The following is a 56,181-nucleotide window of genomic DNA, read 5'->3' on the forward strand; positions in this document are numbered from 1 at the left end:
CGTCAGCCATCGTCAGCCCCTGCTTCGCGCGCAACTCCAGCGAATCACAGCATCGCCGCCGTGGCAAATACTGATCCCTACCAAAAGAATCTCACACTCTGAGGAGCCCGCCGAGCGGTCGTCTCGAAGGACGAGGCGCTTGCTCTGGTCGTCATCAAGAAGCCATCTGCGATAGCCCTCCCGACCAACTGCGGACCGGTGTTCAGCCGGTCCGCTTTTTTGTGGCCGCTAGCTCGCGCTCCCAGCCGAACACGGAGCGACCGTCGAGATCGGGCGAGGCAGCACGTTCGCCGGCGATGAACGACTCCACCGACGGTCCTTGCGCGGTCCGCTCCAGCCGCCGCGCCTGGTCGTCGAGGCGCCTGATCGCCTGCATCTCCTCCTCGCGACCGAGCTTGGCGTTCTGGATTGCACCTTTCAGCACACGGATGGTCTCGTCATAGACCTTGATCGGGACGGGATAGGGATGCCGGTCCTTGCCGCCATGGGCGAGCGAGAAGCGCGCAGGGTCCGTGAACCGATAGGGCGCGCCATGCACGACCTCGGCCACCATCGCCAGCGAACGCACGGTGCGCGCGCCGACGCCGGGCGTCAGCAGCAGTTCCGGGAAATCGACCGGGCCGCGTTCGGCCGCCGCGGCCAGCGTGCCGTGCAGGCGGCGCGCGAACACGTCCTTGGGCCTGACGTCGTGATGATCAGGCATGATCAGGTGCGGCAGCGTGGCTTGCGCCGGCTCGGTCCCGGTGAGCCGCTCGAATTCGGAGACGATGCGATCGGGGCCGAGATCGGAAAGCAGCTCAAGTTGCGCGTTGCGCGAGACGTCGGCGCGGTGATCGGTGAGATTGACGATCTCGCCTTGCTGCGGACCGTCGATCGCGCTGTGCGGCGTATCGACAAAGCTCTTCAGCGCCTCGGAATGCCAGTGATAGCGCCGGGCCTGGCGCTTGTCGCCGTTCATGCCCTGCTGCACCACCGTCCACTTGCCGTCGGCGGTGACGAAGAAGCCGTGCAGATAAAGATCGAAACCGTCTTGCACCGCGGCGCTGTCGACCTTGGCCACCAGACGGCTGGCGCGCGTGAGCTTGGCGCCATCGAAGCCGACGCGATCGCCGAGCTGCAACAGCTCGTCCGGCGTCTTGCGCGAATGCTGGCCGCGGCCGCCGCAGACATAGATGCCGAGCTCGTCCTGGAGCGGGCCAAGTCCGCGCTTCAGCGCGCCGATCACCGAGGTGGTGATGCCCGAGGAGTGCCAGTCCATCCCCATCACGGCGCCGAACGACTGGAACCAGAACGGATGCGACAGACGCTGAAGGAATGCATCGCGCCCATAATGATGCACGACCGCCTGTGTGACGATCGCGCCGAGCGTTGCCATGCGGCTCGCGAGCCACGGCGGAACCCGTCCGGTGTGGAGAGGAAGATCGGCGCTGCCGGTTCGTCTGGTCATGTGCGTGCAAGACTAGCGCGGTTCGGCGGCGGTTGCACCAGGCGAATGCTGCTAGGCGGCCCCGACAACGGCCGGGTCGCCTTGCTCGCTCGATCGCGGGCGCCGCTTGCGCAGCTTCCGACGTGCCCAGATCAGGAGTCCCGTCGATAGCAGCGTCAGGAGTGCGATCGAGGTAATGATATTGAGCGGCGAAGCAATCAGAGCCGACCAGTTTCCCTCGTGGATCAGCCGCGGCCAGTTGCGCGGCAGCGCCGTGACGCCGCTCGCATTGACGGTGTAGGCGCGGAGTTCGCCGCCCTCGTAGAGTCGCGCCATCACGCGGCCGCCGCGCGTGCCGATCGAGATCACGTGGGTGAGGTCGTGCTGGCCTGCGACCACGCGAACAGCTTCCAGCAGGGCAATTGGGCGTCCTCCGTCGGCTGACGCGGCTGCGTTCTGGAACGTCAGGCCGAGCGCCAAGCACAGGCCGGTCAGCGGGCTGAGCAGGATCAGCGGCAGCGCGAACCACGCGGTGCCCTTGTGCCATCCGGACAGCGTGTTGCGCAGCCGCGGCAATCCCATGAGGAGGCCGAGCACCATCAGCGCGACCATGGCGATCGTCGAGCCCGTCACCAGCCATGCCTGGCCGAGCAACCGTTCATGGGTGATGCGGGCCCACAGCAGGAGATTGGAGAGGCTGGAGCCTGCGGCGGCGGGCTCGCCGGTTGCGAGATCGATCGCCGGGGTGCCGGCGCCCTGCAGCGTCATGCGCTGGCTCGCGGCATTGATCGAAACGCCGCGCGCCTTGCCATCCGGATCGTATCGCTTCGCCAACTCGACGACGCGCCCTGCGTCAATGGCAGGACCGCTGATGCTACTCACTTGCACCAGCGGCTCGAAGGACAGGATCAGTCCGGTGACGATGATCGCGAGCAAGGGCAGGGCGAAGACCAGCGTGATCCAGCGATGCAGTGTCAACAGCAGGGGCTTGCTCATGTCAGGTCTCCGACGATCCACCGCTTTGGTTGCCCAATGCGGCGCCGAAGACAAATGACGCTTTGTCCATGTTGTTGCGTTGATTTGCAGCAAGCTGAGTTGACGACGCTAGCGAATGCCAACCGTTTGCACCTGGGCGGAAATCGTCTGGCAGTTCTCGGTGCTTGCGGCGAATTGAGATCTACTCGCGCTTGGCCTTCGTCGCGCCGCGCAGGCCCGCTTGCTGCTGGATCGTGTCCAGTACGCGTTGGACTGTTCCTCCGTCACGAAGCGGTTGAGCAGGGGAAGCGCGTCCTCGCGCCCTTTGGGAATCGCGATCGCCATGTGCTCCAGCCCCCAATTGCCGTCGAGGATTTTGGCGCCCGGCATCTGGTCGGACATGTCGAACAGTGTTGGCTTGTTGGTGGCGTAGAGGTCGATCTCGCTCCTGCCGAACATGGCGATCGCGGCCTTGACGCTTTCGGCGGGAACGATGGTCGCATTCTTGAATTTCGCCGGCAGTCGGCGCGCACGGGCGCGCTGACGGGGCCGATGATTGCGACCGCGAGTAGGGCGGTGCGCGCAATGTGCCCAGAGGTCCTCATGTGAAGCGCCTCACTGTGCGCGGATGTTGGCGGCCTTCAGCACCGGCTCCCATTTGGTCGCCTCGGCATGCATGTAGGCGTCAAAGTCCTTGGCGGAGGAGCCGACGGGGGCTGCGCCGATCTTGCCGAGCGTCGACAGCACGCTGGGGTCCTGCAGCGCCGCCTTGAGGTCGGCCTCGAGCTTGGCGACGATCTCCGGCGGCATCTTGGCCGGACCAAGCACGCCCCACCAGACTGAGACGTCGTAGCCGGGTACGCCGGCCTCGGCGATGGTCGGAACATCCGGCAGCGCCTTGGAGCGCTCGGCTGAGGTCACCGCGAGCGCGCGCACGGGGCCGCCTTCGAGCTGGCCGATGGCCTCCGCGAGTGGATTGATGCTGAGCGGGATCTCGCCGGCGATCACGGCGGTCAGCGCCGGTGCGCCGCCCTTGTAGGGAATCGCGACGATCTTGGTGCCGGACATGTATTTGAGCAGCTCGCCGGCAAGATGCGCCGAGGTGCCGTTGCCGGACATGCCGTAGGAGAGCTTGTCTGGCTCTTTCTTCGCGGCGGCGAGGAGATCGCCGAGCGTCTTGTAGGGGCTGTCCTTGGCTACCACGATGGCGAGCGGTGAGGAGGCGACTTCGGTGATCGCGGTGAAATCCCTGAACGTGTCGTAGGGCACGCTCGGATAGATGAACTGATTCAGCGGATGGCCGCTCGCGACCAGAATCAGCGTGTAGCCGTCGGGCGCGGCCTGGGCCAGCGCCTGCGAGGCGACGATGCCGCCGGCGCCGGGACGATTGTCGATCACCGGCTGCTGGCCCCAGGTTTTGGCCAGTGCCTGGCCCAGCGTACGCGCGAGCACGTCGACCGCGCCGCCGGCCGCGTAGGGCACCAGAATGTGGACGGGCTTGCTCGGGTAGTTGTCGGCTTGCGCGGTGCTCGCGGCCAGCAGCAGGCCTGCGCCGACGGCGAACCGGCCGATTGTCGTGTTCAAACCCAGCATTCCCAGCACTCCTTGCGGGCATTCCGTCCCTGACGGCGGTCTCCAGGCCGCTCCGGACGTTGCCCATGGTTTTTGTTGACGAGACCTGATCTTTTGTACGATAGTACAAATCGCATGGTACGCAAGCCCACCAGCAAGGAAACGGCCCGCAAGCCGAACATGCGCGAGGCGATTCTCGCCGCGGCCGAGGAGCTGTTCGCCACCAACGGCTTCAATGCCGTGTCGGTGCGCGACATCGCGCAGGCGGCCGGGGCCAATCCCGGCAGCGTGACCTATCATTTCAAGACCAAGGACGGCCTGCTGCTGGAGATCTACCGGCGCCATTGCGGGCCGATGAATTTGCGACGTTCCGAGCTGCTCGCCGCCGCAAAACGCGTGCGCGATCTCCAGGATCGGCTGGAGGCGATCGTGCGCGCCTATGTGGTGCCGGCCTTCACCTCGGGCAGCGATCTCGCCGGCGGCGGGGCGCGCTTCACGCGGCTGCGTGCGGTGATGTCGGCCGAAGGCAACGAGGTCGCGCGAAAAATCATCGCGCAGACCTTCGATGATACCAGCCATGCCTTCATCGACGCGATCCACGAGAGCCTGCCGCACATTCCGCGCACCGACATCGTCTGGCGCAGCCATTTCCTGCTCGGCGCGCTCTACTACTCGCTGGTGACGCCGGATCGCGTCTCGCGCCTGTCGCGCGGCGAGGCCGACGGCAGCGATGCCGCGGGCGCCATCGAGCAGTTGGTGCAGGCCACCGTCGCCGCGTTCCAGGCGCCGGCGCTGGACCAGGCTGCGCCGGCGCGGCGGCGACCGGTGGTCAGCAGCAAGACTTGATACAGTCTCGCTCGGCGATTCAAAGATGACGATGATGTACACGCCGACCATTCCGCCGCCAGATCCCAACACGCGCACGCCGAAGTTCAGGCTGCCGAAGCTGTCCTGCGACGCGCATTGCCACATCTTCGGACCCGGCGCGAAATATCCTTACGCGCCGGGTCGTTCCTACACGCCGCCCGATGCGCCGCTGGAGGATTTTCGGGCGCTGCATGCCAAGCTCGGCGTGGAGCGCGCGGTCATCGTCAATGCCAGCGTGCACGGCACCGACAACACGGTGGCGCTCGATGCGATCACTCAGAGCAACGGCGCCTACCGTGCGGTTGCCAATATCGACGACAGCATCACCGAGCGTGACCTCCGCGTGCTGCACGAGGGCGGTTTTCGCGGCTGCCGCTTCAATTTCGTCCGCCATCTCGGCGGCGTCCCCGACAAGCGCGTGTTCGACCGCATCATCGCCATGGTCACACCGCTCGGCTGGCACATCGATCTGCATTTCGATGCGATCGATCTGCCCGAATATGCCGACATGCTGACCAGGCTGCCGCTGAGCTACACCATCGACCATATGGGCCGGGTGAAGGCGTCCGAGGGGCTCGATCAGCTTCCGTTCAAGATCCTGATCGAGCTGATGCAGCGCGACGAGAAGTGCTGGGTGAAGATCTGCGGCTCCGAGCGGGTGTCCTCGGCCGGCCCGCCGTTCACGGATGCGGTGCCGTTCGCCCGAAAGATCGTCGAGACCGCGCCCGACCGCGTCATCTGGGGGACCGATTGGCCGCATCCCAACGTCAAGGTGATGCCGAACGACGGTGACCTCGTCGATCTGATCCCGCTGTTTGCGCCGGAGCCGGAGTTCCAGGCGAAGATTCTGGTCGACAATCCCGCGCGCCTGTTCGAGTTCGAGGCGTGACGACGATTGCGCGATCGACACGCTGTGCGGACATGCGTTGTGGACGCATGCATACGAACGAAAGGAGTAGCCCATGAAAACAGGTCTCGTCGTCACAGCCCATCCTGGCGATTTCGTCTGGCGCGCCGGCGGCGCCATCGCGCTGCATGCGAAGAAGGGCTATCGCATGAAGATCGTGTGCATGTCCTTCGGCGAGCGCGGCGAGAGCCAGTTCGCGTGGAAGGAAAAGGGCGCGACGCTCGAGTCGGTCAAGGCCGGCCGCAAGGACGAGGCGGAGCGGGCCGCCAAGCTGTTAGGTGCCGAGATCGAGTTCTTCGACTGCGGCGACTATCCGCTGAAGCTGACCGAAGCGCATTTCGACCGCATGGTCGACATCTACCGCGAGCTCAATCCGGCCTTCGTGCTGACGCATGCGCTGGAAGACCCCTATAATTTCGACCATCCCAATGCCGCGCATTTCGCCCAGGAGACGCGCGTGGTCGCGCAGGCCATGGGCCACAAGCCCGGCGCGCAGTACAAATATTCCGCGCCGCCGGTGTTCCTGTTCGAGCCGCATCAGCCGGAGCAGTGCAATTACAAGCCGGACACGATCCTCAAGATCGACGAGGTCTGGAAGGAGAAATACGAGGCGTTCCAGATCCTCGCCGCGCAGAAGCACCTCTGGGGCTATTACGAGCGTGTCGCGCTCAACCGCGGCATCCAGGGCAGCCGCAACACCGGCGTGCCCATGACCTATGGCGAGGCCTATCAGCGCCTGTTCCCGACCGTTGCGGAGGAACTGGCATGAAGCCCGTCGTCGTTCGCAACATCAAGCGGGCCGATCCCGCCGGGATGGCGGAATACGGCGTCTCGACCGTGCACGAGGCCTATGGCCGCATCGGCCTGATGAAGCCCTATCTGCGCCCCGTCTGGGCCGGTGCGTCGATCGCCGGCCCCGCCGTCACCGTGCTGGCGCAGCCCGGCGACAACTGGATGATCCATGTCGCCGTCGAGCAGTGCAGGAAGGGCGACATTCTCGTCGTCGGCTGCACCACCGACAATACCGACGGCATGTTCGGCGAGCTGCTCGCCACCTCGCTGCAGGCGCGCGGCGTGCAGGGGCTGATCATCGATGCCGGCTGCCGCGACGTCAAAGCGCTGCACGAGATGAATTTTCCGGTGTGGTCGCGCGCGGTCTCGGCCAAGGGCACGGTCAAGGCCACGCTCGGTTCGGTCAACGTGCCCGTGGTCTGCGCCGGCGTGAATGTCGATCCCGGTGACATCATCGTCGCCGATGACGACGGTGTTGTGGTGGTGCCGAAGCGCTATGCGGCCGAGGTCGCCGAGAAGGGCAAGAAGCGCAACGCGGATGAAGGCGGCAAGCGCAAGCGGCTGGCGTCGGGCGAGCTCGGCCTCGACATGTACAGCATGCGCGAGGCGCTGGCGAAGGCGGGCCTCGTCTATGTCGACAATCCTGAGGACGTCTGAAGAGAAAAGAAGCGGAGCGGGCGGATGGATCGTCTCAAGCTGAAGGCCGTGCTCGGCAGTCATCCCCATGTGCAGGCGGTGAAGAGCGGCGCGCTCCGCTCCGATCTCTTTGATTTGGACTTCATCGAGTACACGCCGACAAACACTGCGTTCAAGCCGATGGTGCGCGAGCAGGCCTTCGATGTCTGCGAGATGGCGATCGTCACCTATCTGATGGCAAAGGCGCACGGCAAGCCGCTTGTGCTGCTGCCGGCGACCATGATGGGCCGCTTCCAGCATTCCTATGCGTTGTACAATCCCGCCAAGGGAACGCTCGGGCCATCCGATCTCGAAGGCAAGCGCGTCGGCATCCGCTCCTTCACGACCACGACCGGGGCCTGGATCAGGGGCATCCTCGCCAACGATTACGGCGTCAATCTCGACAAGATCCGCTGGGTGACGTTCGAGGATCCGCATGTCGCCGAATATGTCGACACCACAGAGCGGGCGCCGAAAGACAAGAAGGTCCTGCAGATGCTGCTCGACGGCGAGCTCGACGCCGTGCTCGGCGAGGTCTCCAACGATCCCAAGCTGAAGCCGCTGTTCCCCGATCCGGCTGCAGAGGCCGCCAGATGGTATGCGCGGCGCGGCGTCGTGCCGGTCAATCATCTCGTGGTCGTGACCGAGAGCCTCGCGAAATCGCGCCCTGACGTGGTCGCCGGCGTCTATGATCTGCTCAAGCGGAACAAGGCGCAGGTGGGACCAGCGGCGACGCCCGACCTCGTCCCATTCGGGATCGAAGCCAACAGGAAACCGCTCGAGCTGATCATCGATTATGCATTCCAGCAGGCGCTGATCCCGCGCCGCTATGCGGTCGAAGAGCTGTTCGACGAGACGACGCGAGGATTGAATTGATGGCAGGTGACCCCAGACGCTGGCAGATCGGGCTGGTCGGCTATGGCGAGGTCGGCCGTATCCTGGCCGAGGATTTGCGCCAGCAGGACATCAAGGTCTCAGCGTATGACATCAAGCTCGGCGGCGAGCAGGGCGCGCCGCTGCAGGAGCATGCGGCGAAATTCGGCGTGACGCTCGCGGCGACCCACGCCGAGCTGACCACGAAATCCGACTTCATCATCTCCGCGGTCACGGCGAGCCAGGCCGTTCCGGTGGCAAAGGCCTGTGCGGCCGCGATCAACCAGGGCACCTGGTTCCTCGATTTCAACTCGGCCTCTCCCGGCGCCAAGCAGCGCGCCGCGGCGCTGATCGACGGCGCGGCCGGCCGCTACGTCGAGGGCGCGGTGATGACCTCGGTGCCGCCGTATCGCATCAAGGTGCCGCTGCTGCTCGGCGGGCCCGGTGCGAGGGAGCTGGAGCCGCTGCTGAACGCGATCGGCTTTGCGGCGAAGGTTGCCAGCGACAAGTTAGGTGTGTCCTCGGCGGTGAAGATGTGCCGCAGCATCATGATCAAGGGCCTCGAGGCCATGGTCATCGAGAGTTTTACGACTGCGCGCGCCTATGGCGTCGAGGATGCCGTGCTGGCGTCACTCACCGAGACATTCCCCGCCATCAATTGGGAGAAGCAGGGCGCCTATTTCTTCCAGCGCGTGATCGAGCACGGCCGCCGCCGTGCCGAGGAGGTGCGCGAGGTCGCCGAGACCGTGCGCGAGGCGGGGCTGACGCCGTGGTCGGCGCAGGGCACGGCCGAGCGGCAGGCCTGGGTGGCAGATCTTGCCGATGAAGGGCTGTTCGGACCCAAGGGGACCAAAGAATTTGCCCGCAGCGCGGACTGGCGCACCGAAGCGGATCGGATCCTGGCGAAAAGCAATCGCGCGAAATAGCGCGGCTCCGCTTCAGCAATTTGCAGTGCAACAGCCCGTGAGTTCGTCGCGGACGCGTTCGATCAAATCGATCAGGCTCCTGGTCTCGCGGACGACCTGGTCCTTGCCGCGCTCGGTGCGAAACTCGGCGAGGATCATGCGCATGCACTTGTCGGCGGTCTCGAGCGTCCACAGCATGCGGGCCATGTCGTCCTCGGTGCGGATCGCCGAGATATCGAGGCCTGACAGGACTTCGCCGATCCCATTCAGTCGCTTGACGGCAGTCTCGGCGGGCGTCCCGGCCCGAATGGAATGTGAGTTGATGCTGCTGAATGCGCTGAACACGTCGATGCTTCCCCGTTGAATGCGGACATCAGTGCGGTCTCGCCCTGACCGGCACCGCGGGACTTGCAATGCGTGCACCTATCGGGGAATCGGAGAGAATCTACTATCCGGGATAGTACCGGATTCGGAATTTTGGAACCGTGAGCGGTAACATCGGACGGTAATCCGGCGCGCTGCAATGCAGATATGCGTGGGGGCGTTCACGGACCGGGGCGGAACAGCGTGGCTCGCTGCCGTGCAAAAGTCTGCCGGCCACCCCTAAAGCCCATCGTCACGTCGGGGAGCTCGGCGATGGCGAATCGGCTGTCCCTGATGTCGAGCACGATCAGATCGGCGGGATTGCCGACCTTGATGCCGTAGTCACCGAGGTTCATCAGCCGCGCCGGCAGTTCGGTCACGAGGTCGAGACAGGTTTCGAAGTCGCTGACCGAGGCGTGCGCGACGTTGGCGTAGAAGTTCGCCATCCGCAGCAGCGAGGCGTCGCCAAAGGGCGTGAAGGGATTGAGCACGTTGTTGGTCGCGACCGAGCACAGCACGCCGTCGGCCGCGAGCTTGTGGGCGAGCGTCAGCCCGCGCGGCGCATTGTGGGTGGCCTCGCGCCCCATCAGGTAGAGATCGGTCGCGGGCAGCACGGTGACGGCAACGCCGGCCTTTGCCAGTTGCGCGGTGGCGGCTTTCATCCGGTCCGGCGGCAAGGCCGAAAGCTTGGTGGCATGGCCGATCGCCACGCGTCCCCCATAGTTGCGCCGCTCGGTCTGGCGGCAGACCTCGTCGAGATGCCACCAGGAGGGGTCGAGATCGAAGTCGAGATGGAGGTCGACATCGACGTCGAACTCCACAGCGAGATCAAAGATGCGCGCGAGATGGGCGGTTGGATCGGTGTCCATGTAGGGACAGCCGCCGATGACCTCGCCGCCATCGCGCAGCGCCTGGATCAGCAGCTCCTCAGATCCGGGATCGTTGGTCAGGCCTTCCTGCGGGAAGACGCAGAGTTCGAGGTCGATCGCCCAGGCATAGTCGCGCTTCAGCGACTTCACCGCCTCGAAGCCGCGCAAGCCGATGCGCGGATCGATCTCGACATGCGTGCGCATGCGCGTCGTGCCGTTGACGATGGCGCGTTCGAGCACCTTTGCGCCGCGGGCGTAGACGTCCTCGATCGTGAAATCCTTCTTCATCCCGGCAACGGCGCGGATCGCGTCCGAGACGCTGCCGTGATCGTGCCCGCAGCGGCCGAGCAGGCAAGCCTTGTCGAGATGGATGTGGGTATCGACGAAGCCGGGCAGGGCAAGGTGGCCACCGACATCGACCTCGGCGGCCTCGCAGGCGAGCTTTGGCTCGATGGCGGCGATATGCCCGTCCCTCACGCCGATATCGACGGGTGTGGCGGATGAGCGCAACAGCGCGTTGCGGAAGATCAGGTCGAAGGCGGCTTGGGCGGTCATGGCGTCGGATTCAGCTGTGGTAGCCTAGCGGAAGCTGTGGGAGCAGGCAGCTCCAGATTGTGTGCAGTCGAGGCGTCGAATTGTTCAAAAAATGTGCATGCACTTTGAGGCCTGAATTGTAGAATGCCGGCGCTCCCGGAGAACCCCGCCATGTCCGCCCCCGCAAAAGCCGAACGCCCCATGACCGACGCCGAGATCGTGGAGGCCTATCTGACTGCCTCGATGATACCCGATCCCGACGCTGCAGCAGCCTACATGAAGCCGGGCACGGTGATCACGTTCACCGGCGGGCGCGAATTCGATCATCCGCGCGGGCCGACCGGCTTCAATGCGAAGCGCTATCGCTGGGTCAAGAAGAAGATGGACCGGTTCGACGTGTGTCCGGGCGCGGACGAGACGGTCGTCTACAGCGTCGGCACGCTCTATGGCGAGTGGATGGACGGCAAACCGTTCGAGGGCAATCGCTATGTCGATCGGTTCGTGGTCAAGGGCGGGCAGATCGTCAAGATGGACGTCTGGAACGACAGTGCCGAGCGCATCCTCGTTCAGCGCGGGATCGAGGCCTAACCTCTTCGCGCGACTTTCGGCAGCTTGACGACGCGGTCGCTTGTCACTTCATCTGCATAGGGCGCAAGAATATCAAGCAGGTCGCGGCCGCGCTGCGGAGTGGGAGCGACCAGCGCGCGATTGGCCACGGAATCCAGGTGATGATGCATCAGGTCCATCACCTTGGCCTCGTCGCCCTTGGCGAGCGCCGAGATGATGGCGCGATGTTCGTTGATGGCGCATTCGGTCGAATGCGGCCGGCTATAGAGCGACAGCGTCAGGCAGCAGCGATAGGCGACCTCGCTGACATAGCGCACCAGGATCGGGCTGTTCGTCATGTGCGCGAGCAGGATGTGGAATTCGGTCGCGAGCCGGATCGAGACCGCATCCGTGCCGCCGCGGGCGCGATCCTCGGCATCGACATGGGCATTCAGCTCGGCGATCTGCGCCTTGGTCAGCTTGCCCGCGAGCCGGCGGACAACGAGCCGTTCGAGCTCGATGCGGATATCGAAGGCATCACGCGCCTCCTTCCAGCTCGGCGTCGCCACCACCGCAATGCGGTTGCGGCGGAGCTCGACGAGGCCTTCGGCGGCGAGTTGCCCCAGCGCGTGGCGGGCAATGGTGCGGCTGACGCCGAAGCGTTCGCCGAGCGCATCCTCCGGCAGCTTGGCTCCAGGCTCGAGCGCCTGCTCGATGATGGCGCGCCGGAGCGCGCGGCAGATTACGCTGACCTTGTCAGACGATTCAGAAGTCTTGCTGCTCGCGCGCGCCGTCATCGGCGAATCCTGTGGGAGGTGAAACCACTTCTTAGCACAGGCTCGCGCCAATTCAGCGCTCCAATTGCATGCAGTTTGAGGTCCGGACTGCCTAAATCGAATCCGGCCTATTGGCGCAGGATTTTGCCAGGTCATTGATTTTGCGGGCGGCACGGGCTGGCATTCAGCTTGCATGCACTTTTGGTGTGATGCGCATGCAACCCAAGACCCAGTTTGACGGCCAGCCCGTTCCGGAAGGCGCCGCCGCGACGGCCATCGAGCTGTCCGAGGCATCCGTGACCTTCGGGCGCGGCGACCGCGCCGTGCCCGCGCTGTCGAAGACCAGCCTCCGGATCGCCGACGGCGAGTTTGTCGCACTGGTCGGCCCGTCCGGATGCGGCAAATCGACCATTTTGCGTCTCGTCAGCGGCCTGGTGCAGCCGACCAGCGGTGTCGTCATTGTCGGCGGCCGCGAGGTGGCGGCGCGGGCGATGCGGGTCGGCATGGCCTTTCAGAACCCGACCATGTTGCCGTGGATGACGATCGAGCGGAACATCATGTTGCCGCTGAAGATCGTCGAGCCGTTCCGCTCGAACTTCCGCAGGCTGCGCAAGACCGAGTTTCGCGACAAGGCCAACGCGCTGCTCGAGCAGGTCGGTCTCAAGGGATTTGGCAACCGTTATCCCTGGCAGCTCTCCGGCGGCATGCTCCAGCGCGCCAATCTTTGCCGCGCGCTGATCCACGAGCCGCGCATGCTGCTGCTGGACGAGCCCTTCGGCGCGCTCGACCAGTTCACCCGCGAGGAGCTGTGGGCGATCCTCCAGAACCTCTGGATGACGCACAAGCCGACCGTGCTGCTGGTGACGCACGATCTGCGCGAGGCGGGTTTTCTCGCCAGCCGCATCTGCGTGATGAGCGCGCGTCCCGGCCGCATCCTCGATGACAGCCGCGTCGAGTTCGCTCGGCCGCGCACCGTCGCGATGACTTTCGAACCGGATTTCGTCGCGCTGAACCAGAAGCTGCGCGCTTTCATCGAGGACGCGCGCAGCGCGGCTGAGCAGGGGGCAGGCTGATGTTCGGGATCGATATCAGGCAGAAGGCGTGGTCGGCGGGACTGATCGTGCTGTTCTTCGTCGCCTGGGAGCTGTTCTGCCTGATGACGGGCATGTCGGACCTGGTGCTGCCGCGGCCCTCGCAGGTGTTCGTGACGTTGTTCCAGCGTTTCCCGGTGCTGTGGCCGCACATCGTGCAGACACTCGCCACCACCATGTTCGGCTTCGTCCTTGGCGTTGCGCTCGGCGTCGCCCTTGGCGCGATCATCGGCGTGTCGAAGACGGCCTACGACACCTGCTACCCGCTGCTGATCGGCTTCTCCTCGATCCCCAAGGTCGCGGTGGTGCCGATCTTCGTGCTGTGGTTCGGCTCCGGCACGGTGCCGGCGGTGCTGACAGCGCTGTCGATCTGCTTCTTCCCGATCGTGGTCAACATCGCGACGGGCCTTGCCACCACCGAGCCCGAGCTCGAGGACGTGCTGAAAGCGCTCGGCGCCAGCAAGCTCGATATCCTCTGGAATGTCGGTCTGCCCAGAACCATGCCGTTCTTTTTTGCCTCGCTGAAGGTGGCGATCTCATACGCTTTCGTTGGCGCGGTGCTGTCGGAGACAGTCGCCTCCAACCGCGGCATCGGCAACGTTATGATGACCGCGTCCTCCAATTTCAACGTGCCGCTGGTGTTCGCCGGTCTGTTCGTGCTCGCCGGCCTCGGCGTCGCGCTCTACGTCGTGTTCTCGCTGATCGAAGGACAGGTCACCGGCTGGGCGACGCGCAAGAACGATGTGATCGCCACCTGAATCTCAAACCGTCACGCAACGAAGCTGAGGAGGTCTCGATGTTGAGAAAAGTAACTGCCGCGCTGCTGGGATTGGCCCTGTCCGCGGGCGCCGCCACGGCCGAGGAAACCACGATCAAGTTCACGCTGGGCTGGAAGACGCAGGGCAGCGATGCCGCGTTCTTCTATGCCAAGGACAACGGCTACTTCAAAGAAGAAGGCCTCAACGTCGTCATCGACCAGGGCGAAGGCTCCGGCGCCACCGTCACGCGCGTGATGTCCGGTGCCTATGACGCCGGCTTCGGCGACGTCAACGCCATCATCCAGAACGCCTCGACCAAGCCGCAGGAGGCACCCGTCATGGTTTACATGATGTGGAACCAGCCGCCGTTCGCGATCGTCGCCAAGAAGACCACCGGCATCAACACGATCAAGGATTTCGAAGGGCACACCCTCGGCGGTGCGCAGGGCACGCCGACGACGCGCCTATTGCCGGTGTTCACGCGCAAGAACGGTCTCGACGGCGAGAAGATCAAGATCTCCAACATGGCGCCGAACCTGCAGGAGCCGATGCTGATCAAGGGCGACATCGATGCCGCGCTGGTCTTCAACATCACCAGCTATTTCAACCTGGTGCTCAACCGCCAGGATCCGGACAAGGATTTCAAATGGTTCTCGTTCGGTGAGTACGGTCTCGATCTCTATTCCAACGGCGTGATGGTCTCCCGCAAGCTGCTGGCGTCGAACCCGAAGGCCGTCGCAGGCCTGGTGCGTGCCATCAACAAGGGCGCAATCGCGGTTGCCAAGGACCAGAATGCCGGTATGAAGGCGGCGCTGAACTACGACAACCTCATCAACGCCGATGTCGAGAAACGCCGGCTGCAATATTCCTTCGAGAAGCTGATCGTCTCGCCGGAGATGAAGGAGATCGGCATCGGCGACATCAAGGACGAGCGCATGACGCGCGCCATCGGCATCGTGGTCGAGGGCTATCAGCTCGCCCGTGCGCCGACGCCGGCAGAGGTGTTCTCGCGCGAATTCCTGCCGCCGCGCGCGGAGCGGGAGCTGGTGTATACTGCCAACTGACTTCGGAGGGACAGCCATGGCCACGGAGATTTCGGCAACCAGCCTGTTCCGTGGCCCTGACCGCGGCCTCTGCGACAACGTCGTGCTGCGGCACGATGGCGGTGTCATCACCGACATCGCGGAAGGCGCGGGGCAGGGGCCGCGCTCTTTCGTCATCCCGGCCTTTGTCAACGCCCACGACCACGCCCGCGCCACCGCATCGTCCTTCGGCGCGGTCGGCATGCCCCTGGAAAGCTGGATCCTGCGCACCGCGCTGGGCACGCCGGTCAATCCCTACCTGACCGCGGCCTCAGCCTTGGCCCGTTCGGCCAAGGCCGGCTGCGCCGCGATGATGGTGCATTACACCCGACCGAGTGGAACGATGCCCTTGCTCGACGAAGCCAAGGCCATCGCGAAAGCTGCGTCCGACGTCGGCATCCGCATCGCGTTTGCGATGGCCGTGCGCGACCAGAATCCGATTGTCTACGGTGATGCCGAGCCGGTGCTCTCGACTCTCACCAAAGATGACCGCAAGACCATCGAGGATCTCTTCGTTCGCGCGCCAATGCCGCCGAAGGCCTATATCGAGCTTACCGATGCGATTGCCGCTGCCATTGCCGGCCCGATGATCGATGTGCAGCTCGGGCCCGCCGGCGTGCAATGGTGCTCGAAGCCGCTGCTGGAGGCGGTGGCGGAGAATTCGGCGCGGACCGGCCGCCGCATCCACATGCATCTCCTGGAAACGGTGTACCAGCGCGCCTGGGCCGACCAGCACTTCCCGGACATGGTGCGCTGGCTAGGCGACGTTGGCTTCCTCTCCGAGCGGCTGACGCTGGCGCATTGCATCCACGCCCGCCCGGATGAGCTCGAGATGATCGCGGCCTCCGGCGCGCGCATCGTCACCAATTTCAGCTCGAACATGCACCTGCGCTCGGGCCTCGCGCCGATCGCCGCCGCGCACAAATGTGGCTGCGCCATCACTGTCGGCGTCGACGGGCTGGCGCTGGACGAGGACGACGACATCCTGCGCGAGATGCGGCTGGTGCAGATGGTCCATGGCGGTCTCGGCTTCAAGGCGACGTGGACACCGGCCGAAATGTTTTCGCTGGCCATCCGTAACGGGCGCCGTGCGACCGGGGCGCCCGGGAGCGGGGAGCTCGCTGCCGGCAATCCGGCCGACTACGTCGTGATCGATCTCGACCGGCTCGATCGCGACCAGATCATGCCGGTCGATCCCATGACGCTGCTGTTTGCGCGCGGCAACGCCTCGCTGGTGAAGGAGGTCGTCGTTGCCGGCAAGACGATCGTCGGCGATGGCGTGTGTGCGGGCGTCGACCTGCCGGTCATCGAACGGGAGTTGCTGGACATGTACCGCGCCAATGTCGGCAAGCTCGAAAGCTTCCAGCGATTGTGGCCGCCGCTGTCGGAACGGCTGGGCGGCTGGTTCGAGCAGCGGCTGACCTGTCAATGAGACGCCGGTCCTCGGCCGCGATGTATATAAAAAGCCGATAGCTGGTAAACCCTGCCTCGTCTGGCGCCCGATGCATCGATGCGCTATCAGCTCCGCGATTGCGTCTCGACACCAGTCGATGACCCCCTCAAGGAGCCCTCCGATGCGTCTTCCCACCATTCTTCTGGCCGTGACATGTCTTGCCGGCGCAGCTTCAGCCGAAGACCTCACCGGCACGCTCCAGAAGGTGAAGGAGACCAGGAAGATCACGTTGGGCTATCAGGAGGCCTCGGTCCCGTTCAGCTATCTCGACGGCAACCAGAAGCCGGTCGGCTTCGCCATGGACATCTGCCTCAGGATCGTCGATGCCGTGAAGAAGCAGCTCGGCATGCCCGACATTTCCGTCGAGACCCTCGCGGTGACATCGTCGAACCGCATCCCGCTGATGGTCAACGGCACGCTCGACTTGCATTGCTCGGCGACCACCAACAATGCCGACCGCCAGAAGCAGGTCGCCTTCACCAACACGCATTTCCTCAGCGCGACGCGGTTCGCGGCCAGGAAGGCGGCGAAGATCGCCACCATCGACGATCTCAAGGGCAAGGCGGTCACGGCGGTAGCCGGCTCGGTCAACCTGACGCAGCTCGCCAAGGTCAACACCGAGCGCAATCTCGGCATCAACATCATGCCGGCCAAGGACCAGGCCGAGGCCTTCCTGCTGCTGGAGACCGACCGCGCCCAGGCCTACGCGCTCGACGACGTCCAGCTCGCCGTCGCGATCGCGCGCTCGAAGGAGCCGCAGGCGTTCATGATCAGCGAGGAGACGTTCTCCAAGCCCGAGCCCTACGGCATCATGTTGCGGCGGGAGGATGCGCCGTTCAAGGCGCTGGCCGATCGCGCCACCGCAGAGCTCTATGCGAGCCCGGAGATCGAGGTGCTCTACAGGAAGTGGCTGGAATCGCCGACGCCGCCGAACGGCATCAACTACAACGTCCCAATGTCGCCGGCCCTGCGCAACGCCTTCAAGAAGCCGAGCTCGAGCGCAGATGCTGATGTCTACTCCACGAAATAGCGATATCGCGGCAGCGATCATCGCGCGCCGTCGTTGTCGATGCCCGGTCTATTTCGCGGGTTGAGCCTGCGTTGCCGCCGCGATCGGCGATGGTTTGATCGTGTAAATCTCTTTGACGAAGAGATAAAAAAGAACCACCGCGGCGATCACGCAGACGCGATCAATGACGCCAATATCGGCGCACCACTGCTGCGCCGCGGCCTGTTTCCGGACGCGACGGTGGAGGTATTGGACTAACGCAGCGAGCAGATGATCGCGCTTGGCCTGGGGAAAACCGGCAACAAGCATTTCAATGCCAAATCGTAAGGCTAATCCTGACTCGCCTGTGTTGAGTCGGGGGACTGTATGGGCGTTTGGTTTTTAGTCCTAGCAGCCTGTGTCGTCGGCGCGTTGCTCCTGTTGGCGTTCTGCCGATAGCGCCGATAGCAGATGCAATTGTTGCTGCAAAGCATCAGCGAGCCGCGGAATAGCGGTTCCAGGCCGATGGTTTTTGACTGTGCATGGATGAACGCGTTCACTTCCGGGACCGGAGGCGGACGTGAGCTGGTTGTTTGTGTTTCTCCTTGCCGCAAGCGCAGTCGTTCTGATCGTCCATGCGATTGACGCGATGCGCTCTTGATACGGCCTGCGATTCGGTTTCGTCGGTAGCTTGGTAAGCGCCGAAAATGTTCCGAGGCGGGCGAGCGTCAATTTGAGGAACCTGGCCTGCGGGCCAAGGTTGTCACAGCAGGAGGAATACGATCATGCTTGCGTTCTATCTGCCGTTCATCATTTTCGGAGCAATGCTCGAAGCGATTTCGAATCAGAATGTATCCGCGCCCATCGAGGAGCCGCCGAGCTTCGACTAACGCCGATCCTGTTGCGCAGTCTCTAGTACCGACGCGCCAGCGTTGGCTTAGACGTTCGAGTATTTCCTCAGCTCGAACCTCGCGATCTGGTTCCGGTGCACCTCGTCCGGTCCGTCGGCAAGGCGCAGAAGCCGTGCCGTCGCATAAGCCTGCGTCAAGCCGAAATCATTCGATGTGCCGCCACCACCGTGCGCCTGGATCGCCCAGTCGATGATCTGGCAGGCCATGTTGGGCACGGCGACCTTGATCATCGCGATCTCGGCTTTCGCCACCTTGTTGCCGACCGTGTCCATGGCATAGGCGGCGTTCAGCGTCAGCAGCCGGGCCTGCTCGATCATGATGCGGGCTTCCGCGATGCGCTCCTGCGTCACCGTCTGCTCGGAGACGGGCTTGCCGAAGGCGATGCGGCTGCGGACGCGGCGGCACATCTTTTCCAGCGTGCGCTCGGCAAGGCCAATCAGGCGCATGCAGTGGTGGATGCGGCCCGGGCCGAGGCGGCCCTGTGCGATCTCGAAACCGCGACCTTCGCCGAGCAGCATGTTTTCCCTGGGCACGCGCACATTGGTGAATACCACTTCTGAAGCGCGGTCAGGCACGCCGTAGAAGCCGAACACGGGCAGGGGCCGCTTGACCTCGATGCCGGGCGTGTCCATCGGCACCAGGATCATGGATTGCTGCTTGTGGCGATCCGGATTGTTAGGATCGGTCTTGCCCATGAAGATGCAGATCTTGCAGCGCGGATCGGTCGCGTTGGTCGTGTACCATTTGCGCCCGTTGATGACGTAATGATCGCTGTCGCGCACGATCGAGCTTTCGATGTTGGTCGCATCCGACGACGCCACGGCCGGCTCGGTCATGGCGAAGCAGGAGCGGATTTCGCCCGCGAGCAGCGGCTTCAGCCAGCGCTCCTTGTCCTTCTCGGAGCCGTAGCGCTCCAGCACCTCCATGTTGCCGGTGTCAGGCGCGGAGCAGTTGAACACTTCGGGCGCCAGATGCGATCGGCCCATCACCTCGCAGAGCGGGGCATATTCCAGATTGGTGAGCCCGGCGCCGTGGCTGGACTCCGGCAGGAACAGATTCCAGAGGCCTTCAGCGCGGGCCAGCGGCTTCAGCTCCTCGACGACGGGATAGACCTTCCATGGACCGAGCTCCTCCGCCTCGCGATAGATGCGCTCCTCGTTCGGATAGATGTGGCGGTCCATGAAGCTCTCGAGCTTGCGCTTGAGCTCGACGACTTTGGGCGACATCGGATAGAGCATCTCTGGTCTCCTTGATCGAACCGCAGCCGCGCCTAGAGCATGATCCGGAAAAGTGCGCAGCGGTTTTCCGAAAAGATCATGCTCAAACAACAACCTAAGGCGCGATGACAATTCGTCCTAATCTCATCGCGCTTTAGGCGATTTCCAAATAGTCCGGCCCGGGCAGCGCCGGGAAGGGCGCCGTCGGCAGTGTCTGGTACCAGAACGCGACCGAGGCGATGTCGTCCTGCAATGGAAGATATTTTCCGTCGCTCGCGCCGGGCAGCCAGCCCAGCGCCTGGATCGTCACGCGAAGATCGCTTCGGAAGCGCACGGGATCGGGGATGTGCCAGCGGTAGAGACCAAAGCGCTGCTGCGATCGGTAGACGCTGTCGGGCCGGATCACCTGCGGCAGGCCGGCATAGGGCGTGGTGAATTCCTGATAGCGCGATTGCTGGAAGGGAGCCTGGCCGGAATGGGCGACATAGGGATCGAAATTATAGGCGCCGCAAAAATAGTCCTCGGTGCCGGTGCCGCAGATGGTCGGGAATGCGCCGTCACCGTCGATGAAGAATTTGATCTCGCCTTCGCCCCACCAGCCGTTGTTGTGGACACCCCAGGCCATGTAGGTCCCGACGTAGTGGCCTGCGCCCCTGACGTCATCGAGGATGGTGTAGACGTCCTTGTAGGGCAGCGGATTGGTGCGCCGGAACTGCGCATGGAAATAGGCGCAGTCCTCGGGCACGTCGGTCAGCGTGTAGTTGATCTGGTAGTAGATCGTGATCTGCTCCTCGCTGCGGTTCTCCAGCGTGAAGCGCGCGCGTTTGCGGAACGGCATCTCCCAGTAGCAGTTGAAGGCGCGGCCGGGATTGACGCAGACTGCGAGCGAGGAGACCTGCGCGAACTCCTCCCACCCGCAGGCGAAGAAATCGCCGGCCGGACATTCCACGCTGGGCTGCTGCTGGTCGTCCCAGTACACGCGCAGGATCGAATGGCGCAGGCGTCCGCGCGCCAGCGTCATCCAGATCTGCTGGATCGCGCCCTGGCCCTCGATGTCGGCGAGCGTGAACGTCGCGCCCGGTTCGATGACCACGTAAGGAGAGACCTTCCAGCCCTGGCCGAGATCGCGGGCCTGACGCGCGGCGGGGCCGTCGACGGACATGCCGCCCTTGCCCTTCTCGCCGGTGAAGTTCTCCGGGCTGATCGAGCGCGTCAGCGCGTTCGACAAGCGCGACAGATTGCCGAGATGCATGCCCAATCCGGAAAACGTCATGATGTCCTCGATCCAAGGTGAGCGAGGCCTCGGTATATCGCTCCCGAATTGACCAAAAGATGAAGACCGCGCACGGAATTGTCCGCACGCGATCGTTCCGTCATGCGACGCGATATTCCCTAAATTTCTCGCGCAGCGCCGATTTCAACACCTTGCCGGTGCCGGTCATCGGGAATTCGTCGAGGAATTCGACGGCGTCGGGCAGCCACCAGCTCGCGATCTTCGGCCGCATGTGCTCGAGCAGCGTCTTGCTGTCGACGGTCGCGCCCTTCTTGCGGACGACAAGGAGCAGGGGACGCTCCTGCCATTTCTCATGCGCGATGGCGACGACGGCAGCCTGCAGCACGTCGGGATGCGACAAGGCGATATCCTCGAGCTGGATCGAGGAGATCCATTCGCCGCCGGACTTGATCACGTCCTTGGAGCGATCGGTGAGCGTGACGTGGCCTTGGCTGTCGATCACGGCCATGTCGCCGGTGATCAGCCAGCCGTCGCGATCGAGGCCTTCCTCCAACTTCATGTAGCCGGAGGCGACCCAGGGGCCGCGGGCACGCAAATGGCCGACCGTCTTGCCGTCGCGCGGCAGCTCAGCGCCGGCGTCGTCGACGATGCGCAAATGCGTGCCGAAACAGGCGCGGCCGGAGACCTGACGTCGGTCGAACTTCTCCTTGTCGCTGAGATGCTCCGAGCCCGGCCGCAGGCCCGGCATCGAGCAGCTCAGCGCCTCGGTCATGCCCCAGGCCTGGATATAGTCGACATTGTACTCGCGCTTGAGCTTCTCGACCATGGCGCGCGGTGGAGCCGAGCCCGACGACAACGTCGCGCGCAAGGTCGAGAACTTGTTGCCGGTGCGTCCGAGCCAGTCGAGCAGGATCAGCCAGAAGCTCGGCACGCCCGCCGACAGCGTCACCTTCTCGCCTTCGAGCAGTTCGTAGAGCTTGTCGGGCTCGTAGTTGCGGCCGGGCAGCACCAGCTTGGAGCCGGTGTAGGGCGCGCTGAACGGCATGTTCCAGCCATTGCCGTGGAATAGCGGCGCCATCGGCATCATCACTTCGCGCACGCCTTCGACATGGCCCGGCAGGAAGTCGAAATTGCAGCAGGTCATGGTCTGCAGGATCGCGGCGCGGTGCGAATAGATCACGCCCTTGGGATTGCCCGTCGTGCCCGAGGTGTAGCAGATCGTGGAGGCGGATTTCTCGTCGAACTCCGGCCAGGCGAAGCCGGCGTCGTTCTCGCGTCCGAGCAGATCTTCGTAGCAATGCACGTTGGCAAGCCTCGTCTCCGGCATCCGCTCGCGCGAGGACATCACGACATAAGCTTCGACCGTCTTCAGCTGCGGCGCGATCGCTTCGACGATCGGCAGCGTGGCGCGGTCGATGAACAGCAGGCGGTCCTCGGCGTGGTTGATGATGTAGGCGAGCTGCTCGGGAAACAGCCTGGGATTGACGGTGTGCAGCACGTAGCCCATCCCCGGTGCCGCATAGAACATCTCGAAATGCCGGTGCGTATTCCAGGCCAGCGTGCCGACGCGGTCGCCTTGATTCATGCCGAGCCGCTTTAAGGCCAGCGCCATGCGCTTGATGCGGGGATGGGCGTCGGCATAGGTATAGCGATGGATGTCGCCCTCGATCTCGCGCGCGACGATCTCCGCTTCGCCGTGATAATCGGCGGCATACTGGATCAGGCCGCCGATCAGCAGCGGCATGTCCATCATCAATCCCTGCATGGTCTCCTCCGGATTGCCACGTCGTTGCGTGGCGTAGGCTTGTGATTTGCGCTTGAACGTAGCGGAACGTCACGCGGCGTTCACGCAAAAAACAGCGGACGTGATTGCGTGCGTCACTTTTTCGGGGCTAATTTGCGGTGAGCTGCCGGCGAAGCAGCATCCCGTGGAGGAAATGAATGTCAGCGGAAAGACACAAGACCGGTACAGCCGGCGCAGCTACGGTTGACGTTTCCGCACTCCGTGCGCGCTATCGCGACGAGCGCGACCGCCGTCTGCGCGCCGAGGGCAAGGCGCAGTATGTCGAGGTCGCAGGCGAATTCGGCCGCTACCTCGACGATCCCTGGGCCGATCCCGGCTTTGCGCGCGAGGCGGTCAGCGAACAGACTGAAGTCCTGATCGTCGGCGGCGGCTTTGGCGGGCTGCTCTGTGGTGCCCGTCTGCGCGAAGCAGGCATCGCGGATTTTCGTATCGTGGAAAAGGCCGCCGATTTCGGCGGTACCTGGTACTGGAATCGCTATCCGGGAGCTGCCTGCGATACCGAGAGCTATATCTATCTGCCGCTGCTGGAAGAGACCGGCTACATGCCGGTGCGAAAGTATGCGCGGGCGCCGGAGATCTACGAGCACTCGCGCCGCATCGGCCGCCACTTCTCGCTCTATGAGCGCGCGCTGTTTCAGACCGTCATCTCGCGCATGGAATGGCAGGAGCAGGAGGCGCGCTGGCTGGTCGAGACCGATCGCGGCGACCGCATCCGCGCGCGCTTCGTCATCCTGGCCGGCGGTCCGCTGAGCCGCCCGAAGCTGCCGGGCATTCCCGGCATCGAGACGTTTAGAGGCCACAGCTTCCACACCAGCCGCTGGGATTACGCCTACACCGGCGGCACGGCCGAAGGCGGCCTCACCGGCCTTGCTGACAAGCGCGTCGGCATCATCGGCACCGGCGCCACCGCCGTGCAATGCGTGCCGCATCTCGGCCGCTCGGCGAAGGAGCTCTATGTCTTCCAGCGCACGCCCTCGGCGATCGGTGTGCGCGACGACCGGCCGACGGATCAAGCCTGGGTGCAGGGCCTCAAGCCCGGCTGGCAGCGCGAGCGCATGGACAATTTCACCGCCGTGATCTCGGGTGAGCCGTTCGAACAGGACTTGGTGCAGGACGGCTGGACTGGCCTTCTCGGCGAGATCCTGCTGGCGCCGCGCCGGCAACCGCAGCCGGTGAGCTCGATGGAGGAGGCGCTGAAGGTCATCGAGCAGGCCGACTACCGCAAGATGGAGGAGATCCGTGCCCGCGTGGACGCCGTGGTGAAGGATGAAGCAGCCGCGGCCGCGCTAAAACCCTGGTACAAGGCGTTCTGCAAGCGGCCGTGCTTCCACGACGAATATCTCGACACTTTTAATCAACCCAACGTGCATCTCGTCGACACCAGAGGGCAAGGCGTCGAATGCATCACGGAGAATGCCGTTGTCGTCGACGGCAAGACTTATGGGCTCGACTGCCTGATCTATGCCAGCGGCTTCGAGGTCGGCACCGACTATGCGCGGCGGATGGGCTTCGAGGTCTATGGCCGCGACGGCATTAGCCTGTCCGAGCGTTGGCGCGATGGCGTCAAGACCATGCACGGTTTCTACAGCCGCGGCTTTCCGAACTGCTTCCTGATCGTGACAGTGCAGGCCGGCCAGAGCGCCAACTTCCCCCACATCATCGACGAGCAGTCGCAGCACATCGCCTATGTCATCGATCAGGCGCGCAAGCGCGGCGCGAGGACGTTGGAGCCGACCCTCCAGGCCGAGGACGCCTGGGTGGACGAGGTCGTGAAGGCCGCGATCGGCCGCCAGACCTATCTCGCCGAATGCACGCCCGGCTATTACAACAATGAAGGCGTGTTCGATCCGATTGCGGCGCGAAACAGCCAGTACTGGCGCGGGCCGGTGGCGTTCCTGCGGCTGCTCGACAGATGGCGCAAGGAGGGCAATCTGGACGGCCTGGAATTGACTTACCTGACCGCCGCGGAGGCCCGGGCTTGAGCGACATGATTCCGGCGCCAACAGGTGCCACGCGGCTCTACGTCATCGTCGGCGATCCCATCGCACAGGTGCGCTCACCGGCGGGCGTAAGCGCCGCCTTTGCCGCGCGCGGGCATGACGGCATGCTCGTGCCGGTTCAGGTGGCGTCAGGGGATTTGGCCGATTTTCTCTCCGTAGCAACGCGGCTGAAGAACCTCGATGGCATCGTCGTGACCATCCCGCATAAATTCGCCTGCTACCAGGCTTGTGCGAGCGCGACGGAGCGCGCGCATTTCCTGCGCACCGTCAACCTGATGCGCCGGCGCCCCGACGGCGCATGGCATGGCGACATGGTGGACGGCCTGGGCTTCGTCGGCGCGGCGCGGGCGAAGGGGATCGATCCGCAGGGGACGCGGGCGCTGCTCGTCGGTGCGGGCGGTGCGGGCTCGGCGATCGCGCTTGAGCTGGTCGAGGCCGGCGTCCGCGAGCTTGCGATCCACGACAGTCTGGCCGAGCGCCGCGACGCACTGGTCGACCAGCTCAACAGGCTGGGCAAAGCGTCGGTGCGGACCGGCTCAGCGGACCCGGCCGGATTCGACTTCGTCGCCAATGCCACCCCCGCCGGAATGAAGGATGGCGACCCGCTGCCGGTCGACGTCGCGCGGCTTGCGCCCTCGACCTATTGCGGCTGCGTCATCACCAAGCCCGAAGTGTCACCGTTCATCGCAGCCGCCCGCAGGATCGGCTGCGTGACCGGGACCGGCACGGACATGTACCAGCAGCATCAGAGCATCATGGTGGATTTTCTGCTGGGAGCGGAGGGGGTGTAAGGCGCCGGTGTCAAGGGTCTTGCCTGGATTGATTGTATCTGTCGGGACTTGAGCGATTGCAGCGGGCGTAGGATCATGCGCTCGCACGAGCCGGTCGTGCATCCAGGGAGAGGAACGAGCAATGGTCATGGGCAGGACAGTCGCGACGGCAGTGATTGGCGCGACCGCGCTGCTTCTCTCCGTGCCCATGGCCGAGGCTGCGCAATGCGGCAGCTCGCCGGCCGGCTTTGAGGCCTGGAAGCGCGAGTTTAGTGCGGAGGCGCAGGGAAAAGGCATCGGCCCGACCGCGATCAGTGCCCTGATGCAGGCCAATTACGCCAGCGCCACCATTGCCGCCGACCGCGGCCAGCGCAGCTTCTCGCTGACGCTGGACCAGTTCCTCGCCAAGCGCGGCGCCACCACCATCGTTGCCAAGGGGCGGCAGCTCAAGCAGTCGCAGGCCGCCTTGTTCGCCTCGATCCAGCAGCGTTACGGTGTCCCGCCGGGACCGCTGATCGCGATCTGGGGCATGGAGACCGGCTTCGGCAGCCAGCGCGGCAACCAGAACATGCTCTCCTCGATCGCAACGCTTGCCTATGACTGCCGCCGTCCCGAATTCTTCACCGACCAGCTCTATGCCGCGCTGAAGCTGATCGACCGCGGCACCCTGTCGGGATCAACCCGCGGCTCCATGCATGGCGAGGTCGGCCAGACCCAGTTCATGCCCAAGAACATCCTGGCCTATGGCACCGGCAATCTCGAGGTCGCCGCCAATGCGCTGAACTCGACCGCCAATTTCCTCAAGGCCCATGGCTGGCGTACGGGAGCCGGTTACCAGCCGGGCGAGCCGAATTTCGCCGCGATCGAGGCATGGAATGCCGCCGGCGTCTATCAGAAGGCAATCGCGCTGATGGGCCGGCAGATCGACGAGGGGGGAGGGGCGGCGGCCTCGCGCTGACGAGAACCTCGTTTTCGAACGGGGCTCTACGCGAACCGGCGTCCACTCCGCTCGAAAACGCTCTTGCTCAGCAAGGCGTGATGCGTCGGCGCGAGAAAGTTGTTGCCTTCCGGAACCGACGGCACGAGGTTTGCTTTGATCCGTTTCAGGGCTGGGAATGAGGAGACTCAACTATGGCAACCCAGATCGTGATGGACCAGACTGGCGACACCCGCCACGAGTTTGATCCTGGCAATGCCGAAGCGCTGGCGCGAGCCGAACAGCGCTTTCGGGAGCTGACCGGAGCCGGCTTCACCGCCGCCCTCCGAACCGGACCCGGCGAAGTCACCCGTATCAAGTCGTTCGATCCGACCGCGCAGGAAACGCTGTTCTATCCCCGCTTGGTCGGCGGCTGATCTGAGCTGCTCATGTTCGCGGCATTGTGGTTCCGCGCGCCCGCGCGTGCCCGCTTGCACGCGCTGCGCGAACTCTACCGGCGCTTCTTCGGCGAGAACACGCCCGACGCGCGGGGCCGCCGGCTTCTGGCCGATTGGTTGACGCCGGAGCAGCGGGCGCAGTTCGAGCAGCACCGGTATTTCGACGTCATCGGCTGCGATACCGGCAAGAAGTATCGCATTCACTACGGCACGGCCGCCAACGTCCATGAAGTCGACGAGGCCGGTCACGCGACAATGGGCTGGTGCTTCGTCCCCTCAGGCTTCCTCGTGCCGGGCGACGTGATGCTCGCGCAGAAGATCGCGCTCGAGACGGATGAAAGGGCAGCGCTCGCGCTCGCCAATAGATTTCCACCGGCGACGCATTCAGAGCATTTTTACCGGCGGCCGTTCTAGAGCATGATCCGGACCCGAAGGGCCGCGTTAGCGCAAAGTGTGCAGCGGTTTTCCGAAAAGATCATGCTCAAGCGAAGAGCAAGCGCTCAGTGATGCGTGGTGCGATAGGCATCCAGCGCATGCGCTGCAAAGACACCGATGCTGCAAAGGGCGAGCAGGGCGGAGATCAGCTCGATCATAGCTCATCCTCCCGTAGCGACTGCGCGACGAGGTTCTGGCAGCAGGCATAGTCGTAAATCAGGTCGAGGAGGAATTGCATGGTGGCCGTCCCTGTATTTATTTTGACAACGACTTAACCGGCCATCTGTTTCAGGCGTGTTTCGTCGCATCGGGAAAGAGGTTTCGCGGGGGACCCCCGGGCTGGTTTGTGCGCCGCGGACCCGTTACATCGCAATTTCGCGAAATCCTTTTAGCCGCGCGCTTTCGGCAGCGGTCCATCATACTGCGAGGCAAAATCATGGCGCAGGTCGAGTGGTTCGACGATCTCACCATCGGAATGCGGTTCAAATCCCCGGAAATTCAGGTCACCGAGGCCGACATCAAGCGTTTCGCCGCCGAGTATGATCCGCAGCCGATGCACCTCGACCATGAGGCGGCCAAGACGACCCTGTTCAAGGGGCTTGCTGCCTCGGGATGGCACACCGCTGCGATGGCCATGAACCTCGCGATCCAGACCCGCCCCTTCGGCCCGCATCCGCTGATCGGCGCCGGTGTCGACGGGCTGCGCTGGACCGTTCCGGTGCGGCCCAACGACCGCCTGCATCTGGTCGGGGAGGTCATGAGCCTGACGCCTTCGAAGTCGAAGCCGCAGGGCATCGCGCTGGTGAAATGGACGATGTTCAACCAGAACGGCGAGGAGGTTTACACTTTCACCCCGATAGCGATCGTGCCGCGACGGGGCTAGGACGGCCGCTGGCCGCTCGCCTCGACCGCTGCCCGAAACCCTTGCGAGCCGTCGGCAGAGGTGGTCATCTCGGCGTGGGGAACGCGCTGGAGGCCGACATGAAACAATTTCTTCTCGCCGCCGGAATTCTCGCGGGCGCAGCCGCCTTGAGCTCAAGGCCCGCGCTTGCGCAACAGTCCAAGGTCGGCGACTGGACCATCGAGAAGCGCACCCAGGACACGCATTGCAATGCGAGCCGCGGCTACAAGGACAAGCAGGACGAGAACCGCGACTACGTCATCGTCATCACCTATTCCGACAAGGCGATCGTGATCGTGATGATCTATGACGGCTGGGAATGGGACAAGGTCGGCGAGATACTCCGGGCCGATGTCGGCACTGATGACGCCGACATCATGAGGAAGGCGAAATGGGAGGTCATGGACAAGACCACCGTGCGCGGCATCTTCGAATACGACCAGTCGATCATGGACCGGCTCTCGAAAGCCAAGCGCCTCACGCTCGATTTCGAGGACGATGACGAGGACAGCATCGAGATGCAGATACCGCGCGCCGGCGAGGCGCTCGCCGCGCTGAAATTCTGCGAGGAGAACCGGAAATAACCGATGCGATACGATTTTCTTGGTCCCGCAGGGCGCGTGCCGCGGCGGGACCCTGTTCACTCGGCAAGCCCCTGCACCGGGGCTGCGCTGATGTCGCTGCTGTGATGCACCAGCGGCTTGTTGCCGGTGATGGTTCTGAGCAGCACATAGAACACCGGCGTCAGGAACAGGCCGAACACGGTGACGCCGATCATGCCGGAGAACACGGCAACGCCCATCGCACGCCGCATCTCCGAACCGGCACCGGTCGAGAGTACGAGCGGCAGCACGCCCATGATGAACGCCATCGACGTCATCAGGATCGGACGAAGCCTTAAGCGGCTCGCCTCGATCGCCGCGCGGATCGGCGTGCGGCCTGCGAATTCGAGCTCGCGCGCGAATTCGACGATCAGGATCGCGTTCTTGGCGGACAAGCCCACGAGAACGATGAGTCCGATCTGGGTGAAGACGTTGTTGTCGCCCTTCGAGATCCAGACGCCGAACATCGCCGCGAGCAGGCCCATCGGCACGATCATGATGATCGAGAGCGGCAGGGTCAGGCTCTCATAGAGCGCGGCCAGCACCAGGAACACCAGCAGGATCGCCAGCGGGAACACCCAGATGCCGGAATTGCCGGCGATGAACTCCTGATAGGTCAGGTCGGTCCATTCGAAGGCGAAGCCGGGCGGCAACGTCTCCGCCGCGATCCGCGTCGCCGCCTCCTGTGCCTGGCCCGAGGAGAAGCCGGGCGCAGCCGCCGCGTTGATGTCGGACGACAGGAAGCCGTTGTAGCGGATCGCGCGCTCGGGCCCCGCGCTCTGGCGGATCTTCAGCAGCGCCGACAACGGCACCATGTCGCCGGAGGATGAGCGCACCTTCAGCTGCCTGATGTCGTCGGCGCGCGCGCGGAACGGCGCGTCGGCCTGGACGCGGACGGAATAGGTGCGGCCGAACTTGTTGAAGTCGTTGACGTAGTACGATCCCAGGTAGATCTGGAGCGTGTTGAACACCTCGGTCACGGGCACGCCAAGCTGGAGCGCCTTGGTACGGTCGATGTCGGCGAACAGCTGGGGCACGTTGACCTGGAAGCTCGAGAACACGCCAGCGATCTCCGGCGCCTTCTGCATCGCCGCCATGAATGCCTTCGTTGCCTCGTTCAGAGCGTCATAGCCGAGGCCCGCGCGGTCCTCGATCTGCAGCTTGAAGCCGCCGATGGTGCCGAGGCCGTTGACCGGCGGCGGCGGGAACATGGCGATGAAGGCCTCCTGGATGCCGGCGTATTTCTTGTTCAGCTCGGCCGCCAGCGTGGGACCGCTGAGTGACGGATCCTTGCGCTCGTCGAACGGTTTCAGCGTCGAGAACACGATGCCGGCGTTGGACGAATTGGTGAAGCCGGAGATCGACAGGCCCGGGAAGGCCACGGAGCTCTCGACACCTGGCTGGGTCAGCGCGATGTCGCTCATCTTGCGGATCACCTCTTCCGTGCGGTCGAGCGTGGCGCCATCGGGCAGGCGGGCGAAGCCGACGAGGTACTGCTTGTCCTGGCCCGGCACGAAGCCGCTCGGCACCTGCTGGAACAGGAAGGCGGTCAGGCCGACCAGCACCACATAGAGGCCCATCACTGCGGCCTTGCCCGAGATCACCTTGGTCACGGTGCCGCTGTAACTCTCCGAGGAGTAGGTGAACGCCCGATTGAAGCGGCGAAAGAACCAGCCAAGGCTCTTTTCCATGATGATCGTCAGCTTGTCCTTCGGCTCGTTGTGCCCCTTGAGCAGCAAGGCAGACAGTGCGGGCGACAGCGTCAGCGAGTTGACCGCCGAGATCACGGTCGAGATCGCGATCGTCAGCGCGAACTGCTTGTAGAACTGTCCGGTGAGGCCGGAGATGAAGGCGAGGGGGACGAACACGGCGATCAGCACCATCGCGATCGCGATGATCGGCCCCGACACCTCGCGCATGGCCTGATAGGTGGCATCGCGCGGCGACAGCCCGGCCTCGATGTTGCGCTCGACGTTCTCGACCACGACGATGGCGTCGTCGACGACGATGCCGATCGCAAGCACGAGGCCGAACAGGCTGAGCGCGTTGATGGAGAAGCCGAACACGTGCATCACCGCAAACGTGCCGACGATCGATACCGGCACGGCCAGCAGCGGAATGATCGAAGCCCGCCAGGTCTGCAGGAACAGGATCACCACCAGCACCACCAGCGCGATCGCCTCCAGCAGCGTGTGGATGACAGCCTCGATCGAGGACCGCACGAACTGGGTGGGGTCATAAACGATCTGGTAGGACACGCCTTCCGGCATGTTCTTCTTGATCTCGGCCATGGTGGCGCGGACGTTATCGGAAATCTGCAGCGCGTTGGAGCCGGGCGCCTGGAAGATCGGGATCGCCACCGCCTGCTTGTTGTCGAGCAGCGAGCGCAGGCCGTATTCGGACGCACCCAGCTCGATACGCGCGACGTCGCGCAGGCGAACGACCTCGCCGCGCGCGCCGGTCTTCACCACGATGTCGCCGAACTGCTCCTCGTTCGCGAGCCGGCCTTCGGCGTTGACGGAGAGCTGGAGATCGATGTCCTTGACGTTCGGGGAGGAGCCGACCACGCCGGCGGCGGCCTCGACGTTCTGCGCCTGGATCGCCTTGACGATGTCGCTGGCGGTCAGGCCGTGCTCGGCCGCCTTCTGCGGATCGACCCAGACCCGCATCGAATAGTCGCCGGCGCCGTAGAGCTGGACATCGCCGACGCCGTCGATCCGCGCCAGCCGGTCCTTGACGTTGAGCACCGCATAGTTGCGCAAATACGTCATGTCGTAACGGCCGTTCGGCGACAACAGATGCACGACCATGGTGAGGTCGGGCGACGACTTCTTGGTGATGATGCCGAGCTGACGCACCACGGCCGGCAGGCGCGGCTCGGCCTGCTGCACACGGTTCTGCACCAGTTGCGTCGCCTTGTCGGGATCAGTGCCGAGACGGAACGTCACCGTCAGCGTCATGGCGCCGTCGGTGGTCGCCTGGCTCGACATGTACAGCATGTTCTCGACGCCGTTGATCTGCTCCTCGATTGGAGTAGCCACCGTTTCCGCGATCACCTTGGGATTGGCGCCGGGATAGGTCGCGCGCACCACGACGGAGGGCGGCACGACATCGGGATATTCCGAGATCGGCATCGCGAACAGCGAGATCAGGCCCGCAAGAAAAATCAGGACCGACAGCACGCCGGCAAAGATCGGACGGTCGATGAAGAACTTTGAGAGATTCATGGCTTTGCCCCTGGGCAATATCCTGTGGTTCTCCGACCGCTCCCCGTCATTCCGGGGCGTGGGCGAAGCCCGCGAACCCGGAATCCAGAGGTGAAGTGTGGTAGGAGTTTCCAAACTGCTGGATTCTCAGGTGCGCAATTGCGCACCATAGTTCGCGCTACGCGCGCCCCGGAATGACAGAGAAGACTAACGTTGCACCACGTCCTGGTTGCTGTGGTTGGAGGCCTGCTGCGGCCCCCGCGCGCCCATCTGTGCGATCTCCGTCTTGAGGAGAGCGCCGGGGCGCACGCGCTGCAAGCCGTTGACCACGATGCGGTCGCCGGGCTTCAGGCCCGTGGTGACGATGCGAAGACCATCGACGGCGCCGCCAAGCGTAATCGGCCGGTAGACCGCGCGGCTGTCGTCACCCACCGCCATCACGAACTTCTTGTCCTGGTCCGTGCCGATCGCACGCTCGTCGACCATCACCAAGGTCTGCTGCTTCGGCTGGCCCATGCGCACGCGGGCGAACTGGCCGGGGATAAGACGCCCGTCCTCGTTCTTGAATACCGCGCGGACGCGGATCGTGCCGCTCTGGCCGTTGACCTGGTTGTCGATGAGCTGGATGTGGCCCTTGGCCGAGAGGCCGCCTGACGTCGTCATCTCCACCGGGATCTGGTCGAGATTGCCGCGCTTGCCGGAGCCGTCCGCGATCGAGTTCAGCGCGTGCAGCACGATCTCTTCGTCCGCGTCGAACGAGGCGTAGATTGGATTGACCGAGACCAGCGAGGTCAGCACCGGGGAGGCGGTGCCGGCGGCGACGAGATTGCCGACGGTAACCTCGATCTTGCCGACGCGGCCGTCGACCGGTGCACGCACCTCAGTGTAGTCGAGATTGAGCTTGGCGGTCTGGAGCGTCGCTTCAGCGGCCTTCACATTGGCGATCGCTTCGCGATTGGCGTTGTCGCGCTGGTCGTAGTCACGCCGGGTGACCACGGCGTTGCCGACGAGCTGCGCACCGCGCTCGAGCTCACTCTGGGTGAAGACGACGCGCGCCTTGGCGGCTTCGAGCTGGGCGGCGGCCTTGTCGACCTCGGCCGCATAGGGCGCCGGGTCGATCTTGAACAGCACGTCGCCGGCTTTGACCAGCGCGCCCTCGGTGAAGTTCGTCGACAGGATCGCACCGGCCACGCGCGGGCGAAGCTCGACGCGTTGGATCGCCTCGAGCCGGCCGGAGAAATCGTCCCACAGCACGGTCTGCTTGGGCTCGATCAGCGCGACCGTGACAGGGACGGCCTGTTCAGCCGCGGCCGCCGTTGCGGTCGCCTGCGCGGCACGGAAGTAGTGGCCGGTCGCGATCGAGCCGGCGACAGCGAGGGCGCCCACGATGGCGACGCCGCCGAGAAGGCGGCGGATAAGGCCGGCGCGGGAGGTAATTTGGGACGGGGGCATTTGCGCGCTCCAGATATGTAGTGTTCACTACAGATGTGGAGCTAGATATCGCAGCGCAAGATACTTATGTACCGTTCGCTAAGAAAATTGTAGCCGCTTACCGCAAGAATGGGAAGGCGAAAGAGAAAATAAAGTGAGAACAACTAGATAGCATCGGGCGTTGATTGGGGCGAAGCGCCGATTGTGAGGAGACCAAGGACATGGGCATGGGACGCCCCCGCGAATTCGACGCCGATGTGGCGTTGGACCAGGCGATGGAAGTGTTTTGGCGCCATGGCTATGAGGGCGCCACGATTGCCCAGCTCACCGAGGCCATGGGCATCAACCCGCCCAGTCTCTATGCCTGCTTCGGCAACAAGGAAGGCCTGCTGAAGGCCGCGCTCGACCGCTACACCAAGCTGCGCGGCGCCTGGATGGACGAAGTGGTCGCAGCCCCCACCGCCCGCGAGGTCGCCGCGCGGATGCTGATGGGCATCGCCGAAAAGCAGACCGATCCCGCCAACCCGCCCGGCTGCCTGCTCGTGCAGGGCGGCATCGCCTGCGGCACCGGCTCCGAGAACGTCCCCTTCGAGCTCGCCGCCCGCCGCGCCCAGAACGAGGACCAGCTTCGCGACCGTTTCATCCGCGCCAAGGCCGAAGGTGACCTCAAGCCGACGTCAGATCCCGCCGCACTCGCGCGTTATGTCTCTGCGGTGTCGGTCGGCATGGGCGTGATGGCGTCGTCTGGCGCGGATCGTGAAGCGCTGCGGCAGGTGGCTGATGTCGCCGTGCAGGCGGTCGAGGCGCAGTCGACTGACAGAGCGTCGTAGCGCCGTCGATCTCCGTTATCGCGCGGATTACATTGCAGGAAGCGCCGGCGGCGGGACGAAGCCGCCGAACTCGCGTTCGATCAGCCCGGCCAGCGCGATCGTCGTACGGTCCTCAAGGTAAGGCCCGATGATCTGGACGCCGATCGGCAGGCCCGAAGGCGTGCGCTCGATTGGAGCGGCGGTCGCGGGCAATCCGCAGGTTGAAGCCGGATCTGCCCAGATGAAGCACGCATCGGAATAGTTGTAGAGCTTGCCGTCGATGTCGAGCTGTCGCGCATCGAAGGGCTCGGAATGGTCGTGCGGAAAGGCCGGCACGGCGGCGGCCGGATAGACCACCGCGTCGAACTCGCGGAAGAACTGCTGCCAACTTTGCTGCAGTTGCAGGCGGGCCGCGTTGGCCGCCAGCCATTCCCGATGGAGCATGCCCCAACCGCGCGCACGCTCGGCGTGCAGGCTGCGGTCGTCGGGCGACAGTGCCGCGGCAACGCCTTGCGCCTCTGCGAGGGCGGCCGCTGTTAGGCGCGGACTTCTCGCTGCATTCACCAGCTTCATGTAGAGCCGTGCGGACTCGGCAAGATCGGGCAGCGATGTGCTCGAGCGCGCGACTTGCGCGCCGGATCGTTCAAGCCGTTCCGCCAACCGTCCGATGGCCGAACGCACGGCGTCACCCGTCGGCATCAGCGGATGGGTGTCGATCACGAGGATCCTGAAATCCCCGAGCTGCTCATGGCGCGGCGCGGGCAGCAAAAGGCGATAGCCGATGCCGTCGCGCGTCTCGTCGGGGCCGGCAATCACGTCGAGCGACAAGGCGAGGTCCGAGGCGGTGCGCGTCATCGGGCCAACGACAGCGAGATCGCCCTGGCCTGGGACGGGCGGCGCCGGCGGCAAACCATATCCGCGCAGCGGGACCAGGCCGAGGCTCGGCTTGTGTCCGAACACGCCACAGAAATGCGAGGGTACCCGGATCGAGCCGCCGATATCCGAGCCGATCGAGAGCGGACCGAACCCTGCGGCCAGCGCCGCCCCTGATCCGCCCGAGGAGCCGCCGGGCGACCGGCCGAGGTCCCACGGGTTGTTCGTGGTCCCATGGATCTCGTTGTAGCTCTGGAAATCCCTGAGGCCGATCGGGATATTGGTCTTGCCGATGATGACGGCGCCCGCCGCCTTCAGCCGCGAGACGACGAGAGCATCTTCGGCCGGTTGAAAATCCCTGAAATGCGGAAAGCCCCACGTCGTCTTCAGGCCGGCGACGTTGAACGGTTCCTTCAAGGTCACGGGAATGCCGAGCAACGGCAACCGCTCGCCGCGGCCAAGCGCGGCATCGGCGCCGCGGGCGGCGTCTCGGGCGCGATCGAAATCGCGAACGATGATCGCGTTGATCGGCCCGTCCAGGGCCTCGATGCGGGCGATGGTGTGCTCGAGCAATTCTGTCGCAGATATCTTGCGCGCGTACAGGGCGCTCAGAAGCGCGCTGATTGAGCCGTAGTTCCAGTCAACAGCACCTGTGGCCAAGCCTCGTTGCATCGCGATGTCCCTCGTATGTTACGGCCGGGATTCGAAACAGCGATGCCTTCCGAACGGTTAATGGCGGCGGCTCGACGGCGAATTCACAACTGGCGATGGTGCAATCCTGCGCCTGTTTTGCCCGACGTGTCAAACGTGCTTGCTGGCGGCGCGCGGGCCATGCCTGACGAAATTCCTCAATGATTTGTACTGTGCATGGGGTTGTTTTCGCGTTTTTTGTCGGAGCATCTCAAGGTAGCGCCGACCACGCCATCAACCGCCGCGTTGAACGGCCACCCCTAAGAGTTTCTACACACAGTTCTGGCACGTTCCGCGCGTCAATAACCGCAACCTGCATCGTCGCCTCTCATTGCGCGCACGAAAAGACGGGACCGGCGGGCATCGAGGGGGCGTAAGCCATGACTGCACTTGCTTCGGACGCCGGTCGCGCCAGGGGTGGGATCGTGCCGATCCTGTTGTGCGTCGTGCCGTTCAGCCAGATTCCGCTCGATGCCTATACGCCCGGCCTGCCGCAGATGGTGGTGGATCTCGCCGCTGATGCGGCGTCGATGCAGAACACCGTCACCGCCTACATGCTCGGCATGAGTCTGGCGCTGGTGCCGGTCGGCATCGCCTCCGACACGCTCGGCCGCCGCAACGTTTTGCTCGCGGGGCTGTCGGTGCTGATCGCGATGAGCATCGCCTGCGCGCTCGCCACCAGCGCCTCGCTGCTGCTGGGCTTGCGCTTCCTGCAAGGCATCGGCGGCTGCACCTGCCTCGTCGTCGCTTATGCTGTGGCGGCCGATTGCTTCCGCGGCCGCGAGCTCACGGCGATCTCCGGCCTGCTAGGCGCTGCCTGGGGGCTTGCACCCGTGCTGGCGCCGGCGGCTGGTGGCTTCATCGTCGAGCTGACCTCGTGGCGCGGCGTCTTCGTCGTCATTGCCATCGCCGCGGCAATCGTTGTCACCATCGTCGTATTTCTTCTGCCTGAAACGTTGCCGGCGGAGCGGCGCGCACCGTTCGATCCGCGCCGCACTGCCGGGATCCTTCGCGATGCGCTCGTGCGTCCGGGCTTCCTGGCCTTCGTGCTCGTCTTTGCCGCAGCGGCCAGCGCGCAACTGGCGTTCGGCGTCGTCGCGCCGTTCTTCTACCAGACCGGTCTCGGCTATTCCGCTGCCATCTACGGCCTCGTTGCGCTCGGCCTTGGCGGCGTCAATCTCGCCGGGGAGCTCGGCTGCGCGCATTTCGCGCGCTTCATGCCGGCCCGCATGCTGGGCTTCGGCGCCTTCGCGCTGTTCCTTGCCGGTGCGGTGGTCCTGACCGCAACAGGCATGACCCTCGGTCTCGATTTCATGTCGATCACGATCGGCGGCGCGCTGGTGCTCGGTGGCTGCGGCGTGCTCTGCCCGATGATGTACGGCATGGCCCTCGGCCTGTTCGAGCGCGACCACGGCTTGATCGGCGGCCTCATCAGCGCGCTCTGCTATCTCGCCGTCAGCGGCGCCATGGCCATCGCGGCGGTGCTGCCCGAGGCGACGCAGGCGCCGATCGGATGGCTCTATCTCGGCCTCTGCGCCGTCGCCGGCGCGTTGCTTGCGATCTCGCTGCCGTCAGTGCGGCAGGCCACACAGCCTTAAGGAAGGAACCAGATCATGACCACCGTCGGTATTCGCGGCACGTTCTTCGATTTCGTCGACGATCCCTGGAAGCACCTCGGCAACGAGCAGGCGGCAGCGCGCTTTCACCAGGACGGCCTCATGGTCGTCACGGAGGGCGTCATCAAGGCGTTCGGTCCTTACGACAAGATCGCCGCCGCGCATCCGGGCGTTGAGATTACCCATATCAAGGATCGCATCATCCTGCCCGGCTTCATCGACGGCCATATCCATCTGCCGCAGACCCGCGTGCTCGGTGCCTATGGCGAGCAGCTGCTGCCTTGGCTGCAGAAGTCGATCTACCCCGAGGAAATCAAGTACAAGGATCGCAACTACGCGCGCGAGGGCGTGAAGCGTTTTCTCGACGCACTGCTCGCCGCCGGCACCACCACCTGCCAGGCCTTCACCAGCTCCTCGCCGGTTTCGACCGAAGAGCTGTTCGAGGAAGCGAGCAGGCGCAACATGCGCGTGATCGCGGGCCTCACCGGCATCGATCGCAACGCGCCGGCCGATTTCATCGATACCCCTGAGAATTTCTACCGCGACAGCAAGCGGCTGATCGCGCAGTACCACAACAAGGGCCGCAACCTCTACGCCATCACGCCGCGCTTCGCCTTCGGCGCCTCGCCGGAACTGCTGAAAGCGTGCCAGCGCCTCAAGCACGAGCATCCGGACTGCTGGGTCAATACCCACATCTCCGAGAACCCGGCCGAATGCAGCGGTGTGCTGGTCGAGCATCCCGATTGCCAGGACTATCTCGGCGTCTACGAGAAGTTCGACCTGGTCGGGCCGAAATTCTCCGGCGGCCACGGTGTCTATCTCTCCAACAACGAGTTCCGCCGCATGTCGAAGAAGGGCGCGGCGGTGGTGTTCTGCCCGTGCTCGAACCTGTTCCTCGGCAGCGGCCTGTTCCGCCTTGGCCGCGCCACCGATCCGGAGCACCGCGTCAAGATGTCGTTCGGCACCGACGTCGGTGGCGGCAACCGCTTCTCGATGATCGCCGTGCTGGACGACGCCTATAAGGTCGGCATGTGCAACAACACGATGCTCGACGGCAGCATCGATCCCGCGCGCAAGGACCTCGCCGAGGCCGAGCGCAACAAGCTCTCGCCCTATCGCGGCTTCTGGTCGGTCACGCTCGGCGGTGCCGAGGGTCTCTACATCGACGACAAGCTCGGCAATTTCGAGCCCGGCAAGGAAGCTGATTTCGTCGCACTCGATCCGAATGCCGGCCAGCTGGCGCAGCCCTGGCACCAGTCGCTGGTCGCCGACGGTGCTGGTCCGCGCACGGTCGACGAAGCCGCGAACATGCTGTTCGCCGTCATGATGGTCGGCGACGACCGCTGCATCGACGAGACCTGGGTGATGGGCAAGCGTCTCTATAAAAAGAGCTGAGACGGCAGCTCATGAGCACATCTCCTGATCCAGCCAGCCAACCGGTCGCCCTCGTCATCCAGCGCCGCATCGCCGACGATGGCTTTGCCGCGTTCGCACGGTGGAACGGTGAGGTCGGCGAGGAGCTCAAGACGTGGCCCGGCTTCCTCAGCCAGGAGGTGGTGCCGCCGCAGCCGCCGGCGCATGTGGACTGGGTGACCATCCTGCGCTTCGCGAGCCCGGCCGCCGCGCGCGCCTGGCTCCAGAGCGAGGTGCGGGCGAAGCTGATCGCGGAGATACAACGTTTCTTCGTCGGCTCGGAGGACGTCCATATCCTGCCCGACACCGGCGTCCAGCGCGACAGCGCGGTCTCCGCCGTCATCTCGTTCAAGGTACCTGCTGGGTTAGAGGATGCCTTCCTCACATGGCAGCAGCGCATCCAGGCCGCGGAGGCCGAGTTCAAAGGCTTCCTGCGCCACAAGATCGAGCGGCCGATTCCGGGCCTGCATGATGAATGGATCATCATCCTGTCGTTCGACAGCGATGCCAATCTCAATGCCTGGCTCGAATCGCCGCTGCGGCAGACGCTGCTGAAGGAGGGCGCGCGCTTCAACGCCAGCATGAACGTGAAGCGGGCGAGCTACGGCTTCAATTTCTGGTTCCCGGCCGGCAAGACGCAGGCTCCCGAGCAGGGGCCAGGCTTCATCTGGAAGAGCAACCTGATCGTCCTCCTGGTGCTCTATCCCGTGGTCTACCTCTGGGGCTATTTCATCAGCAGGCCGCTGATCGACAGCCACGGCGTGCCGGTCTGGCTGTCGCTGTTCGTCGGCAATCTCGTCAGCACCCAGCTGCTCGGCTGGTGGCTCGTGCCGGCCGCCTTCAGGGCGCTCGACTGGTGGGTGACCCCGAAGGCTGCAATCAGTCGCCAGATCGCCGGCTACGCGCTGCTTGCCGTGCTCTATGCCGCGTCGATGGGCCTGTACGCGCTGCTGCTCGCGTGGCATTGGGGACGGTGAGACCGTCCACCGTAGTGTTGCGGAGAAGGGCGGTCGCTGGACATCGACGACCATGTTCGCCCTGACATTTCTCGGGACCTCGGCAAGCGTTCCCTCCGCGGAGCGCAACCATCCGGCTCTCCTGGTGGAGGCCGCGGGCCGGCGCATCCTGGTCGATTGCGGTGAGGGCACGCAGCGCCAGCTGCTGCGCAGCGGCGCCGGCTTTCGGCGGCTCGACCGCATCCTGCTGACGCACGCGCATCTCGATCACGTGCTCGGCATCCCCGGCCTGTTCTCGACGCTGGGCTTGCGGCAAACCTCCGACGTGATGACCATTCACGGCGGAGAAGGCACGCTCGAGATCGTCATCCGCATGCTCGCAGGCCTGTGGGGCGCGGGCAGGGCGCCGATCGCGGTGGAGTTCGCAGCCGTGACCGAAGGGCAGGTCATCGACGCCGGCGACTTCACCATCGACTGCTTTCCGGTCCGCCACCGCGACACCGACAGTTTTGGCTTCGTCTTCAGGAGTCCCGCTCGTCGCCACCTTCAGTCCGATCGCCTCGCGGCGCTCGGTGTCCCCGACGGTCCCTTGCGCGGCGAGCTGGCCGCCGGCCGGCCAATCGTCATCGATGGCCGCACGATCGATCCGGAAGATGTTTTGGGGCTGCCGAGCGGCGGCAAAAAGCTGGTCGTGATCGGCGACACCGAGACGACGGATGGGCTCTCCAAAGATGTCGCTGACGCCGACATGCTGGTGATCGAGGCAACGTTCCTCGATCGCGACGCGCCGACCGCGCGCAACTACGGCCATCTCACCGCGGCAGAGGCGGCGTCCTTTGCCGCCGTGAACGGCGTGAACCAGCTCGTGCTGACCCATATGTCAGGGCGCTACGAAGACGAGGAGATCCTGGCTGAAGCGGCAAGGATCTTTCCGAACAGCCGGATCGCCGCCGACTTCGACCATGTGGTCATCTAGTCGCCGCGACCGTGTTCAGCTCGTCAGCCCCGACTTGATCGCGAGATCCTGCGCCTGGCTCGTCACTTGCACCAGCCGCGGCAGCGCCTGGTCGCGAAAGGCCTGCATGTCCATCCGCATCGCATCGACGGTGACGCTCAATCCGGCAATCACCAGACCTTGCGCGTCGAAGATCGGCGTTGCCAACGTCCGCAAGCCGTAGGCGTTCTCGCCGTCGGAGACGGCATGGCCCTTCTTCTTGACCTGATCGAGCCGGGCGAGCAGGGCATCGAGATCGGTGAGCGTTCGTTCCGACAACTTTACGCGCGGACGCGAGTCCAGCCGCGCGATCTGCTCGTCCCGCGCCAGATGCGCCAGCATCACGTGGCCGAGCGCAGCACTGTAGGCGGGGATGCGCGTGCCCGGCCGGCGATCCATCTTGTGGCGATCAAGGCCGGCACCGACGCGGGCAAGATAGACCACGTCGCCGCCGTCGAGGATGCCGAGCGAGGCCGCATCGCCGACCGCAGGCACGAGCTCGCGCAGCAGCGGCTCGACGATGGTCCGGAGCGATCCGTGCGAGAGCACGGCGTAGCCGAGATCGAGGCAGGCGACGCCGAGGCGGAATCGGCGGCTCTGTGGAATCGCCTGGAGGTACCCGAGCTCGCTCAGGGTCTGGATCAGCCGGAACGCGGTGCCGCGATCGAGATCGGCCCGTGCGGCAATCTCACTCAGGGTGAGCTCGAAGGTCTCGCTGGTGAAACTCCTGAGCACGGCAAACGCCTTGCCGACGGAGGCGACATAATTCTTGGGATTCTTCGGGCCAGCTTCGGATCTGCGTTTTGCGACCTTCTTTTCGACCTTGGCCATGCTTGAATGTCTCGCCATGACATGTCGCCCTTGACGTGGCGGCAAGCTGATTTTACGACAGGCCAAGCCAATAACAAATGTTCGCATTCCGAACAATATCGAACTGACGATCGGAGGAAGTTTGTCGACATCATCGCTGCACCCTCATGGCGTGTTCTCCGCCGCGTTGACGCCCCTCGACGCCGAGCTCGCCCCCGATCATGCGCGCTTCGTCGCGCATTGCCGTTACTTGCTGGACGAAGGCTGCGACGGCATCGCGCTGCTGGGGACCACCGGCGAGGCGAACTCCTTCTCCGCGGTTGAGCGCATGGCGCTGCTCGAGGCGGCGGTGGCCGCGGGCATCGCGCCGCAGCGGCTCCTTCCCGGAACGGGCGTCGCCGCGTTCACCGAGACCATTGCGTTGACGCGTCACGCGCTCTCGGTCGGTGTCGACACCGTGGTGATGCTGCCGCCGTTCTACTACAAGGGCGTCAGCGACGACGGCATCTACGCGTCCTACAGTGAAGTCGTGCAGCGCATCGGCGATGCCAGGCTCAAGGTCGTGCTCTATCACATCCCGCAGATGTCGGCGCAGCCGATCTCGCACGCGCTGATCGAGCGGCTGCATAAGGCCTATCCGGCGACTTTCACCGCCATCAAGGATTCTTCCGGCGACTTCGCCAACATGACCGCGATGGTCGAGCGCTTCCCCGGCTTTTCGGTTCTCGTCGGGGCCGATCCACTGCTCCTGCCGCTGCTGCGCAAGGGCGGGGCGGGCTGCATCACCGCGACCTCGAACCTCATCGCGCGTGACCTTGCCTATGTTTACAAGCACTTTCGCGACAGCGACGATGATGCGGCGCTCAAGGCGGCGCAGGCGCGCATCGTGAAAGCGCGCGAGCTGGTCTCGCGCTTCCCGCAGATGCCCTCGCTGAAGGCGATCGTTGCCGAGCGCACCGGACATTCCGGATGGCAGCGCCTGCGGCCGCCGCTGGAGTCGCTGCCGCCGGCCCAAGCGAAAGAGCTGCTTGCGGATGCTGCGGCATTCGCCGCCGCCACCGTCTAGACTAGGCCCGGGCGACGAGGCGAACCGATGTCCGATTCTTTCCAGGATGCGTTGGCCGGGCTCGCCGCGATCGTCGGCGACAAGCACGTCATCGCGTCCGGGCCCGACCAGGAACCTTACGTGGTGGACTGGCGCGGGCGCTATCACGGCCGTGCGGTCGTGGTGGTGAAGCCGGGCTCGACCGCCGAGGTCGCCGCAGTCGTGAAATTCTGCGCCGCAAGGCGGCTCGCGATCGTGCCGCAGGGCGGCAACACCGGCATGTGCGGGGCGGCGACGCCCGACGATCGCACGGGCAATGTCGTGATCCGGCTCGACCGCATGCGGGCCATGCGCGATGTCAGCCCGCTCGCCAACACCATCACGGTGGAGGCCGGCTGCATCCTCGCGGAGGTGCAGAACGCGGCGAAGGACGTCGATCGCTATTTTCCCTTGAGCCTCGGCGCGGAGGGGTCCTGCCAGATTGGCGGCAACATCTCGACCAATGCCGGCGGCACCGCCGTGCTGCGCTACGGTCCGACGCGCGATCTCGTCCTCGGCCTGGAGGTCGTGCTGCCTGATGGCCGCGTCTTCAACGGGCTGCGCGCACTGCGCAAGGACAATACGGGTTATGCGCTGAAGCAGCTCTTTATCGGCGCGGAGGGCACGCTCGGCATCGTCACCGCGGCGGTGCTGAAGCTGTTCGCGCCGCCGAGGAGTTCGGCTTTGGCGCTGTTGAAGCTGCAAGGCGTCGAGCAGCCGCTCGAGATCATGCAGCGCCTGCGCGGCGCAGTCGGCGACCGGCTCGGTAGCCTCGAGATCATGTCGCGCTCGCAGATCGAGGCAATCGCCGCGACGGTGCCGCATGTCACCATTCCCTTCGAGCTGACGACGCCTTGGTATCTGATCGTCGAGCTGACCGACACGCTTCCAAACGTCGACCTCAACGAGCCGCTGGCTGCCGTCCTCGCGGATGCGATGGAAGCCGGGCTGGCCGAAGACGCCATATTGGCCTCCAATCTGGCGCAGGCGAAGGCGATCTGGGCTGTCAGGCACAGCGTGTCCGAAGGCAACAAGCGCAGCGGCTATGTGGTGTCGCATGACAGCGTGGTGCCGCTGGAGCGCCAGGCGGCTTTCGTCAACAATGTCGAAGCGCGGATCAAGGCGGCCGTTCCGCATGCGAACGTCGTGATGCACGGCCATATCGGCGACGGCAACATCCACGTCGTGGCCCTGATCGATCGTGTGCATTGCCAGGACCCGGATGCGATGGCGAGGCTGGTGACGCAAATCAACGAGATCGTCGATGACGAGACGGCGGCGCAGGGCGGGGCGATCAGTGCCGAGCACGGCATCGGCATTACCAATCGCAGCAGGCTTGCGCGGGTTGCCGATCCGCTCGATATCAAGCTGATGCGCGACATCAAGCAACTGCTCGACCCGCAAGGCCTGATGAATCCCGGCAAAATCTTCAGCACGGGAGCCGCCTGACGATGACAACCGTCCGCCTGCTTGCCGACGACCTCACCGGTGCGCTCGACGCCGCGGCGGAGTTCGTTGGCCTGTGCGGACCGTTCGACGTTACCTGGCCGGACGCACCCGCGACGCCCGGCTCCGGCAGCCTCGCGGTCGACAGCGGCACCCGCGAGCGGTCGAAGGAAGAGAGCATCGAGATCGTCGGCCGGCTGGCGCCGCAGCTGTGTGGAGCGACGATCGCCTACAAGAAGGTCGACAGCCTCCTGCGCGGAGCCTGGGCGGCCGAGCTCGGCGCCTGCCTGCGCAGCGGCCATTGGGAATCCTGCGTGGTCGCGCCCGCGTTCGACTATCAGGGGCGCCGCACCGCGGGCGGCCAGCAATTCGCGCGCACGGTGCAAGGCGAGTGGCACCGGGTCGGCGACAATTTGCTCGATCAGTTGAGGCAAGACGGCATCAAGGCACGGCAGGGCAGCTCCGATACGCTGTCGCAGGGCGGCGTTCAGGTGTTCGATGCCGAGAGCGACATCGACCTCGACCGCGTCGTCGAAATGGGACGGCGCATGCCGGGGCCCGTGCTGTGGTGCGGAAGCGGCGGATTGGCCGGCGCGCTCGCGCGCAGCCACCGTGCCGATGCGCCGAGCCAATTGAAGTTGCCCGTGCTGGGGCTGTTCGGCTCTGACCAGCCCGCCACCGCCTCTCAGCTGGCTGCGTGCGGCGGGGCGACGATCGAGCTTGCGGAAGGTGAGGGCGCGACGCGCGTCCAGCGCAAGCTGGGCGACGATCGCGTGGCGATGGTCAAATTCTCTCTCGCCGAAGGCCTGACGCGCACGGAAGCGGCGCGGCGGATCGCGCGCGAAATGACGGCATTGATTGCGGCGCTCGAACCGCCCGGCACGCTGATCGTCGCCGGCGGCGAGACCCTGAAGGCCGCATGCGTTGCCCTTGGCGCGCATGCGCTCCAGGTGACAGGGCGTGTCGTTCCGGGATTGCCGCGCTCGATCCTGCAAGGCGGGCGCTGGTCCGGCGTCGATGTCATCTCGAAATCCGGCGCATTCGGTCCAAGCGAGTTATGGCGTGACCTGCTTCGGGATAATCATCTGCTCAGAATGGAGAGTCCGATATGACCTCTCGTCATCTTGCCATCACCATGGGCGATCCGGCCGGGATCGGGCCGGAGATCATCGTCAAGGCCTGCGTCGGGCTGAAGGACCGGATCGCGAAAGGCGATCTGCGCCTGCTCATCATCGGCAGCGGCGCGGCGCTGGACGGCGCCAGGGCCGCGCTCGGCGCCGAAATTGCGATCCCTGAGGTGACGGCCGACGATCGCGAATGGCCCAATCTCTGCTACCTGCAGGCCGACGCCGAGGGCGATCCGATCAAGCCCGGCGTGCTCAGCGCCGATGGCGGCCGCTTTGCCTACAAGGCGATCGAGCAGGGCGTGCGCCTGACGCAGGCCGGCCGCACCGCGGCGATCGTCACCGCGCCGCTCAACAAGGAAGCGCTCAACAAGGCCGGCTATCATTTCCCCGGCCATACCGAGATGCTGGCGCATCTCACCGGCGTGCGCGGCTCGGTGATGCTGCTCGCCCATGGCAACATGCGCGTCAGCCATGTCTCGACCCATGTTGCGCTGGAGGACGTGCCGAAGCGCCTGACGCCGGAGCGCCTGCGCATGGTGATCGATCTCACCAACGATGCGCTGCGCCGGCTCGGCATTGCCAGGCCGAAGATCGCGATCGCCGCGCTCAATCCGCATGCGGGCGAGGGCGGCCTGTTCGGCCGGCAGGACATCGACGTGTCGGCGCCGACGATCGCCAAAGCGGTCGCCGACGGCCTCGATGTCGTCGGCCCCGTGCCGGGCGACACCATCTTCGTCAAGCTGCGTGCCGGCCAGTACGATGCCGCGGTCGCAATGTATCACGATCAGGGGCACATTCCCGTCAAGCTGCTCGGCTTCCAGGTCGATCCGGCGACCGGCCGCTGGCAGGAGCTCTCCGGCGTCAACATCACGCTCGGCCTGCCGATCATCCGCACCTCGGTCGATCACGGCACCGCCTTCGACATTGCCGGCAAGGGCATCGCCAACGAGCACAGCCTGATCGAGGCCATCGATTATGCCGAGCGGCTGGCCGCCGGCACTTCCGCAGCCAAATCATGAGATCGAACGCACGATGACCAACGCTTTCACGCCCATCGAAATCCAACGTCCGACCATCCTGGAGTTCGGCAACGGCACGATCACCGCCGCGGCACGCTTTGCCGAGCGGATCGGCGCCAGGCGGCCGCTGGTGATCTCTGATGCGTTCAATGCGCGCCGCGTCGACACGCTGGCGCTGCCGGGAGCCGTAAAAGTGTTCGGTGACGTCAAGCCCGAGCCGGACCTGCCCAATCTCGAGAAGGCGGTGGCGATGGCGAAGGACGCCAAGCCCGATCTCGTCGTCGGCTTCGGCGGCGGCAGCGCGATGGACCTCGCCAAGCTGGTTGCGGTGCTCTGCACCAGTGACGTGGCCTTTGCCGACATTGTCGGGCCGGAGAAGGTCGCCGGCCGCAGCGTGGCGCTGATGCAGATCCCGACCACTTCGGGCACCGGCAGCGAGGCCGGCACGCGCGCGCTGGTCACCGATCCCATCAGCCAGAACAAGCAGGCGGTGCAGAGCCGCTTCATGCTCGCCGATATCGCCATCGTCGATCCGGACTTGACGATGACCGTGCCGAAGGAGGTGACTGCGGCAACCGGTGTCGATGCGCTGGCACATTGCGTCGAGGCCTACACCAGCCGCAAGGCGCATCCGGCGATCGATCTCTACGCGCTCGAAGGTGCGCGGCTGGTCGGACGTTACCTCAAGCGCGCGGTGGCTGATGGCGGCGACCGCGAGGCGCGTGCCGGCCTGTCCCTGGCCTCGCTCTATGGCGGCTATTGCCTCGGGCCGGTGAATACGACCGCGGGTCATGCGGTGGCCTATCCACTCGGCACGCGCCACCATGTTGCGCACGGCCTCGCCTGCGCGGTGATCTTCCCGCACACGCTCGCCTTCAACATGCCGGCGGTGGAAGAGAAGACCGTCGCCGTGCTCGGTGCGCTGGGGCTGCCCGAGCGACGCGATCCGCAGTTCGCGTTCGACGCGACCTACAGGTTCTGCAAGGATCTGGGCATCGAGATGCGGCTGTCCGAGCTCGGCGTGCCCAGGAACGATCTCGGCGTGATGGCCGATGAGGCGCACGCCATCCGCCGCCTGCTCGACAACAATCCGCGCGATTTGAGCCGGGATGCGATCCTGAACATGTACGAAGTCGCGTTCTGACACTTCTGCCGCGCGCGGCAGCCAATCAACAACAAAGTGAAAGCAGAGGAAACTTCGATGAGATCGATGTGGCTTGGTCTTGTGTCGGCAGTGTTGCTGGCGACGTCGCCGGTGCAGGCGCAGGATGGCTATCCGTCCAAGCAGGTGACGGTGATCGTCCCCTTCGCAGCCGGCGGCACGGCCGACATCTTCGCGCGCATGGTCTCGAACCATTTGCAGGTGAAGCTCGGCAAGCCGTTCGTGGTCGAGAATGTCGGCGGCGCCGGCTCGATCCTCGGCGTGACGCGGCTGGCGAAATCGGCGCCCGACGGCATCACGCTCGGCCTTGCCAGCACCTCCGCGCTTGCGATCAATCCGTCGCTCTACGGTCCAAAGCTCAGCTACCAGCCGGACAAGGATCTGATCCCGGTCGCCCAGATCAGCGTCGTGCCCAATGTGCTCGTGGTGAACCCCAACAAGATCAAGGCGCGCACCGTGCCGGAGCTGATCGCGTACCTCAAGGCGAACCCGGACAAGGTCTCGTTCGGCTCGGCCGGCGTCGGCACCTCGCAACATCTGGCCGGCGAGCTGTTTCAGCAGATGACCGGCACCAAGATGGTGCACGTGCCCTACAAGGGCTCGAGCCAGATGCTGACGGACCTGCTCAGCGGCCAGATCGATCTCGCCTTCGACAACGTGCCGCTGCTGCTGCCGCAGGTGAAGACCGGCCAGCTCGCGATGCTGGCGACGGCAACGCCGAAGCGTGCCGACTTCGATCCGCAGGTCCCCGCGGTTGCCGAATTCCTGCCGGGCTTCGAGGCCGTGGCCTGGCACGGCTTCTTCGTGCCTGCGGGCACGCCGAAGCCGATCGTCGAAAAGCTCTCGGCGGAGATCCGCGCCTTCATGCAGCAGCCGGAGACGGTGCAGAAGATGGCCGAGCTCGGTGCCGCCGCGGTGGCGGTGGATTCGGAGCCGTTCGCAGCCTACATCGCCGCGGAAACGGCGCGCTGGAAGAAGGTGATCGAGGCGGCGAACATCAAGCTGGAATAGGTGGAGAGTCTCAAGGAGCTTGGAATGGGACCGGGGCGGATCGCGGCTCGGCGTGGCTGCGATCCCGTTAGCGTGTAACAACCATAGCGTGCGCATTAAGTGTGCATCGATTGATGCAACCGTAAATTGACTAGTCCTTGAGCGCCCCCTATAACTCGGAAGTCGCCACTTTTGCGCGACGTTCTCAGACAGGAGCACGCAATGGGAAAACGTTCTGAACGGAAGCCCTCAAATCCGATGAGAGCTGCGGTCGGTATGGGCTACGGCGGAAATATGCCCGTCAAGATCGCCAAGCACCTGAAGAAGGGCGCGACAACGAACCGGCAGAAACCGGCGTCGAGTGTGGTGGCCAAGTAGGTAAAGCGCCGTGGGACGCAGCCTGGGTCATCCCAACATGTCTTAGCTGGGCTGCGTCGCCCTCGTGAGCGAGAGCGAAGAAGATGGAAACCGAAGCGGCGACCAGAACGCCTGTCGTGGTCTTCCGGAAGGCACTGCTGAGTTCACCCGGACCACTTCGCGCCGACGCGTCTGCTCTGGGAACGTTGCCCACAGCCGCATTCCAGTACTGCGAGGCAATTCGGACGGCATCCTCCTTCGGCTGGTACATCTTTCCTCCCTGCGATATCCGGGCGCTTTGGGACGGGACCCAGATCTTGCTGGCCAGGAACGGAGAATGGTGTCCGCTGGATGCGGTCCCCTATGATGTCGTGAGCGATGTTGACCCGACATTCATCGATTACTGGGGCAAGTTCGCGCCTCCCGATATGAAGAAGAATTGGCCCCCGCTCGTCACGGGGTTGTTTCATCCGGGCGTTTTGCAAATATGGTCGGGATTGCTGGTTACGACGGCAAAGGGTTGGGGGCTGAGTGTGGGCCCGACTTGCAATTTGCGCAGCTCCAGTGACTACGTCCCATATGAAGCAATCGTCGAGGCGAATAATTGTCGGCCTCTTTTCATCAACGTGCAGCTGATCGCGACCGGCAGAGAGATCTTCATTTCCAGGAGCCGGCCGTTGTTTCAGGTCAAGCCGGTGCATGAGAGCTGCTTCTCGGACGAGACAATGCGCTGCGAAGAGCTGGACGGTATCGCACCGGTTGGGGATGCCGAAACGGGGATGAAGGAAGCGGACTGGAACGGATATCGTGCGTCAGTCAGCTTGTTGTATGAGCCCGAGGCATTTTCGCCGGGGCGCTACGCGGTCGAACGACGGAAAAGCCGGAAACGAGATCACCCCAAGGTTGTTCGCTAACCGATGGCTGACGGTCAACTCGACCATGCGGCCGCGGGCTCACAACCCGCGGATCGATCAACTCGGGCTGCCAGGCCTGGAAGCCGCCGCTGCGAGGGTTGAAGGGCGACACCGTCAACAGGGATGTCTGCCTGATCGGGAATAACCTCCGGGTGCGGGCGGCGGCGCGCCGCTCAGCTGATGAACTCGCCGACCCAGTTGTGCCTGACAGCCTCGACGTGCCAGCCCAATGCGCGTCGCGCGTTCGGCGCGGGATCCGGCTCATCGCTTCGGATATCGCAATCGGGGCGTCGCGCACAATGTGCATGGCGTCCTTCGCTCCGCAGTCGGAACGTCCCCTGTGACTCGAATATCCGGCTGTAGCCGTCGGTCGGGAAAAATGTTCCTGCAATTGGAAAATGGGTCGGCTGCTGCCGAACCATCAGGAAGGTGATGTCCTCCGCGCTTGCCGACAGGAGAATGCCGACCGCCGTATTGACCGGCGCGAGGCCGATCGGAGCATCGGCCTCCGGCTCGACCTTGCCTGCTGCGCTCGCGATCGTGAGGAATTCCGAGTTCGGACCGCAGCGGGATACGATGATCCAGCGCCGAACCTTGCGCCTGATCGAGATCGGTCGGTGATAGGCCGCAAAGGAAAATTCCGCAGCCATCGCAACGACAAAACCATTTTTCCACATGCCGGCCATCTAACCCGTTACGCTCGTGGGCCGATCATCGTGTGAGGGGCGTGAAGCCAGCGTGAATTCGCCCGGCCGCGGCGAAATCGCACGAATTTCTTGACCTTGCGCCGGGCCTTGATGGCATGCTGGCGATCGAACCTTGACCCTGCCGGGACGCGGAACTCGATCGATGGAAGCATCCAGGGCATCCAACCAGTTCGAGCGGCTGGCCGCATACCTCGCGGGCTCGCGGATGCGTGGCCGGGACAGCGAGCTGGCCACCATTCTCGAAAAGTTCGAATATCTCCCGCTGGACGGGACGGAGCCGTCGCAAACACGGAGCCGCGTCGCGCTGCTCCAGGCGGCGGCCAGATTTTCCGACGTCTTCCAGCTGGCGTCCCGCGATGCGCCCGGGGTCACGTTCTTTGGCGCGACCATCAGCGCAGCCGGCATCGATTCCACCTTCGCACATCAGGCGCGGTCGAGCGCGTCGGGCGCCGGTCTGTCGCTTCGTCAGGCCTTCGAATCCTGCATCGGGGAAGGGGTCGAGTATCTCTCGCAGTTCGAGACCTCGTTGGATCGGCTCCGGCAGGGCCCGATCGAGGACGGGCTTGCCGCCTTTGATCCCGCATCCCGGGCGGTCCTCTCCGAATTCATGCGACTGTCGGCGCGCGACAATGTCGACTGGATCGAGGCAACGCAGCTGTCGAGCGGCCGGTCGGTGCCGTTTCCGGCGGATCTGTGCCTGCGGCGCACGGCTGATCGGAGCGCGCTCACGCCGCCATTCAGCCTGAGCTCGGGTTGCGCGGCCGGCACTTCGTTCGAGACGGCCGCGTTGCACGGGATGCTGGAGCTGGTCGAGCGGGATGCGGCCAGCCTCTGGTGGCGCGGCGGCATTCGCGGGCGGCTGGTTGCGCTCGAAGGGCCGGCCATGGCGGCGGCCGCAGCCTGGATTTCCCGGGCGCGGCGCGGCGTGACGACCAGGCGGACTTGGCTGCTCGACATAACCACCGATATCGACGTGCCCTGCATCGTCGCGATGTCCTGTCATGACGATGGCCGTGGCTTCGCCTGCGGGCTGGCAGCCCGTCTCAGCGTCGAAGCTGCGATCCGCTCGGCGCTGACGGAGATGTGCCAGATGGAGCTCGCCTATGCCGTCGTGGAACGGAAGCGCCGGGAAGGCGGCGAAGAAGCGTTGAACGAATATGATCATCGTCATATCGCCCGCAGCACGCTGATCGATGCGGCAAGTTGCGAGCTGCTGCATCCGGTTGCACCAAGCCGTGCCACTGGCGGGTTCGCTCCGGGCACGCCGACGCAACAGCTTGCCGCACTCGTTGAACGATTGTCGGCCAGAGGTATCGAGACGTTTGCAATCGATCTGTCCCGTCCCATGTTCGGGATTGCCGTCGTGCGGATCGCCGCGCCTGCGCTCCAGATGGAGCCGTCCGACGTTGCCACCGAACGTCTGGTCTCCGCACAGCGCCAGACCGGAGGAGCCGATCTCTATACACGCGGGATTAGTTTGTTATAGTTGCTGCTATTCTTAAGTGCGTTTTATCAGGGCGGATCAGACGTGAGCGCTCGGGCACAACTTTCGAAGTCCCTTGCAAGGGATGGTGGACTTCCCAAGCCGCGCGAAAGCCTGACGATTTCCGTTTTGGGCGGTCTGTCCGTTGCATTTGCGGGGCGGGAAATCCGCGTCAAGAGCCGAAAGTCGCGGGCGGTTCTCGGCTATCTGGCGTTGACCGACCGTCATCAGGAAACACGCGAGCGTCTGGTCGGGCTGCTGTGGAGCGAATCCGACGAGTACAAGGCGCGTGCATCGCTTCGCCAGGTCCTCCATGAGTTGCGGGAGACGTTCCTGAACGCGGGATACGACGGGTTGCAGATCGAGAAAATGCTCGTCGAATTGGAGCGCGAAGGGCTCCGTGTCGATCTCCTGGACGCCTTGCGCGAGGCCGAATCCCAACATGCGCATCCGCTGTTGATGACTGCGCCCGGTCTCATGGAGACGCTGCTCGCGGGGCTCGACGATATCGACCCATCGTTCCGTGTCTGGCTGCTTGCCAAGCGGCAAACCTTTCACGACCGTATCCTGCGTGCTCTCGAGGCCGGTCTGAGGAACGCCGAGCTTCCCGTGGCGAACAGGCGCGCGCTGGCCGAGGCAATCCTCAGTCTCGACCCGACCCACGAGGAGGCATGCCGCTACGCGATGCAGACGCGCGCGGAAGAGGGCGACATGTCCGGAGCGCTGCGTGTCTACAAGACCTTGTGGAATATCCTCGACGAAGAATACGGCATGGAGCCCTCGGCGAAGACCCAGCAATTGATCGCCGAGATCAAGAACGGTCAGTTCGAGAGCGAGGCCCCGTCCATTGCGAGCGATCCGGTGCTGAGGGACGGCGTGCAGGCGGCTGCGCATGAGGCTCCACCATCGTCGGCACAATCCCGGACGGCTGCCAAGATCGCGATCCTGGTCGATCCGTTCAGCATGAACGGCGTGAGCGCGGATCGCGTCCATCTGGTGACGGGCTTTCGCCATCACTTCATCGCGTGCCTGACCAAGTTTCGCGAGTGGTATGTCGGAGACGGCACCGCGCAGCAGCCGCTCGCATCGGGAGAGCGGGCGGCTGCATCCCGCTACAGCATCGCGGCAACGGCCTATCAGGCGGGCGACACGATCAGCATGGTCCTGACCCTGCGCGAGACCAACACCGGTGTCTATATCTGGAGCGACACGTTCGAGCTGAATCTCGAGAACTGGTTTCTGGCGCAGCAGCGGATCGTGCAGCGCACGGCACTGTCGGTGAACGTCTATCTGTCGACCGAGCGTCTGACCCGCGTGGCCGCTGCGCCAGACGTGTCGCTGGATATCTATGACCGATGGCTGCGTGCGCAGGCGATTATCGGAAGCTTCAGCGCCGAACACTGGCGCAATTCGATTGCGGTCCTGACCGAGGCGATCAACGTCGCGCCGAGCTTCTCTCCCTGCTACAGCGCGTTGGTTCAACTGAACAACACCGAGCATCTGGTCTTTCCCGGCCTGTTCCGCGATTTGAAGAAGGCGCGGTCCACGCTTGAGCTTGCCAGAAGGGCGGTGCAGCTCGATCCCGTCGATTCCCGGGCCCAGCTCTGTCTCGGCTGGTCGCAGGCGATGCTGATGCAATATTCGGAAGCCAGCGCCCACATCGATCTCGCATGCGAGCTCAACGGCAACGATCCCTGGACGCTGCTGTCGGCGGCCTCCTGTCAGGGGTTTTGCGGCAATTTCGAACGCGGCAGCGAGCTCGTCGCCGAAGCCCTCAAAGTGTCATGGACGCCGCCGCCGCTACATTGGCCGTATCGCGCCGTGCTTCAATTCATGCGGGGCAATTACCTCGACGCGATCGAGGGGATCGACCGGGCCCAGAACGTGGCGAAAACGCTTCCGGGCTGGAAGGCCGCCGCGCTGTTTCATCTCGGACGAAAGGACGAGGCGCGCCTCGAGGCCAGCAAGTTCCTCGACGGCCTCCGCGCGATATGGTTCGGCAAGGAGCCGACCGACCGCGAGATCGCACTCTGGTTCCTTCATGCGCATCCGATTGCGCGAAGTGAGGATTGGGAACGCCTGCGCGACGGCATAGGCGGTGCAGGCGTTCCGGTTGACGACCTCAGGCATCACGCGTGGTGAACGATCCGTCGCTCAGGCACAGAACTTGATCGTGTACTCGCCGACGCGCTTGGAATGGAATAGCATCCTGCCCGAGGGGGTATCGTTCTCCAGATTGCTGTCCTTCATGTCGTCCGTGTAGAACATCGGAAGCGGGTAGTTGGCCGCGCCCATCAATGCTTTTTCGGTCTCGGCGAGCACCTCGGCGTCGGGCAGCTTGATGAGCAGCGTGCCGTCCTTGTAGCTCGGCTGGATGAACGCGATCTCGGTGAACGGGCGGGGGAATTTCGCCATCACGCCGGCATCCTCGAGCTGTTTCTGGAATTCGGCGATGGTGGTCGGGCGCGACTTGGCGTCGCGCGCCCACTTCTTCACGAGGTCACCCCAGACATCATAGTTCACGATGTCGAACATCTCGGTCTGCATGGCTATCTCCCTTGGTATCGACCGGCGGAATTGCCGGCTGTTAGAGGAACGTCGGATCGGCATGTTGCAGATTTGCGATATCGGCGATGAACGGGACGAGGTCGCCCATGCTCTCGAGCTCCGGCACGAAGTCGAGGCGGTTCGTGGTGTAGATGCGCGACGACAGGCGGGAGAGCGAGTCCTTGAGGCTGCTCGCTGAAGTCTCGTCCGGCATCCTGCCCTCGAGCATCGCCCCGAAAATGACCTCGGCGACGATGATCGAGCCCAGCACGCCGAGCGTCTTGCCCTGCTTCACCGGATCATCCGGACCCATGGCTGCTTCGAACAGGATGTAGAAGGACAGCGGCGGCTCGTCTGCGAGGGTCTGAATGTCGGCATCGGTCAGCTCGTCGCGGTTCTGCTCGAGCCAGGCCCGCAGCTGCGCCACGCGATAGCCGCGATCTTCGAGCAGCCGATCGCTGCCGACCAGGGCGGGCTGGCGCGATCGGATCTCGTCGACGAGGCTGTTCACCGACCACAGGCCGGCGAAAGCGGCACTCATCAGATCCTTGTATGCGAGGCCCCATGCCCCGTTGGCGGCAATCGGGGGAAACAGCGATCGATCATAGAGCTGTCCGCTGAAGTGCGGGCTGATGCGCATGCTCGATTGCGGCCGAGGCCTGCCCGGCACGTCGAAGAACTGCGACCAGCTTGCAATCCATTTCCGGTGCAATGGCATGCTGCCGGGCGCGGAATAGGATGTTGCTCGCAGCACCGCGCCGAGCGGAAAGGCGTTGTCGGGATTGATCTGGTAGCTGTCGCGAACCATCGCATGCCCGAAGCGAAATGCGGCATGCGTGAATTCCAGCGGTATCAGCGACCCGCGAGAAAGCGGGTGCGCGGACGAAGCACTCAGCAAGTGAGGCTGATCGACATTATACCTGCTGTAGATCCTGCGGTTGAGGACCCTGCGCATCACGTCGCGGCGTATGATGTTGCGGTAGATCAGCGTGGCCGCGCCGCGCGCGCAGAGAAACGCCTTGTCGGTCGCCGCGGTATCGGAATCGGTCGTGCCCGCCATCGGCTGGGCGAGCTTTGCCAGGAGACCATTGTGGAGATGGTGGAACAGGGTCGTGAGCTGGGACAGGATCGCGTGATCGTCATTGCGTTGGTCGGCAATCAAGACGTCGGTCAGCCGCTGCGGCTGGCTGTTCGGATCCCAGGGGCAGGCAACACGCGCAATGTCGCGGCCTTTCGGATTCATCTCGACGGGGTCTTCGCTGTTGACCCCGCCGCCGCCCAGACGCAGCCTCGAGCGCGCCGCCTTCGGCCTCGCTTCGTAGGCAAGCGGGCATACTTCCGGCCCCCCGCCGTAGATCGTATCGAGCTTCAACCGGTAGGCCCGGTCATTGCGTACGCCGGTCGCGGTATTTTCGAGCTCCGATATCGGGAATGACGTTTGCACGAGGTCGTGTGCCACGAGCTGCAGGAGGTAGGTATATCCGGCCGGAATGTCGGAATTTTCCAGCGGGCCCCGGCCGTTCTCCCACACCGGCGCGACGCGCATGCGCCGGGCAAGGCGCTCCATCAAGCCGCGTAGCCGCGTCCTGCTCTCGTCCGATTTGAGCGGATCGTCGCCGTCGACCTTGAACCGCTGCTCCAGCGGCAACGTATCCAGGTCGGACAGGAAATGCCGGAAGCCCGAAATGCCCTGGCCGGGTGGTTCGGGGGCGCCGGACGCCGTCGGTCCCGCGTCTCGGATCGTGTCGCCGAGTTGCTCTCGCGCAAGGGAGAAGCCGCCACCATGTCTGCCCATCGTTGACCTCCCAAAGTCACGAGCGACCCTATTTGCGGCAACGTGATTTGAA

General features: G+C 64.5%; 52 protein-coding genes. 34 read left to right on the top strand and 18 right to left on the bottom strand.

Annotated elements, in window-relative coordinates; all coding sequences use genetic code 11:
* Positions 1–202 precede the first annotated feature (202 nt).
* The 4 genes from GGD63_RS29565 to GGD63_RS29580 form a co-directional block, all read right to left on the bottom strand.
* Positions 203–1,447: a DUF763 domain-containing protein gene (locus tag GGD63_RS29565; protein WP_183247182.1), complete on the bottom strand. Its 1,245-nt coding sequence runs from the start codon at positions 1,445–1,447 to the stop codon at positions 203–205.
* Positions 1,448–1,498: 51 nt separating this feature from the next.
* On the bottom strand, positions 1,499–2,422 hold the full coding sequence (locus tag GGD63_RS29570; RefSeq protein ID WP_183247184.1) for a PepSY-associated TM helix domain-containing protein: 924 nt from the start codon (positions 2,420–2,422) through the stop codon (positions 1,499–1,501).
* A gap of 108 nt (positions 2,423–2,530) precedes the next feature.
* Positions 2,531–2,860: a hypothetical protein gene (locus GGD63_RS29575; protein WP_246785705.1), complete on the bottom strand. Its 330-nt coding sequence runs from the start codon at positions 2,858–2,860 to the stop codon at positions 2,531–2,533.
* Between the two features lie 156 nt (positions 2,861–3,016).
* A complete protein-coding gene (locus GGD63_RS29580) occupies positions 3,017–3,994 on the bottom strand; it encodes a tripartite tricarboxylate transporter substrate binding protein (RefSeq protein ID WP_183247186.1) in 978 nt (325 codons plus the stop codon).
* A 114-nt stretch (positions 3,995–4,108) separates the two neighbouring features.
* On the opposite strand from GGD63_RS29580, the gene GGD63_RS29585 reads away from it, so the two are divergent.
* The 6 genes from GGD63_RS29585 to GGD63_RS29610 all read left to right on the top strand — a co-directional run bounded on the left by GGD63_RS29585 (position 4,109) and on the right by GGD63_RS29610 (position 9,013).
* Complete coding sequence (locus tag GGD63_RS29585) at positions 4,109–4,819, top strand: TetR/AcrR family transcriptional regulator (RefSeq protein WP_018645594.1); 711 nt, start codon at positions 4,109–4,111, stop codon at positions 4,817–4,819.
* Between the two features lie 25 nt (positions 4,820–4,844).
* Complete coding sequence (locus GGD63_RS29590) at positions 4,845–5,729, top strand: amidohydrolase (RefSeq protein ID WP_183247188.1); 885 nt, start codon at positions 4,845–4,847, stop codon at positions 5,727–5,729.
* 73 nt (positions 5,730–5,802) lie between these two features.
* The gene (locus tag GGD63_RS29595) at positions 5,803–6,516 is read left to right on the top strand and encodes a PIG-L deacetylase family protein (protein WP_183247190.1); all 714 of its coding nucleotides are present in this window, start codon (positions 5,803–5,805) and stop codon (positions 6,514–6,516) included.
* Positions 6,513–7,196, top strand: coding sequence for a 4-carboxy-4-hydroxy-2-oxoadipate aldolase/oxaloacetate decarboxylase (locus GGD63_RS29600; protein WP_183247192.1), 684 nt, complete (start codon positions 6,513–6,515; stop codon positions 7,194–7,196). Before GGD63_RS29595 ends, GGD63_RS29600 begins: the two co-directional genes overlap by 4 nt.
* 24 nt (positions 7,197–7,220) lie before the next feature.
* The gene (locus GGD63_RS29605; RefSeq protein WP_183247194.1) at positions 7,221–8,090 is read left to right on the top strand and encodes an ABC transporter substrate-binding protein; all 870 of its coding nucleotides are present in this window, start codon (positions 7,221–7,223) and stop codon (positions 8,088–8,090) included.
* Positions 8,090–9,013 carry a DUF1932 domain-containing protein gene (locus GGD63_RS29610; RefSeq protein ID WP_183247196.1) on the top strand — a complete coding sequence of 308 codons (924 nt, stop codon included), beginning with the start codon at positions 8,090–8,092 and terminating at the stop codon, positions 9,011–9,013. The genes GGD63_RS29605 and GGD63_RS29610 overlap by 1 nt, the downstream gene beginning before the upstream one ends.
* Positions 9,014–9,025: 12 nt before the next feature.
* Here the strand turns inward: GGD63_RS29610 and GGD63_RS29615 are convergent, their stop codons facing one another.
* Positions 9,026–9,337, bottom strand: coding sequence for a hypothetical protein (locus GGD63_RS29615; RefSeq protein ID WP_183247198.1), 312 nt, complete (start codon positions 9,335–9,337; stop codon positions 9,026–9,028).
* A 200-nt stretch (positions 9,338–9,537) separates the two neighbouring features.
* Positions 9,538–10,779, bottom strand: coding sequence for an amidohydrolase family protein (locus tag GGD63_RS29620; RefSeq protein ID WP_183247200.1), 1,242 nt, complete (start codon positions 10,777–10,779; stop codon positions 9,538–9,540).
* Between the two features lie 150 nt (positions 10,780–10,929).
* On the opposite strand from GGD63_RS29620, the gene GGD63_RS29625 reads away from it, so the two are divergent.
* A complete protein-coding gene (locus GGD63_RS29625; RefSeq protein WP_183247202.1) occupies positions 10,930–11,346 on the top strand; it encodes a nuclear transport factor 2 family protein in 417 nt (138 codons plus the stop codon).
* Here GGD63_RS29625 and GGD63_RS29630 read toward each other — a convergent pair.
* Positions 11,343–12,101, bottom strand: a complete 759-nt coding sequence (locus GGD63_RS29630; protein WP_183247203.1) for a GntR family transcriptional regulator — start codon at positions 12,099–12,101, stop codon at positions 11,343–11,345. The genes GGD63_RS29625 and GGD63_RS29630 overlap by 4 nt on opposite strands.
* 194 nt (positions 12,102–12,295) lie before the next feature.
* Between GGD63_RS29630 and GGD63_RS29635 the strand changes: the two genes are divergently transcribed.
* The 5 genes from GGD63_RS29635 (at position 12,296) to GGD63_RS29655 (ending at position 17,494) form a co-directional block, all read left to right on the top strand.
* Entirely contained in the window at positions 12,296–13,153 is an 858-nt protein-coding gene (locus GGD63_RS29635) for an ABC transporter ATP-binding protein (RefSeq protein ID WP_246785706.1), read from the top strand.
* Entirely contained in the window at positions 13,153–13,929 is a 777-nt protein-coding gene (locus tag GGD63_RS29640) for an ABC transporter permease (protein ID WP_183247207.1), read from the top strand. Before GGD63_RS29635 ends, GGD63_RS29640 begins: the two co-directional genes overlap by 1 nt.
* A 38-nt stretch (positions 13,930–13,967) precedes the next feature.
* A complete protein-coding gene (locus GGD63_RS29645) occupies positions 13,968–14,993 on the top strand; it encodes an ABC transporter substrate-binding protein (protein ID WP_183247209.1) in 1,026 nt (341 codons plus the stop codon).
* A gap of 16 nt (positions 14,994–15,009) precedes the next feature.
* Positions 15,010–16,443 carry an amidohydrolase family protein gene (locus tag GGD63_RS29650; protein ID WP_183247211.1) on the top strand — a complete coding sequence of 478 codons (1,434 nt, stop codon included), beginning with the start codon at positions 15,010–15,012 and terminating at the stop codon, positions 16,441–16,443.
* A gap of 142 nt (positions 16,444–16,585) precedes the next feature.
* The gene (locus GGD63_RS29655; RefSeq protein WP_183247213.1) at positions 16,586–17,494 is read left to right on the top strand and encodes an amino acid ABC transporter substrate-binding protein; all 909 of its coding nucleotides are present in this window, start codon (positions 16,586–16,588) and stop codon (positions 17,492–17,494) included.
* Between the two features lie 48 nt (positions 17,495–17,542).
* On the opposite strand, the gene GGD63_RS29660 is transcribed toward GGD63_RS29655, so the two are convergent.
* From GGD63_RS29660 to GGD63_RS29675, 4 genes are all read right to left on the bottom strand, one after another.
* Complete coding sequence (locus tag GGD63_RS29660; protein ID WP_183247215.1) at positions 17,543–17,782, bottom strand: hypothetical protein; 240 nt, start codon at positions 17,780–17,782, stop codon at positions 17,543–17,545.
* A gap of 607 nt (positions 17,783–18,389) precedes the next feature.
* Positions 18,390–19,601 carry an acyl-CoA dehydrogenase family protein gene (locus GGD63_RS29665; protein ID WP_183247217.1) on the bottom strand — a complete coding sequence of 404 codons (1,212 nt, stop codon included), beginning with the start codon at positions 19,599–19,601 and terminating at the stop codon, positions 18,390–18,392.
* A 133-nt stretch (positions 19,602–19,734) separates the two neighbouring features.
* Entirely contained in the window at positions 19,735–20,853 is a 1,119-nt protein-coding gene (locus GGD63_RS29670) for a glycoside hydrolase family 172 protein (protein WP_183247219.1), read from the bottom strand.
* Positions 20,854–20,953: 100 nt separating this feature from the next.
* Positions 20,954–22,579: a long-chain fatty acid--CoA ligase gene (locus tag GGD63_RS29675; RefSeq protein WP_183247222.1), complete on the bottom strand. Its 1,626-nt coding sequence runs from the start codon at positions 22,577–22,579 to the stop codon at positions 20,954–20,956.
* A 176-nt stretch (positions 22,580–22,755) separates the two neighbouring features.
* Here GGD63_RS29675 and GGD63_RS29680 point away from each other — a divergent pair, with 176 nt between their 5' ends.
* From GGD63_RS29680 to GGD63_RS29710, 7 genes are all read left to right on the top strand, one after another.
* Positions 22,756–24,600 carry an NAD(P)/FAD-dependent oxidoreductase gene (locus GGD63_RS29680; RefSeq protein ID WP_183247223.1) on the top strand — a complete coding sequence of 615 codons (1,845 nt, stop codon included), beginning with the start codon at positions 22,756–22,758 and terminating at the stop codon, positions 24,598–24,600.
* A gap of 5 nt (positions 24,601–24,605) precedes the next feature.
* Positions 24,606–25,409 carry a shikimate dehydrogenase gene (locus GGD63_RS29685; protein ID WP_183247508.1) on the top strand — a complete coding sequence of 268 codons (804 nt, stop codon included), beginning with the start codon at positions 24,606–24,608 and terminating at the stop codon, positions 25,407–25,409.
* 121 nt (positions 25,410–25,530) lie between these two features.
* Positions 25,531–26,346, top strand: a complete 816-nt coding sequence (locus tag GGD63_RS29690; protein WP_183247225.1) for a lytic transglycosylase domain-containing protein — start codon at positions 25,531–25,533, stop codon at positions 26,344–26,346.
* Between the two features lie 173 nt (positions 26,347–26,519).
* A complete protein-coding gene (locus GGD63_RS29695; RefSeq protein ID WP_183247227.1) occupies positions 26,520–26,741 on the top strand; it encodes a hypothetical protein in 222 nt (73 codons plus the stop codon).
* A 12-nt stretch (positions 26,742–26,753) separates the two neighbouring features.
* Positions 26,754–27,176, top strand: coding sequence for a hypothetical protein (locus GGD63_RS29700; RefSeq protein WP_183247229.1), 423 nt, complete (start codon positions 26,754–26,756; stop codon positions 27,174–27,176).
* A gap of 457 nt (positions 27,177–27,633) precedes the next feature.
* On the top strand, positions 27,634–28,080 hold the full coding sequence (locus tag GGD63_RS29705; RefSeq protein WP_183247231.1) for a MaoC family dehydratase: 447 nt from the start codon (positions 27,634–27,636) through the stop codon (positions 28,078–28,080).
* Between the two features lie 98 nt (positions 28,081–28,178).
* A complete protein-coding gene (locus tag GGD63_RS29710; protein WP_183247232.1) occupies positions 28,179–28,682 on the top strand; it encodes a hypothetical protein in 504 nt (167 codons plus the stop codon).
* A 56-nt stretch (positions 28,683–28,738) separates the two neighbouring features.
* Here GGD63_RS29710 and GGD63_RS29715 read toward each other — a convergent pair whose 3' ends face one another.
* Both GGD63_RS29715 and GGD63_RS29720 read right to left on the bottom strand, forming a co-directional pair.
* On the bottom strand, positions 28,739–31,927 hold the full coding sequence (locus GGD63_RS29715; protein WP_183247234.1) for an efflux RND transporter permease subunit: 3,189 nt from the start codon (positions 31,925–31,927) through the stop codon (positions 28,739–28,741).
* 186 nt (positions 31,928–32,113) lie between these two features.
* Entirely contained in the window at positions 32,114–33,358 is a 1,245-nt protein-coding gene (locus GGD63_RS29720; protein ID WP_183247236.1) for an efflux RND transporter periplasmic adaptor subunit, read from the bottom strand.
* Positions 33,359–33,558: 200 nt separating this feature from the next.
* On the opposite strand from GGD63_RS29720, the gene GGD63_RS29725 reads away from it, so the two are divergent.
* Positions 33,559–34,167, top strand: coding sequence for a TetR/AcrR family transcriptional regulator (locus tag GGD63_RS29725; RefSeq protein WP_183247238.1), 609 nt, complete (start codon positions 33,559–33,561; stop codon positions 34,165–34,167).
* Between the two features lie 27 nt (positions 34,168–34,194).
* Here GGD63_RS29725 and GGD63_RS29730 read toward each other — a convergent pair whose 3' ends face one another.
* Positions 34,195–35,691: an amidase gene (locus tag GGD63_RS29730; RefSeq protein WP_183247240.1), complete on the bottom strand. Its 1,497-nt coding sequence runs from the start codon at positions 35,689–35,691 to the stop codon at positions 34,195–34,197.
* 398 nt (positions 35,692–36,089) lie between these two features.
* On the opposite strand from GGD63_RS29730, the gene GGD63_RS29735 reads away from it, so the two are divergent.
* From GGD63_RS29735 to rnz, 4 genes are read left to right on the top strand one after another with little or no spacing between them, the layout of a single operon-like run.
* A complete protein-coding gene (locus tag GGD63_RS29735; protein WP_183247241.1) occupies positions 36,090–37,307 on the top strand; it encodes a multidrug effflux MFS transporter in 1,218 nt (405 codons plus the stop codon).
* A gap of 15 nt (positions 37,308–37,322) precedes the next feature.
* Entirely contained in the window at positions 37,323–38,720 is a 1,398-nt protein-coding gene (guaD, locus tag GGD63_RS29740; RefSeq protein WP_183247243.1) for a guanine deaminase, read from the top strand.
* 11 nt (positions 38,721–38,731) lie between these two features.
* Positions 38,732–39,715 carry an antibiotic biosynthesis monooxygenase gene (locus tag GGD63_RS29745; protein ID WP_183247245.1) on the top strand — a complete coding sequence of 328 codons (984 nt, stop codon included), beginning with the start codon at positions 38,732–38,734 and terminating at the stop codon, positions 39,713–39,715.
* Positions 39,716–39,767: 52 nt separating this feature from the next.
* Positions 39,768–40,670: a ribonuclease Z gene (gene rnz / locus GGD63_RS29750; protein ID WP_183247247.1), complete on the top strand. Its 903-nt coding sequence runs from the start codon at positions 39,768–39,770 to the stop codon at positions 40,668–40,670.
* Between the two features lie 15 nt (positions 40,671–40,685).
* On the opposite strand, the gene GGD63_RS29755 is transcribed toward rnz, so the two are convergent.
* Positions 40,686–41,537: an IclR family transcriptional regulator gene (locus GGD63_RS29755; protein ID WP_246785707.1), complete on the bottom strand. Its 852-nt coding sequence runs from the start codon at positions 41,535–41,537 to the stop codon at positions 40,686–40,688.
* Positions 41,538–41,640: 103 nt separating this feature from the next.
* Between GGD63_RS29755 and GGD63_RS29760 the strand changes: the two genes are divergently transcribed.
* The 8 genes from GGD63_RS29760 to GGD63_RS29795 all read left to right on the top strand — a co-directional run bounded on the left by GGD63_RS29760 (position 41,641) and on the right by GGD63_RS29795 (position 49,597).
* Entirely contained in the window at positions 41,641–42,564 is a 924-nt protein-coding gene (locus GGD63_RS29760; protein WP_183247249.1) for a dihydrodipicolinate synthase family protein, read from the top strand.
* Between the two features lie 27 nt (positions 42,565–42,591).
* Positions 42,592–44,031 carry an FAD-binding oxidoreductase gene (locus tag GGD63_RS29765; RefSeq protein ID WP_183247251.1) on the top strand — a complete coding sequence of 480 codons (1,440 nt, stop codon included), beginning with the start codon at positions 42,592–42,594 and terminating at the stop codon, positions 44,029–44,031.
* Between the two features lie 2 nt (positions 44,032–44,033).
* A complete protein-coding gene (locus GGD63_RS29770) occupies positions 44,034–45,140 on the top strand; it encodes a four-carbon acid sugar kinase family protein (RefSeq protein ID WP_183247253.1) in 1,107 nt (368 codons plus the stop codon).
* Positions 45,137–46,174, top strand: a complete 1,038-nt coding sequence (pdxA, locus tag GGD63_RS29775; protein WP_183247254.1) for a 4-hydroxythreonine-4-phosphate dehydrogenase PdxA — start codon at positions 45,137–45,139, stop codon at positions 46,172–46,174. Before GGD63_RS29770 ends, pdxA begins: the two co-directional genes overlap by 4 nt.
* Before the next feature lie 13 nt (positions 46,175–46,187).
* On the top strand, positions 46,188–47,318 hold the full coding sequence (locus GGD63_RS29780; protein ID WP_246785708.1) for an iron-containing alcohol dehydrogenase: 1,131 nt from the start codon (positions 46,188–46,190) through the stop codon (positions 47,316–47,318).
* 57 nt (positions 47,319–47,375) lie between these two features.
* Positions 47,376–48,347: a tripartite tricarboxylate transporter substrate binding protein gene (locus tag GGD63_RS29785; RefSeq protein ID WP_183247259.1), complete on the top strand. Its 972-nt coding sequence runs from the start codon at positions 47,376–47,378 to the stop codon at positions 48,345–48,347.
* A 201-nt stretch (positions 48,348–48,548) separates the two neighbouring features.
* Entirely contained in the window at positions 48,549–48,704 is a 156-nt protein-coding gene (locus GGD63_RS29790) for a hypothetical protein (protein ID WP_183247261.1), read from the top strand.
* 83 nt (positions 48,705–48,787) lie between these two features.
* Positions 48,788–49,597, top strand: a complete 810-nt coding sequence (locus tag GGD63_RS29795; RefSeq protein WP_183247263.1) for a hypothetical protein — start codon at positions 48,788–48,790, stop codon at positions 49,595–49,597.
* Positions 49,598–49,770: 173 nt separating this feature from the next.
* Here the strand turns inward: GGD63_RS29795 and GGD63_RS29800 are convergent, their stop codons facing one another.
* On the bottom strand, positions 49,771–50,274 hold the full coding sequence (locus GGD63_RS29800) for a hypothetical protein (protein WP_183247265.1): 504 nt from the start codon (positions 50,272–50,274) through the stop codon (positions 49,771–49,773).
* 172 nt (positions 50,275–50,446) lie between these two features.
* Between GGD63_RS29800 and GGD63_RS29805 the strand changes: the two genes are divergently transcribed.
* Positions 50,447–51,790, top strand: coding sequence for a YcaO-like family protein (locus GGD63_RS29805; RefSeq protein ID WP_183247267.1), 1,344 nt, complete (start codon positions 50,447–50,449; stop codon positions 51,788–51,790).
* Between the two features lie 126 nt (positions 51,791–51,916).
* Entirely contained in the window at positions 51,917–53,929 is a 2,013-nt protein-coding gene (locus GGD63_RS29810; RefSeq protein ID WP_183247269.1) for a BTAD domain-containing putative transcriptional regulator, read from the top strand.
* 12 nt (positions 53,930–53,941) lie between these two features.
* Here GGD63_RS29810 and GGD63_RS29815 read toward each other — a convergent pair whose 3' ends face one another.
* The gene (locus GGD63_RS29815) at positions 53,942–54,334 is read right to left on the bottom strand and encodes a hypothetical protein (protein WP_183247271.1); all 393 of its coding nucleotides are present in this window, start codon (positions 54,332–54,334) and stop codon (positions 53,942–53,944) included.
* 40 nt (positions 54,335–54,374) lie between these two features.
* Complete coding sequence (locus GGD63_RS29820; RefSeq protein WP_183247272.1) at positions 54,375–56,129, bottom strand: peroxidase family protein; 1,755 nt, start codon at positions 56,127–56,129, stop codon at positions 54,375–54,377.
* Between the last annotated feature and the right edge of the window lie 52 nt (positions 56,130–56,181).

Source organism: Bradyrhizobium sp. cir1 (assembly GCF_014198245.1).
Classification (GTDB): domain Bacteria; phylum Pseudomonadota; class Alphaproteobacteria; order Rhizobiales; family Xanthobacteraceae; genus Bradyrhizobium.

Bases quoted from the DNA above. Each gene is read 5' to 3' on its own strand.
- GGD63_RS29715 (WP_183247234.1), bottom strand. From the start codon at position 31,927: ATGAATCTCTCAAAGTTCTTCATCGACCGTCCGATCTTTGCCGGCGTG.
- GGD63_RS29655 (WP_183247213.1), top strand. From the start codon at position 16,586: ATGCGTCTTCCCACCATTCTTCTGGCCGTGACATGTCTTGCCGGCGCA.
- GGD63_RS29670 (WP_183247219.1), bottom strand. From the start codon at position 20,853: ATGACGTTTTCCGGATTGGGCATGCATCTCGGCAATCTGTCGCGCTTG.
- GGD63_RS29640 (WP_183247207.1), top strand. From the start codon at position 13,153: ATGTTCGGGATCGATATCAGGCAGAAGGCGTGGTCGGCGGGACTGATC.
- GGD63_RS29675 (WP_183247222.1), bottom strand. From the start codon at position 22,579: ATGCAGGGATTGATGATGGACATGCCGCTGCTGATCGGCGGCCTGATC.
- GGD63_RS29685 (WP_183247508.1), top strand. From the start codon at position 24,606: ATGATTCCGGCGCCAACAGGTGCCACGCGGCTCTACGTCATCGTCGGC.
- GGD63_RS29725 (WP_183247238.1), top strand. From the start codon at position 33,559: ATGGGCATGGGACGCCCCCGCGAATTCGACGCCGATGTGGCGTTGGAC.
- GGD63_RS29595 (WP_183247190.1), top strand. From the start codon at position 5,803: ATGAAAACAGGTCTCGTCGTCACAGCCCATCCTGGCGATTTCGTCTGG.
- GGD63_RS29805 (WP_183247267.1), top strand. From the start codon at position 50,447: ATGGAAGCATCCAGGGCATCCAACCAGTTCGAGCGGCTGGCCGCATAC.
- GGD63_RS29590 (WP_183247188.1), top strand. From the start codon at position 4,845: ATGACGATGATGTACACGCCGACCATTCCGCCGCCAGATCCCAACACG.
- GGD63_RS29600 (WP_183247192.1), top strand. From the start codon at position 6,513: ATGAAGCCCGTCGTCGTTCGCAACATCAAGCGGGCCGATCCCGCCGGG.
- GGD63_RS29800 (WP_183247265.1), bottom strand. From the start codon at position 50,274: ATGTGGAAAAATGGTTTTGTCGTTGCGATGGCTGCGGAATTTTCCTTT.
- GGD63_RS29610 (WP_183247196.1), top strand. From the start codon at position 8,090: ATGGCAGGTGACCCCAGACGCTGGCAGATCGGGCTGGTCGGCTATGGC.
- GGD63_RS29645 (WP_183247209.1), top strand. From the start codon at position 13,968: ATGTTGAGAAAAGTAACTGCCGCGCTGCTGGGATTGGCCCTGTCCGCG.
- GGD63_RS29620 (WP_183247200.1), bottom strand. From the start codon at position 10,779: ATGACCGCCCAAGCCGCCTTCGACCTGATCTTCCGCAACGCGCTGTTG.
- GGD63_RS29585 (WP_018645594.1), top strand. From the start codon at position 4,109: ATGGTACGCAAGCCCACCAGCAAGGAAACGGCCCGCAAGCCGAACATG.
- GGD63_RS29665 (WP_183247217.1), bottom strand. From the start codon at position 19,601: ATGCTCTATCCGATGTCGCCCAAAGTCGTCGAGCTCAAGCGCAAGCTC.
- GGD63_RS29815 (WP_183247271.1), bottom strand. From the start codon at position 54,334: ATGCAGACCGAGATGTTCGACATCGTGAACTATGATGTCTGGGGTGAC.
- GGD63_RS29770 (WP_183247253.1), top strand. From the start codon at position 44,034: ATGACAACCGTCCGCCTGCTTGCCGACGACCTCACCGGTGCGCTCGAC.
- GGD63_RS29565 (WP_183247182.1), bottom strand. From the start codon at position 1,447: ATGACCAGACGAACCGGCAGCGCCGATCTTCCTCTCCACACCGGACGG.
- GGD63_RS29650 (WP_183247211.1), top strand. From the start codon at position 15,010: ATGGCCACGGAGATTTCGGCAACCAGCCTGTTCCGTGGCCCTGACCGC.
- GGD63_RS29700 (WP_183247229.1), top strand. From the start codon at position 26,754: ATGTTCGCGGCATTGTGGTTCCGCGCGCCCGCGCGTGCCCGCTTGCAC.
- GGD63_RS29710 (WP_183247232.1), top strand. From the start codon at position 28,179: ATGAAACAATTTCTTCTCGCCGCCGGAATTCTCGCGGGCGCAGCCGCC.
- GGD63_RS29570 (WP_183247184.1), bottom strand. From the start codon at position 2,422: ATGAGCAAGCCCCTGCTGTTGACACTGCATCGCTGGATCACGCTGGTC.
- GGD63_RS29720 (WP_183247236.1), bottom strand. From the start codon at position 33,358: ATGCCCCCGTCCCAAATTACCTCCCGCGCCGGCCTTATCCGCCGCCTT.
- GGD63_RS29820 (WP_183247272.1), bottom strand. From the start codon at position 56,129: ATGGGCAGACATGGTGGCGGCTTCTCCCTTGCGCGAGAGCAACTCGGC.
- GGD63_RS29785 (WP_183247259.1), top strand. From the start codon at position 47,376: ATGAGATCGATGTGGCTTGGTCTTGTGTCGGCAGTGTTGCTGGCGACG.
- GGD63_RS29690 (WP_183247225.1), top strand. From the start codon at position 25,531: ATGGTCATGGGCAGGACAGTCGCGACGGCAGTGATTGGCGCGACCGCG.
- GGD63_RS29735 (WP_183247241.1), top strand. From the start codon at position 36,090: ATGACTGCACTTGCTTCGGACGCCGGTCGCGCCAGGGGTGGGATCGTG.
- GGD63_RS29795 (WP_183247263.1), top strand. From the start codon at position 48,788: ATGGAAACCGAAGCGGCGACCAGAACGCCTGTCGTGGTCTTCCGGAAG.
- rnz (WP_183247247.1), top strand. From the start codon at position 39,768: ATGTTCGCCCTGACATTTCTCGGGACCTCGGCAAGCGTTCCCTCCGCG.
- GGD63_RS29755 (WP_246785707.1), bottom strand. From the start codon at position 41,537: ATGGCGAGACATTCAAGCATGGCCAAGGTCGAAAAGAAGGTCGCAAAA.
- guaD (WP_183247243.1), top strand. From the start codon at position 37,323: ATGACCACCGTCGGTATTCGCGGCACGTTCTTCGATTTCGTCGACGAT.
- GGD63_RS29635 (WP_246785706.1), top strand. From the start codon at position 12,296: ATGCAACCCAAGACCCAGTTTGACGGCCAGCCCGTTCCGGAAGGCGCC.
- GGD63_RS29705 (WP_183247231.1), top strand. From the start codon at position 27,634: ATGGCGCAGGTCGAGTGGTTCGACGATCTCACCATCGGAATGCGGTTC.
- GGD63_RS29575 (WP_246785705.1), bottom strand. From the start codon at position 2,860: ATGTTCGGCAGGAGCGAGATCGACCTCTACGCCACCAACAAGCCAACA.
- GGD63_RS29695 (WP_183247227.1), top strand. From the start codon at position 26,520: ATGGCAACCCAGATCGTGATGGACCAGACTGGCGACACCCGCCACGAG.
- GGD63_RS29790 (WP_183247261.1), top strand. From the start codon at position 48,549: ATGGGAAAACGTTCTGAACGGAAGCCCTCAAATCCGATGAGAGCTGCG.
- pdxA (WP_183247254.1), top strand. From the start codon at position 45,137: ATGACCTCTCGTCATCTTGCCATCACCATGGGCGATCCGGCCGGGATC.
- GGD63_RS29580 (WP_183247186.1), bottom strand. From the start codon at position 3,994: ATGCTGGGTTTGAACACGACAATCGGCCGGTTCGCCGTCGGCGCAGGC.
- GGD63_RS29680 (WP_183247223.1), top strand. From the start codon at position 22,756: ATGTCAGCGGAAAGACACAAGACCGGTACAGCCGGCGCAGCTACGGTT.
- GGD63_RS29630 (WP_183247203.1), bottom strand. From the start codon at position 12,101: ATGACGGCGCGCGCGAGCAGCAAGACTTCTGAATCGTCTGACAAGGTC.
- GGD63_RS29660 (WP_183247215.1), bottom strand. From the start codon at position 17,782: ATGCTTGTTGCCGGTTTTCCCCAGGCCAAGCGCGATCATCTGCTCGCT.
- GGD63_RS29605 (WP_183247194.1), top strand. From the start codon at position 7,221: ATGGATCGTCTCAAGCTGAAGGCCGTGCTCGGCAGTCATCCCCATGTG.
- GGD63_RS29730 (WP_183247240.1), bottom strand. From the start codon at position 35,691: ATGCAACGAGGCTTGGCCACAGGTGCTGTTGACTGGAACTACGGCTCA.
- GGD63_RS29745 (WP_183247245.1), top strand. From the start codon at position 38,732: ATGAGCACATCTCCTGATCCAGCCAGCCAACCGGTCGCCCTCGTCATC.
- GGD63_RS29765 (WP_183247251.1), top strand. From the start codon at position 42,592: ATGTCCGATTCTTTCCAGGATGCGTTGGCCGGGCTCGCCGCGATCGTC.
- GGD63_RS29625 (WP_183247202.1), top strand. From the start codon at position 10,930: ATGTCCGCCCCCGCAAAAGCCGAACGCCCCATGACCGACGCCGAGATC.
- GGD63_RS29780 (WP_246785708.1), top strand. From the start codon at position 46,188: ATGACCAACGCTTTCACGCCCATCGAAATCCAACGTCCGACCATCCTG.